This window comes from Nesterenkonia haasae (genome assembly GCF_010119385.1).
Classification (GTDB): domain Bacteria; phylum Actinomycetota; class Actinomycetes; order Actinomycetales; family Micrococcaceae; genus Nesterenkonia; species Nesterenkonia haasae.
On the sequence record NZ_VFIE01000017.1, the window covers coordinates 1 to 57,235 of the forward strand.

The window sequence follows — 57,235 nt, forward strand, 5'->3', positions numbered from 1 at the left end:
TCCGTGATGGGACCTGTCAGGCCCCGGGGTGCACGGTGGCCGCGCAGTGTTGCGATATCGACCATCAACACCCCTGGCATGACGGGGGCGAGACCACAGCAAGCAATTTGTGGGCGCTGTGCCGGAGGCATCACCGGATGAAATCCCACGGCCACCTGACCCCACCCACACCAGAAGACAAGCACAAGGCGCACCCACCTCAGCGAGGGAGCCCAGCTAAACTTCCATCAGGTAAGAGGCACCCCGACCGGGGCCAACACAGATCCCCGTCACGCCACCACCGACACCCACCAGCCCTGGCCGAGCCTGCCCTGGGAAAACCCACCATGTTTTGGGCACCCAGCACCATACCCATCAAGTACTAACAGGCACCCGCAGGGGAGCCGGGAGGGAGAGCGCCTCCCGGCAAAGAAATGTGCTCTGTTAGAGGTGTCGTTCGTCTGGGCCGTTGTACTCGCTCAGTGGGCGGATGAGGGCGTTGTTCGCCCGCTGTTCCATGATGTGCGCGGTCCACCCCGTGATGCGCGAAGCGATAAACAGAGGAGTGAACATCTCCGTGTCGAAGCCCATCAGGTGATATGTGGGACCAGCCGGGTAGTCGAGGTTGGGTTTGATGCCCTTAGCCTCATCCATGGCCGTCTCCAAACCGTCATAGAGACCCATGAGTTCACCGCGGCCATAGTGCTCCACCATGGCATCCAGCGCTTCCTTCATCGTCGGCACACGGGAATCGCCATGCTTGTACACTCGGTGTCCGAAGCCCATGACCTTGCGCTTCTCAGCCAAGGCGTTCTCCATCCAGGCCTTTGAACGCGCGGCAGCTTCCTCGCGAGTCTCCTCCTTGCGGATCCCGATTTCCTCGAAAGTGTGCATCACCGCCTCATTGGCCCCACCGTGCAGCGAACCCTTCAGTGCGCCGATAGCTGCCGTCACTGCAGAGTGCAGATCCGCCAACGTCGAGGTGACTACCCGAGCAGTGAACGTCGAGGCGTTGAAAGAATGCTCCGCATACAAAACCATCGACACGCGGAAGGCATCCACCACCTCTTCAGGTGCTTCCTCACCAAAGGTCATCCACAAGAAGTTCTGCGAATAGTCCAAGTCATCGCGAGGCTCCACCAGCTCCTGGCCCCGTCGACGCCGCTGGTCATAGGCGACAACCGCAGGGAAAGCCGCAAATAACTTCTTAGCCTTCAGCAACTCAGTAGCACGGTCGGAGTTCTCCGAATCCGGATCGTTCGCGCCCATCACCGACACCGCAGTGCGCCCCACGTCCATGGGGTGGCAATCAGTCGGCAACAGATCAATAGCCTGGCGCACATTCGGCTCCAATGCCCGGTGACTACGCTCAAACTCGACGAACTCCTTCAGCTCATCCTCGCTTGGCAGATCCCCATTCCACAACAGCAGAGCGACCGCCTCAAAGTTCAGCTCAGCGGCCAGCTGCTGCACCGGGTAACCCTGGTAGAGCAAAGAGTTCGTCTCCGGATTCACCTTAGAGACAGCCGTATAGTCGGCTACGACGCCGGCTAGTCCCTTATACACAGTGGTCTCAGTCATCCTTGGGCTCCTTCATCATTAAAACGTTCCGGCACATCGAAGTCGAAGATCCCGGCATCAAAGCTGCTGTAGGACTCATAGTCCACCAGCTCGTAGAGCCGTGCACGAGTCATCATCTCCTGTACCGCGGGTTCTTGGGTACCCTCTGCAGCGAGTGTGTCCAACGTGCGCTCAACTGCTCCCATAGCAGAGCGCAGTGACGTCACCGGATAGATGATCAGTGCCACCCCCGCGGACGCCAGCTGATCACGAGTGAACAGTTCAGACTTGCCGAACTCGGTCATGTTCGCCAGAACCGGCACATCCACCGCCCTGCACATGGCCTCGAATTCGCTCAGATCCTTCATCGCCTCCGGGAAGATCGCGTCAGCACCGGCGGCCACGAGGGCCTTTGCGCGGTCCACCGCCGCGTCCAAGCCGTCGGCCGCGCGAAGATCAGTCCGCGCCATGATCAGGAAATTCTCGTCCCGCCGGGCTGCAGCCGCTGCGCGGACCCGCTTGCTCGCAGTCTCCGCATCCACGGTGGCTTTGCCGTCCAAATGGCCGCAACGCTTTGGGTTGACCTGATCCTCAATATGGCAGCCGGCCAAACCCGCGTTCTCCAACTCATGAATGGTCCGCGCCACGTTCATCGGCTCGCCAAATCCCGTGTCCGCATCGGCAATCGTCGGCAGATCCGACATTCTGGCGATCTGCCCAGCCCGCTGCGCAACCTCCGTCAGTGTGGTCAGTCCAATATCCGGCAGACCCAGCTCATTGGCCAACACCGCCCCGGAAACATACAGGCCGTCGAACCCCTTCTCCTGAATGAGCGGGGCGCTCAGCGGAGTGAAGGTACCCGGAAACTGGCGGGCAGCCCCGGGTGTAAGGATCTGTCGCAGATGGGCGCGCTTCTGCTCAGGTGTGGTCTTCGCGTACAACATCAGAACAACCCCTTGGGGGAGGCAGCGAGGTCAACGACGCCGCCAGCAGCCTCAATATTGAGCCCCACCAGTTCATCGGCGGTGAGTTGGGGCAGTCGCTGCGCAGTTTCCAGGAAACGGTCGGCCTCGGCGTCGTCGATGATGCCGGCAGCCAGGGAGCGGAACTTGGCAATGTACTGCTCACGGGCGAATGGCCTGGCACCCAGTGGGTGGGCATCCGCCACAGCGATCTCGTCGGTGATGGTGCGTCCGTCTGTCATGCGAATCTCTACAGAACCGCCGAATGCCTTTTCCGAAATGTCCAGCGAGTGATAGCGGCGGGTCCACTCCGGGTCCTCCTCAGTGGTGACCTTGTGCCACAGCTCCACAGTGTCTGGGCGTCCGGCGCGTTCGGGTGCGTAGGACTCCCCGTGGTGCCAGCTGCCGTCCTGCAGTGCCACCGTGAAGATGTACGGAATGGAGTGGTCCAGAGTCTCACGAGACGCCGTGGGATCGTACTTCTGGGGGTCGTTGGCCCCGGAGCCGATCACATAGTGAGTGTGGTGGCTGGTGCGGATCAGCACCGATTCCACATTGGCCGGGTCAGTGACCTCAGGATGTTCGTGGTGGAGCTTCCTCGCCAGGTCAATCCATGCCTGGGCCTGGTACTCGGCGGAGTGTTCCTTGGTGTAGGTGTCCAAAATTGCTCGCTTCGCCTCACCGGGTGCAGGCAGCGGGACCGTGTACTCGGCGTCCGGGCCATCCAGGATCCACGCGATGACCCCATCTTCACCTTCGTAGATCGGCACTGGTGATGTTTGGCCGCGCATGGCACGGTCAACGGCCTCCACCGCCATTTTCCCGGCGAAAGCGGGGGCGTGGGCCTTCCAGGTGGAGATTTCACCCTTGCGTGACTGGCGGGTGGCCGTAGTGGTGTGCAGAGCCTGACCCACCGCCTGGAAGATCGTCTCAGTGTCGAGCCCCAGCAAAGTGCCGATGCCAGCTGCTGCCGAGGGGCCCAGGTGGGCCACATGGTCAATCTTGTGCTTGTGCAGGCAGATTGCCTTGACCAGATCCACTTGGATTTCGTAACCGGTGGCCAGACCGCGGATGACATCAGCACCGGTCCGTCCCGTGTGCTGCGCCACGGCGAGAATCGGCGGGATGTTGTCGCCCGGGTGGGAGTAGTCCGCGGCCAGGAAGGTGTCATGGAAGTCCAGTTCGCGCACTGCTACGCCGTTGGCCCACGCTGCCCACTCAGGGGAGGACCGCTGGTTGATGCCGAAGATGGAGGCGCCTGTGCCGTTGGCGGAGACCGGGTGGTCCAGGGCCTGGGCGCGAGCGGAGACGATGGGCGCACGCACCAGGGAGGCAACCGCCACGGAGGCGTTGTCGATGACCCGGTTGATGACCATCTCGGTGACATCGTCCTCAACGGCCACCTCGTCTACGGCGACCTGGGCGATCTTGTAGGCCAGTTGGTCTTCTCGGGCCAGATTGTCCTTGCTGGGGTGGACCCGGACGTTGTGTTCGATCATGGGGTGAGGTGTCCTCTCATGGTGACGGTACCGGTTCTGTACGGCGCAGTTCGGAAATATAAGCCAGGCTTCGGCGCAGGTGGAGACTTGTGGCCGCTTCGGCCATCTGGGGGTCACCAGAAGCGATGCCCAAACAAATGTCGCGGTGCTCAGCGGCAGATTCGGCGAGTCGCTGCGGTTGGTCCTTGGCTAGGCGTCGCACCCGAATCAGGTGCACGCGGAGGTTGGCGAGCATCGTGCTTAGGTAGCGGTTACCCACCGAGGTGTCGATGGCCTCGTCCATTCGGGCTGCCAGTTTGTAGTGGCTTTCGGCCTCAGGTGCTTCTTGGGCGTGCCGGAACTCTTCGGCCAGGCCCGCGAACACCTCTGGCGTGCCGCGTTGGGCGGCCAGTCCCGCAGCCTGCGTCTCTAGGGGAATACGCACCTCGAAGAGCCGGTCGACGTCTTCAAGGGAGATGTCGCTGACTACAGTTCCGCGACCGGGCTGCTGAATGGCCAGCCCTGCTGCCACCAACCGGGAAAAGGCCTCCCTAATGGGAGTGCGGGAAACACCGAGCCGCTCAGACTGCCCCACCTCACCCAAGACCGTCCCCGGGGCCAGACGACCCTCGAGGATCTCATCCTGCAGCGCCGTGTAGGCCGCGTCACTTGCTCGCATATCTCAAGTGTATACAACTAGAGCTTATCTGAGCACCCCGGCCCACGAAATCTGCACTATTTGAGGTCACTCTGAGGTTTTCTGTATACACCGTGAAGTGTGGCGGATACACTAACAGTGACTGACGCCACATCACTGCCGCTGTGCGAAGGAGCTCCCATGTCCCCATCCCGTCCCTCCGCTTCCTATCGTGAGACTCACCGCAGATCGATCACCGAGCCTGAAGGCTTCTGGCTAGAGGCCGCGGCCGGGCTCGAATGGGAGAGCTTTCCCACCACGGCAGTGGATGACTCGGCGGCCCCGCTCTACCGGTGGTTCCCCGACGGCAAACTCAACATCACTCGCAATGCCCTGGACCGCCACATCGAGGCCGGCAATGCTGACCGAACAGCGTTGATTTACGACTCTGCGGTGACGGAGAACTCCCGCAGCTACACCTATGCCGAGCTCTTGGATGAAGTCGCCGCCGCCGCCGGCGCGCTGCAAGCGCTTGGCGTTGGCTCAGGGGACCGGGTTCTGCTCTACATGCCGATGATCCCCCAAGCGGTCATCTCAATGCTTGCCTGCGCCCGCTTAGGTGCGGTCCATTCCGTGGTATTCGGAGGATTCGCCGCCAAAGAGATCGCAGCTCGGATCGACGACGCCGCCCCAGACACCATCATCACCGCCACAGGTGGCATGGAGCCCTCCCGACGCATCGAATATCTGCCAAAAGTGGCAGACGCAGTCGAGCGCGCTCAGCACCAGGTCCGCGACGTCGTCGTCGTTCACCGTGAGGGGTTCGAGTCCAGTGTGGAGGAGGTCTCCGCGCAGACTGAAGCTGCGTGGCATGACTGGGATACGGTGACGGCGCAGGCTGAACCCGCCGGGGCCGTCAGTGTGGAGGCGACTCACCCGCTCTATGTGCTCTACACCTCCGGGACCACAGGCAAACCCAAGGGCGTGGTGCGGGACCAGGGCGGGACTGCGGTGGCGCTGAATTGGTCAGTTCCGGCGATCTTTGATGTCGGGCCGGGCCAGACCATGCTCACCGCCTCAGACGTCGGCTGGGTCGTGGGACATTCCTATATCGTCTATGGGCCGCTCTTGGCCGGCGCCACCAGTGTGCTCTATGAGGGCAAACCCGTCGGCACCCCCGATGCAGGCGCGTTCTGGCGGATGGTCGAGCAGCACCGGATCACCTCCCTCTTCACCGCACCGACCGCACTGCGCGCCATCCGCAAGGCGGACCCGGAGGCCTCAGCAGTGGGTGAGTATGACATCTCCAGCCTGAAGTATCTCTTTTCTGCAGGGGAGCGGCTGGACCCTGAGACGCAGCGGTGGATCGGTCAGGCGCTCAACGTGCCGGTGATCGACAATTGGTGGCAGACCGAGACCGGCTGGCCGATCGCCGCAAACCCGGTGGGTATTGAGCAGCTTCAGGTTAAAGAGGGTTCCGCGACCCTGCCCATGGTCGGTTATGACATCGCGGTCCTCGACCCGCTCGGAGAGCCGCTGCCCGCCGGCCAGGAGGGCAATATCGCCATCAAACTGCCGCTTCCTCCGGGGACCCTCTACTCCCTATGGGGTGATGACGCCCGGTACGTCGAGTCCTACCTCAGCGCATTCGACGGTTACTACACCACCGGAGACTCCGGTTACCTCGACCAAGACGGCTACCTCTTTGTCATGGGCCGCACCGACGACGTCATCAACGTCTCCGGTCATCGGCTCTCCACCGGTGAGATCGAGGCCGCGGTCGCGGAACACCCAGCTGTTGCCGAATGCGCGGTGATTGGATTGGCTGATGAGCTCAAAGGACAGCGCCCCGCAGGCTTCCTGGTGCTGAAGACCGGCGTGGACATCACCGAGGACCAGTTGCGTGAGGAGCTGGTCGCCCATGTGCGCTCAAGCATCGGTCCAGTGGCCGATTTCAAGGAGGTCGCGGTGGTGCCTGCCCTGCCGAAAACCCGTTCCGGGAAGATCCTGCGCAAGACCATGCGGCAGATCGCCGACGGTAAGGACTACATCGTGCCATCGACTATTGAGGACGCTGGGGTGATCGAGGATCTCCTCCCTGTGCTGCGCAGAAACCTGTAGGGGTTGAACCTGCACCTTGCTCGAAACACATCAGGCGGTAATCTGGTCTGGACATCGACAGCCGTCGCATCAGACCACACCGGAGGGCCGCACGTGAACGCCGATCAGCCGCGAACGCTCTTCACCATCCAAGGTGAGGCGATCATCGGCCCTACCGGCCGTCCCAAACATGACTTCGCGGACCCCGAGCCGCTGGCAAGTCACGGCCCGGCACGAATCATTGCGATGGTCAACCAGAAGGGTGGGGTCGGCAAGACCACCTCAGCCATCAACCTTGCTGCAGCACTGGCCGAATACGGGCGCAAGGTCCTCATGGTGGACTTTGACCCTCAGGGTGCGCTGTCCGCGGGTTTCGGTGCCAATCCGCACGACCTCGAAACCACCGTCTACAACGTGCTCATGGAGAAGGACATCACCATCCATGACGCCCTCGTCTCCACCCATGTGCCCGGCGTAGACCTGCTGCCAGCCAATATTGATCTCTCCGCCGCTGAGGTGCAGCTGGTGACCGAGGTCGGCCGCGAACAGGTTCTCCAACGCGCTCTGCGTCCGGTCCGCAACGACTATGACGTCATCATTATCGACTGCCAGCCCTCACTGGGACTGCTGACAGTCAACGCGCTCACCGCCGCCCACGGGGTGCTCATTCCACTTGTGGCTGAGTTCTTTGCCCTGCGCGCGGTCGCACTGCTGAAGGACACCATTGAGAAAGTCCAGGATCGTATCAACCCGGACCTGGAGATCGACGGTGTGCTGGTGACCATGGTGGATCTGCGTACAACTCACTCCAAGGAAGTCATCCAGCGGATCGTGGAGGCATTTGGAGAGAAGGTCTTCGAAACGGTCATCAAACGGTCAGTAAAATTCCCCGACGCCACCGTGGCCGCAGAACCGATTACCAGCTATGCGGCTAAACATGAAGGCGCTAAGGCCTACCGCCAGCTGGCTCGCGAACTCATTGGCCGGGGATGCTCGCCGTAAGCACCGTCGACTCGGAATCTGAGACCGCATCCGGCTTCCAGGTGAGCGTGGACGGTTTCGACGGCCCGTTCGATCTGCTCCTGGGGCTCATCGCCAAGCGTCGGATGGACATCACCACTGTGGCTCTCGCCGAGGTGACCGATGAGTTCATCACATATGTGCGCACCCTGGACGCGGAGCGCGCGCTGGATGAGTCCTCCAATTTCGTGTTCGTAGCTGCCACTCTGCTGGATATGAAACTGGTGCAGCTGCTGCCCGGGTCTGAGGTTGAATCCGAAGAGGACATCGCCGTCTTAGAGGCCCGGGACCTGCTCTTCGCCCGCTTGCTGCAGTTCAAGGCGTTCAAACAGATTGCTGAGCAGATGGGCGCGGCGGTGGAAAACAACTCCGGCCGGTTCCCACGCCGCCCTGGAGCACACCCAGATATGGCGAACCTCCTGCCCGAACTGGTGTGGAAGACCACCCCGGAAGACCTCAAGGACTTGGCCGAACGCGCCCTGCTGCGGCAGCAGATGGAACCAGACCATGTTGGTATGGATCACCTGCACACCCAGACCGTCAATATTCAGGCAGAGATGGCAGGGATGGCGCAGCAGCTCCGAAGCGCAGGCTCATGCCGGTTCCAGCAGCTGGTCGCGGGTGCGGAGAGCCGGCTGGTCGTGGTGGTGCGGTTCCTGGGCCTGCTGGAACTCTTCCGTGACCGGACCGTGGAGTTTGACCAGCAGGTGCCGCTGGGGGAGCTGATCATCAGCTGGGCAGGAGATCAGAACGACGACGCCGCCGCAGCGGCAATTGCCAGAGCAGCCGCGGAGTGGGACGCAGCGGAGACTCACGGTGCTGCGCAGGACGGTGGGCCATGAGCGAGTCCCATAGTCCCAACCCAGCCCTGGAGGAGGCGGACTCAGATCATCTGGTGTCCCATGGGGAGTATCTCGCCGCTCTGGAAGCAGTGCTGATGGTGACCGAAGAGCCGGTGACACCAGCGGAGCTGGCCGCCGCCGTTGACGTCCCCGAGCACCAGGTGGTGGTGCTGCTGGATCAACTGCGGGCTGAGGCTGATGGTGCAGCCGGAGGCAGACAGCGCGGCTATGAGTTGCGCGAGGTCGCTGGCGGCTGGCGGTACTACTCGCGGGCACGCTATGCCGAACAAGTCTCGGCGTTCGTCCTTGGCACCCAGACATCCAGGCTATCGGCCGCGGCACTGGAAACTCTCGCAGTCATCGCCTACCGACAGCCAGTGGCCCGGTCCGCGGTTTCCGCGATCCGCGGCGTCAATGTGGATGGTGTGGTGCGCACCTTGGTCCAGCGCGGCCTGCTGGATACCGCAGGGCATGATCCGGTCACTGGAGCCACGCTATATGTCACCACATCACAGTTGCTGGAGCGGCTTGGCCTGGATTCACTGGCGGACCTGCCCCAGCTTTCACCCCACCTGCCAGGGGTCGAAGACCTTGGAGAGCATGACCGCCCGCCGGTATGAGGTTGCCGGGCGAATTCTGGGCCACTGCTGGACGGTAGGATTGTCCGCATGACTTTTTCGGGGAAAGACGGCCGCAACCCCACGCCGCAGCGGGCCACCAGGGCTGCCCGCACCCCCAAACCAGGCTCTGACGGCGGACCCTTCGCCCACACCAAACCAGAGCGGCTGATCTCGGCCCAACCCAAGCCAGTGAAGATCCGAGCTGATGAGGCGGAGGCGAACTTCCGCGCCGTGCACCAGGAAGACGGCACCAGACTGCAGAAAATCCTGGCCCAGGCCGGGGTTGCCTCCCGTCGCGTCTGTGAAGATCTCATAGCCGAAGGCCGCGTCACCGTCGGTGGCAAAGTGATCGTCGAACCCGGCGTGCGTGTTGACCCGGATACAGTGTCAATCCATGTCGACGGGGTTCGAGTGACCCTGGATGTGGAGCACCGGTATGTGATGTTCAACAAGCCAGCGAAAGTCATGACCACTATGCGCGACCCGGAGGGCCGGCGCTGCGTGGGGGACTTCCTGGATGAGAGCATGCGTGAAGCCCGCCTGGTCCACGTCGGACGACTGGACTATGAAACTGAAGGTCTGCTGCTGCTGACCAATGACGGTGACCTGACCAATAAGCTCACCCACCCCCGCTATGAGGTGCCGAAGACCTACATGGTTGAGGTACAGGGACAAATGCCGGTCAAGGCCGCCAAACAGCTCCAATCTGGGATCGAACTTGACGACGGCCCGATAGCCGCAGACCGGTGCTGGGTGTTGGGCTCCACCGGTTCGCGCACCATGGTCGAAGTTACCCTGCATTCAGGACGGAACCGGATTGTCCGGCGGATGTTCGAGCACATCGGCTTCCCGGCAACACGGTTGGTGCGCACCGCCATCGGCAAGATCGTCATCGGAGATCAGCCCCAGGGCGCTCTGCGTGACTTGGAGAAGCAGGAGATCGGTCATCTGCAGGACCTAGCTGGGGGCGCACAGAATGGGTGAACCGCGTGCGAAGGTCTTGATCCGCGGCACAGGACTGCTTGGCACAAGCATCGGCATAGGTCTGCGCGCCGCCGGCCACCAGGTGTGGCTCTCCGACCCCTCACCCACCGCTCAGCGTATCGCCGAGGATGTGGGCGCAGGCACCTCATGGTCACCGGAGGACGCGGCCGAGCTGGTCGTGGTCGCCTCCCCTCCAGAGGTCACGGCCCAGGAAGTGGCCGAGGCACTGCAGGCGCATCCGCACAGCGTGGTGATGGACATAGCCTCCGTCAAAGCTGCTGTTTTGAAGGATCTGCTGGTCTGGGCTGAGGACGGCAGCCACGCCCTCAGCCTGGGCGATATCAGACGGTATGTGGGGACACACCCCATGGCTGGCCGGGAAAAGTCCGGGCCGGTGGCCGCACGTGGGGAGCTGTTCACCTCCATGCCCTGGGTGATCTGCCCAGCGGAGGATCCGCGCACCGGAGAGCAGATCTCTGATCCGGAAGCGGTGGACACTGTCACTGCCCTTGCACGCCGCCTAGGAGCCAGCGCGCACAAAATGAGCGCGGTCAAACATGATCAGTCGGTAGCGCTGATCTCTCATCTGCCGCAGATCGCTGCCTCATTGGTGGCCTCACGGCTCCAACAGGCTGAATCGGGCGCATTGGCGCTTTCCGGCAACGGACTGCGCGATGTCACCCGTATCGCGGCCAGCGACCCGAACCTCTGGGTGCAGATCCTCAGCGCGAACTCAGCCCCCGTGGTAGAGATCCTCTACGGAGTGCGTGAGGACGTCGAACGGCTGATCAGCACTCTGGAAGATCCTGCCGCACCGGGTGGTCATGCGGATATTGCTCAACTGATTGCCGAGGGGAACTCTGGTGTGGCCAGAGTGCCGGGCAAACACGGGGCACCGCCGCAGTCGTTCGCCCAGCTCACTGTTATCGTTGACGACCGGCCTGGGCAGATCGCCGCTGTGCTTAACGACGTCGCCGAAGTCGGCGTCAACGTCGAAGACCTTCATATGGAGCATTCGGCCGGCCACCAAGTCGGTATGGTGGAACTGTCTGTGCTCCCCGCCCGCCGCGACGAGCTGGCTGAGGCGCTGACGACAATGGGATGGAAGGTAGTTCTTTCGTGAGTACACATACTGATGAGGCGCCTCCCGGGGCCCCGCAGTACACCGGGCGTATGGTGATCGCTGTGGATGGACCCTCGGGGTCCGGTAAATCCAGCGTCTGCCGCGCCGCAGCCTCCGAATTGGGCGCGGCCTATCTGGACACCGGGGCAATGTACCGCGCCGCCACCTGGTACTGCCTCCAGCAGCAGGTAGACCTCGATGACCATGATGCGGTTGAGGTGGCCGTTGAGGAACTCCCGCTGAACATCTCCACCAACCCCGACCACCAAGTGATCACCGTCGGACAGGCAGACGTCACAGACGCAATCCGGGATGCCAGCATTTCCGAAAAGGTCTCCGAAGTGGCGACAAACCCCAAGGCTCGGGCACTGCTGATCGCCTCCCAGCGCGGCATCATTGACCGTGAGGGTTTCATTGTGGCCGAAGGGCGGGACATCACCACTGTGGTGGCCCCGGACGCACAGGTCCGCGTGCTGCTGACGGCTTCCGCTGAAGCCCGACTGCGCCGCAGGGGAGCCCAGATGGGCGGCACCCAGGATGCTGAGGCGTTGAAGCGGCAGGTCCTAGACCGCGATACCAAGGACTCTGCGGCGTCGAACTTTACCGAGGCCGCCGATGGCGTGGCCGTCCTGGACTCCTCAGATCTGAGTTTCCAGGAGACAGTTGATTCACTGATTAGCCGGGTGCAGCTTGCCCAGGGAGCACGGACCTGATGGCGCACGATTCGCAAGACACCGGCGAGGACTTTGTACCTACCGGAGATGATGAGAAGCTCGCCCAGCGGCTTGCTGCGATCACCGAAGAAGAGGCCGAAGCCCGTGCCGCCGCACTACGCGCTGGTTTGGAGGACTACGAACTCGACCCTGAAGACTCAGCGCTGCTGGACATCGACGACGACGACGTCGAAGACCGCCCCTATGTGCCCGCCCCGCCGGTGCTCGCCATCATCGGGCGCCCCAATGTGGGCAAATCCACGCTGGTCAATCGGATCATCCGATCCCGTGAGGCTGTGGTGGAGGACGTACCTGGTGTGACCCGTGACCGGGTGTCCTACCCGGCGGAGTGGAACGGGCGGGACTTCACCCTGGTCGACACCGGCGGCTGGGAAGCCGACGCCAAGGGACTCCACAAACGCGTCGCCGAACAGGCCGAACTGGCCGTTGATGAGGCTGACGCCGTGGTGTTTGTTCTTGACGGTCTGGTCGGGGCGACCGCGGTGGATGAGGCCGTCGTGAAGATGCTGCGCCGGAAGAAAAAACCAGTGCTGCTGGTGGCCAATAAGATCGACTCCAACGCGCACATGTCTGAGGTGTACCCGCTGTGGAACCTCGGCATGGGGGAGCCCTTCCCCGTCTCGGCCCTCCACGGCACCGGAACCGGCGACCTGCTTGACGCTGCCCTGAAACATCTGCCCAAGACTGCCCAGCACGGGGGTATGGTTCCCCTGGGCGGACCGCGTCGCGTGGCTCTGGTCGGCCGGCCCAATGTGGGCAAGTCATCACTGCTGAACAAGCTCGCCGGTGCCGAACGTGTGGTGGTGGACAAGGTCGCCGGGACCACGCGGGACCCGGTGGACGAGCTGATTCAGCTCGGTGGTGAGGAATGGACCTTCGTTGACACCGCAGGGATTCGGCGACGTCAACATATGGCCTCCGGTTCCGAGTACTACGCTATGCTGCGAGCCCAACGGGCCCTGGAGCGCGCTGAAGTGGCCGTGATTCTGCTCTCTGTGGAGGAGCCTGTCAGCGAACAGGATGTGCGGATCGTTCAGATGGCTCTGGACTCCGGCCGCGCTGTGGTTCTTGCGTTCAACAAGTGGGACCTCTTGGACGATGAGCGTCGCTACTACCTGGAGCGGGAAATCGAGCGGGACCTAGCGCATATCTCCTGGGCACCCCGAGTCAATGTTTCTGCGCTCACCGGATGGCATAAGGACCGGCTGGCTCCTGCTCTGCAGCGGTCGCTGCAAAATTGGGAACAGCGGATCCCTACCGGACGGTTCAACGCATTCCTCGGCGAGCTGGTCGCGGCGCACCCGCACCCAGTGCGCGGTGGTAAACAACCACGTATCCTCTTCGGCACGCAGCCCTCAACGCGTCCGCCGACATTCGTGCTGTTCACCACCGGTTTCTTGGACCCCGGCTACCGGAGGTTCATTATCCGCAGGCTTCGGGAGACCTTCGACTTCAGCGGAACCCCGATTCAGGTGCAGATGCGCGTCCGGGAGAAGCGCAAACGCCGCTAGAGTCCGTCAGCCATACAGTGCGGCTTCAATGTCGCGGGTGATTCCGGCCAGGGAGTCCCAGCTGGAGCCCTGACTGAGGATCGTCAACACATAAGTTCCTGATGGGTGGTGGACGATCGCCGTGTCATGCAGGTTCCCACTGATGAAGCCAGGCTTGTTGAGCACTCGCCCGGCCGAACCGGCGGGAATGCCCTGCCGGTGCACATTGGCGGCCAGGGCATTGCGCATGCGTTCATGGCCGGAGTCACTCATAGACATAGATCCGGTGGCCAGACTGGTCATGAACCGGGTGAGGTCTAGGGCATTGGTGCGGATCCCGCCCTCGCCTGCGCCGGTGTTGGTGGCGCCCATGGCTGCAGCGTCGGCATAGATGTTCGCCCAGCCCAGCTCCGGGCCAATGGCCTCGGGGCACGGGTTATCACTGATGGTGAGCATATCGTTGAAGCATTGCGCGAGGTCACGGTCGCCGAGTGCCGTGTCATCCCAGTTGCGCTCGCCTGACTCGACTTCGCGGATGAGGCTGTAGCCCACGAGCAGTTTGTAGGTGCTGGCGGTAACGAAGGAGTCTGAGCCACCGGTCGAGCCGCTGCGGGATTCGCCGCCGACTTCTTGCAAGCTGATAGCAATCCGCCCCGGGTACGCACTGGACGTCTGAGTGAGAAAAGTATCGAGGTCACCGTCGAATGTGACGTTGGAGGAGTCAGGCGCCGGTTCAGGGGCCGGCGCTGGTTCTTCCACTTCTGCTTCGGGTTGCGGAGCTTCAACATCCGGCTCGGGCTGCTCCTCATCGCCGGTCTCGTCTTCGGTCGCTTCTTCTTCAGGTTCCTCATCTGTTTCTGCTTCGCGCTGGGCCTCTTCCTCAGCTTCGGCGTCAGCTTCAGCTCGGCGTTGAGCCTCTTCAGCTTCGGCCTCGGCTTGCTGTTCGGCACTGTCTTGTTCGGCGGTCTCGTGCGCGCGAGCGAGCGCTTCAGCCCAGTCTTCTAGCTCAGTGGCCGTGGCGTCAGCGGACTCATCAGCCTCACCAACCTCGGTTGCGTCTTCAGAGTCTTCAGGATTGGGCTCTTCGGTCGTTGGGCTCTGTTCCGTCGGCTGGTGCTCGGCCACTTGCTGCACCACGGCCGCGGCGGCGTCACGCATGGTGGTGTCCGCAGTGTTCTTCACCGTTTCGGGCAGATCCTGGGATTCGCTGGCCGGTGTGAGGCTGGAGGGCTCGGGGGCGTGGAAGTTCGGTGCGCAACCGGAGACCAGCAGAGCTGCAGTGACTGCAGCGACCGAAAGCCGTCCGGGCACACCCGCAAATTGGGGAAGACGCGAGTGCATAAGGGGTACCGTACCCAGGCCTGGGCACCTGACCTGGGATTTCAACCACATTTGCGAGTTACGGTTTCATCACAGGTGGGTCAGAAGGGTTAGGATGCTCGACGGGCAGGTTCGTGTCTGGACCGCCCAGGTAATCATGTAGACTGTTCCGGTGCTTCGGCCGGCCTAGCCAGTTTCCGAAAGCGCAGTCGCGGGCTATAGCGCAGCTTGGTAGCGCGTCCGTCTGGGGGACGGAAGGTCGTGGGTTCAAATCCCGCTAGCCCGACCAAACAGGCCCGGAATACCGGGGATGCAGGCAGGGAACACCGGCAGATGTTACCTAATCCGCCGAATGTGTTACCTAGCAGCGATAGAATGCCCCTCATGGCTAGCATCCAGACCCGCTCGGGCCCCAAAGGAACCTCATTCCGTGTCACCTGGCGCGAAGATGGCTCGCAAAAAGTCGCGACCTACCGCTCCGAGGAAGCCGCCCTCAACTGGAAACGGCTGATCGAGGCCGTCGGCAGCGCCGATGAGGCCGACCGCATCCTGGAGAAGCAGAACTCCACCTCCCCCACCGTCGATGAGGTGGCCGAGCACAGACTCGAACTGCTGCGCGCCACACGGGGCACCAAGGCCACCTACCGCCAGTACATGCGCACCCACATATCCCCCGCATTCGGCTCCTGGCCAGTGGACACGGTCAGCCCCGACGACTGTCGACGGTTCGTCATCGCCCTGGAGAACAAAGGGCGGGCCCCGAAGATGATCCACAACATCTGCGGTTGGCTGACCAGCCTCATGCTCCACGCCGAAGAGCGCGGCTGGCGATCCGGCAACCCCATGAAGGCCGACATGCTCCCGCCGGTGGAAAGGTCAGACGCCACTGAGGCGAGCATGTTCCTGACCAAGAAAGAGGCGGACGCGATCATCAGCCGCGTGCGCCAGCCCTACCAAGACTTCTGCCTGCTGATGCTCTCTACGGGGATGCGTCCCTCAGAGAGCCGGTCGCTCACCGTGGCCGATGTTCTGCTCGATCAGCCACAGCCGGTCATCCGTGTCACCAAGGCCATGAAGAACAGCCGCGAGAAGGGCGGCTACGAATACGTCGGCCCGCCGAAGTCCAAGGCGTCGCGACGCCCAGGGGGACTGCCGCCCTCGGCGGTCCAGATGCTCCGACCACACCTGGCGGGGCGGCCCTCCTCGGAGCCGCTGTTCCCCGGCGTGCGGACCGAGTACATGTCCCACAGCGCACCCGGCCGTGCATTCAACAAGGGGGCCGCAGAAGCGCGCTCAGAGGGTGAGCTACACAAAGACCCGGATCTGGACAGCTTGCGCCACACGCATGCGTCGCTGATGCTCGCTGCGGGCATGGAGACGTGGAAGCTCGCGAACCACCTCGGCCACGACGAAACCATGACGCGGAAGGTCTACGGGCACCTGATGCCGGAGGCTCAGTTCGAGGCCGCCACGTTCGCAGCGAAGGCCCTCGACGGTGGCGCCATCCTCATGCTGGGGACGGCCACCTCCTGACCCTGCACCGCCCCCGAGTTGTTGATCTCCTAGGGGTAAGGACCTAACCAGAGAACTTCGCCCCGTGACGGCTCGGACACTCGCCTACCCTTGCCCTCGAACATACGGTCAACTTATGCGCGCCCGAGCGGAGGCAGGAATTGCCACTATTGGTTGCAAGGCCTCAAGACGACCTGCGTAGGTATTGGCAACTCGGTCGTAGAGGTCAGCTGTTCTCTTAGACTCGACGTCCACGACTAACGAATACGGGATCGCTTTGGGGCCTTGCGCCATACCGCCATTACTTCGTGCGTTGTAGTGGATATCGAAAACCGGTTCACGCAAGGAGCGGCCAAGTTTGCTTCGACTTGCCCTAAGCGTGGTTTCCCATTTCTGAGCATCGGTTCGTAACGCTCTCTCTGTATCCCAATCGCCGCGCTTGAAAAAGCTGTCGGTTTTCGGATCTACGGCTGACTCGTCCTTGAAGTTTCCGCTATGAGGGCGGAAGGTAATATCCAGACCGGCGCGGCTATAACTCCCGGGGTCTTCGGGATCCGTCTCCGTAGCGAAACAGAACGTAGCGGTTATGCCAACTTTTCCCAACAACTCTTCCGATGGAAGGGGAAGTCTGGCTCGCAGATATTGTCCTGGATGGAGCTCGCCCTGGTACAAAACTCTGACTTGACCATCGCCGCAGGACACAATCTCATCCAAGTTAGATGGAAGACGCCCCCAACCCACCTCTCGACGCTCTTGCTCTCGATGGTCTGCCGACTGTACGAGAAGCGCTCTGATACCCAGTGGCGTCAATCGATCACCAAAGTGGGCTCTCATAGAGAGCGCTCGACCGAGAGCGCTAGGCGAGGCAAACGACGTTCCCTGAGTCCATGCCAATTGTCCAGGAGTGTTCGACTGATATACCAGGAACGGCTCAGTGAGCGTCCCTCCAAAATCCAACACATCAGGCTTGACATACCCGGGTGACCTTCCAGGTCCTGTAGCGCTATAGGCCGCTTTCGCCCAGCCAGCCCGAGAGGAATCTGCAGCACCCAGAGCGAACCCGTTGATGCAATCTGCAGGGACTTGGATCCGACGGCTCAGCGAATCAGAATGTTCGCCGTTATTCCCCACAGCGACGGACATGAGAGTCTTGCCGTCGGCAAGGTGCCCATCGAGAACTGCAGTCCATGGGTGCACATCATCGTCTTCGATTGAGACGGATGGTCCCAAGCTGAGATTGACGAAGTTGTATTCGTTCTGGTCGAGAACGTCTTTGATTCGCCTCAACACGTCGTACAGCTCATAAGGGTCCGTCCCGGAAGCGTCGTCCAGCACTCGATAGTGGTCGACTTCACATAGAGGGCTCCGAGGCGAGACCCCAGGCTCCAGAGTCCCAAACAGCAGAGCGGACGTCACATCGTGTCCATGATCTTCCAGTTCCGGCACCGCGGCGCCCAGGTCCTTGGTCGTGAAGCTGCGCACCCACGGGGCAAGAGGGCTTGAGCTAGGAAAGCCGCCATCGAAAATCGCGACACGGATGCTGTCGTCAACTGGTTCTTTGGGAGGAAGTGTGGAGGTGTATTCGCTCGAAAGCGGGGATGACCGCTCAACCTGAGGCGTAGACCGCATCTTCGAGAGAGGTCGTGCTGCGCGCATAAACGAGAACTTGCCTAGCTCGGAAAGCTGGGCCTCAGTCGCTTCGGTGGGCACAAAGTAGAGACCACTCGCGAATATTGCCTTATCAGATCGAGTCTCGACACCCAAGGAGCTCGCGTACTCGATGAACGAATCAACCACGTAACGAGAAGTCTGAGATGCGTGTAAAACAATCTCGACCAGTAACCCACCAAGCGTCTCTTCGGCCCGTTCCAAGTTTCTAAGCTTATCCTCGAGAAGGAACGGAGAAATCGCTTCGATCCTCTGAATAACCGGGTCTACTCCTGAGGGTTCAGAAGACATCTCCTCGGCCCAGTCGTTGAATCGGTCGCGGTCACCAGCGACAAAGAGGGTGGTAGAAGGACTGAGCCGCGGCTCTTCCTTCTTGGTCCACTTCTCTGGGACTAGTTCTGTTGGCCGCGAGCCAACTTGCCGGAGACCGTAATTGTCGAGCAACTTCTTGGGATGGAAAGACTTAGCGAGCGATTGCGGGTGCAGGGTCAGCGCTGCTACTGCCTCGTTGCCAGGACAGGCCGCACCTGGAAGACCCTCAAGGGCGTTTGACGTTGACCGGACTTCGCCTCGGAGGCGCTTGATCGCTTCGTCGAAGGAGTAGGGCGTTTCGGGGGGCCCACCACCCCCGGGGGCCGCAACTCTGTCTGTGAGTCGCTCTCCATAACCAAGCAAAAATTGCTCATTATTCGGCATCGAATTCCTCAACTTAAGTTGCGCGACTATATTTCCGAATAGTATCGCGGCTCACGCCAGTGAGCTCGCTAATTACGCGCTGACTCAATCCGGCGTGTTTAGAGAGGTCAGCAGCCACCCGACCTCGATCTCGAACTGGCATCGAGTCGAACCGGTCGTGGACGGCCCCCAACAATGCTTGCACCGGGTCCGTGCCCCTAAGGGCCGCAGTACGACGGGCCCGGAGGACATCCCGCTCCAATCTACTAAGAGTCTCACCCTCATATAGCTTCGCAATCATACGAAGTGTCGCCTGAGGCATCGGAGCATCGAAGAAGGTTGCAGCACCTTCGGCCAAGGAGTCCAGACTTGGCAAGGGAAACTCTAGGATCACGTCGAAGCGGCGCCACAAGGCGGGGTCCAACAACTGTGAGTGGTTGGTGGCACTAACCAGAAGGGATCCTTCCGGCCAATTGTCGATCTCCTGCAACAGAACGGTGACTAACCGCTTTAATTCTCCAACTTCCGCATTGTCGTCTCGCTTCTTTGCAACGGCATCTATCTCATCCAAAAAGAGAACGGACGGAGTCCGACGCGCATGGTCGAACACCCTCTTAATGTTGGCACCGGTTTGCCCAAGCAAACTGTTCATAACTGCTGACAGGTCAAGCACGAACAGAGGAAGACCTATCGATTGCGCCATCCAGTGTGCGGCTAGAGTCTTACCTACGCCTGGGGGGCCGGAGAGGAGCACCGTGCCCGTGGGGGCGAGGCCTGCCTCGAGGAGTCGTGAGCCATTGACGTGTTCTTCGATGACCTGCTCGAGAGGAGCTCGGACACCTGCATCAAGAATCGGTTGTTGTTGTGGAGTTAGAGACTCCTCACGTATCAAGGGCAATTTGCTCTCGCTGTCCAACGGCGCATCGAGTGACTGTCCGGATGCGACCGAGCGAGTGGGGCCCTCCCGCAGTGTCTCGACTATCGCCTTCGCGACGTCCGGGTTGTTATCACGATAACGCCTCGCCATACGGCGCAGACTTGTTTGCGCCCCGGGTGCCGCACTCCTTGCGGAGAGACCGAGCAGGTGGACTAAATCTGCTCGCGATAAGCTAATTTGGTCCGCGTAGTTTTTAGTCACTTGGAGACATTATCACCTTGTCTGGACGACGGAACGGCGATGTCAGCATGAACAGCCCACCGAGTCGACCGCTTCAAGATCCAGCCCAGAGCAGCGCTGGGAGGAAGCAGGACTCCAGGTGAAGTCATAAGGCGTAGACAAACGGAAAGCCGCCCCACCATCAGAGGAGGATGGGGCGGCTCTATGGGGTGGCGAGCTCAGCCGCCGCGAGATGCGGCGACGGTCTCACGATTGCCGGACGACGGGTTGCCGTCCTTGCGGCCGGATCGCAGCGACATCAGCACGGACGCCACGGCCGCGATGGCCGAGGTGCCGACGATGTTGATCGCGGTGATGCCGATGCTCGACCAGTTCAGTTCGAGCACGTTGATGAGTCCGGTGACCTCACCGCCGAACGTCGCATGGACGAGTGCGGCGAGGGTCTGCTCGAACGTCTTGAGTGCGCGCTCTCGGGCGGCGCTCCAGAATGCAGCGGTGTACGTGGTCGGTTCTTCCCTTGTTGGCGACTGTTGCCCGGCCGGCGCAGTCTTCGGATTCGATCAGCTCGCGCAGCCCGGCCGTGAGCTCGGGACTGTCGGGTACCTGCGCGAGCAACGTGTCTGCAAGGTCCCTGAACGGGCGGGAGACGGCTCGCAGGTCCTCGGGCCGGTGATCCTTGCCGAACCGCCGCAGCGCGCTCTCAGTGAACGAATGGCGCTTACCTTCACCGAATACGGCAGGCCAGCCGGGAAACTCCCGCACACCGTCCGCCGACTCGAAGCTCGCGAGCCATGACTTGAGGCCAGCCTCGTCCCGCTTGGGATCGCGGCCGCACTCACGTATCCGGCGCACCAGATCATCGCGTGGAGCCATCACCAGGAACGTATGGGTGGCCTCCACGAGCTCAGCAGCACGCCTCCGCACCGAGCACGTAGCCGCCGACCGGATCACCACGGCACACGCCGCCTGATCCGCCGCCAGCTTGCGCAACGCCGTCGCGAACTGACGCTCGGACAACCACTCAGGATCGTCACGGTCATAGACGCGAAGGCCCGACTTACGGGCGAGTGTGGACTTGCCAGCACCCGGCGGACCCGTCAGCAAAACCACCATTCGCATCGAGAGTTCCCCCTCACGTTGGATCTCACGTCGTACCATTCGAGAAACCCCTTTGCTGCTACTCAACAGAGAGATTCACACGGAGGTCACTCACATGGTGCGATCGTGTGAACTAGAGAGCCGATCCGACGTGCGACATGGGAGACTCATGCACAAGCAGTTACTAGGTGATCGTCTTCAAAAGTTCGGCCGCGACGATTGCTTCCTGTGCGGAACGGATTTGTCCGCAGCGCCAGGCATTCGAACTGAAGAGCACGTCTTCCCAAAATGGTTACTGCAGGAGCTCAATCTCTGGCATCACTCGATTACTCAACTCAACGGGCAGCTTGCGTACTACCGCCGTCTAAAAGTTCCTTGCTGCCAACGCTGCAATGGAGAGCATCTAAGCCGTGTGGAAGCGCGGATCAAGGCCGCCTACCTCGAAGGTCCGAGCGCCTTCCGAGAACTGGACCGCCGCGACTTGTTCATCTGGCTCGGAAAGATTTACTACGGGATCATCTACCGCGAGAGCCACGAGCCGCAATTAGTCCGCGAGCAGGCCGGCGAACGTCTTGTACCCGCCGACCACCTTAAAACACTCTCGTTCCATCACTTCCTGCTACAGAGTGTCGCGGATCGATTGGACTGGTTCCCCCGGTTTCCGGGCCCGGCAAGCTTCCACTTTTTCGAGTGTCTAGACGACGAGGACCCCCTCCGCAGATTCGACTACATGGATGACCTGGGTACCCCGATGCTTGCCATCAGAATCGGACGTATCGGGATCGTTGGTGTGTTGCAAGACTGGGGGCGCTCGGAGAACGTGCAACAACCGCACCTCGTCGCTGCCCGGGAGATGAAGCTCCATCCGACACAGTTCCGTGAGGTCTATGGACGACTCAAATACATGACTGAGATTGCCTGGAGGGACAATGTCCATCCGACCGTCGGCGGTCCGGAGTGTGTCACCGTTCTCTACGATCCCGCCCAGGAATTCCGCGGGGAGGTCGACCCTGGCGAACAGGCCCGCGTGCTGGCGTCACTGTGGGGTGTGTCACCCCAAGCGATCACGAAGGACGGCATGGGTATGTCCACCATCTGTGACATGTCCGGGTCACCGTTGACTGCCCCAGACCATGGGTTAATCTTCTTCTCGCTGGATGGTTCCACGGGTCTTTGGCCCGCGAATCAGGTCGAGCTGACGGAGGAACTGTTGAAGTCTCCTTGCATCGGTACTGACTCGCCCAGCCCAGACTAGGTCTCGCGGACCACGCTCCGGTACCTCTATTCGAGTCGATCATCCTCAGAAGCCATCCGAATTCACGGGGTCGCCCGCAGAGCGCCCAGTGGCACCAGGTTCCGCAGTCGCCGGGTGAAAGTTCGCAGATTGTGGCCCTTGCAAGAAACTCCTGGTACCACGTGCGCGAGCGCGCCCGACCCCTCCACTCTCCGGGGGAGGGAGAAAGCTAACCCCCCGCTGTTTCCGCCCCCGGCTCTAGAGTTTTGACCCGCCCCTCCCGTGGGAGCAGTTCGTCCGTCTTGCGTGGTCTCGCATCTACGCCGTTCTCCGTTCCTTATTGAGAACCGCGGAGCTACCAAACTCGCGATGTGGTGCCGATGGCGAGCGTCGCGGCCGTGCCTTCGCCCTTGTTGCATGTGAGGTGCTCAGGTGCCCAGTTGAGTGGGTCCCAGGTGAGGTGCGGGTAGAGGGCTCGCGACTTGGGGTGCTGCACGCTGCATCCGTCTGGATCGCTGGATGGGATGTCGTAGTCGATGGGTTGCTCGCAGATGCAGCAGGGCAGGTTGTTCGCCTTGCCTCGTGCCTTGACCTGAGCGAGAGCGTCCTGGGATCTGCGCCCGTTCCAGGCTGGAATGCTGCGGCCGTCGTCCATCTGCGCCCCTCACCCAAAGCAGACTGCCCCTATTCCGGCCACTGGGGTCGTCGGCGCAAGTGCTTTGCTCAGTGGTCTAGTCAAGAACTTCAGTGAATTGCCGGCCGGCCAAGCCGTGTCCGCGTACCGCGCTACGATTATCGAATGAGCAATCTCGGTGGATATCAGACCATGACACGGTTCATAAAGTCTGTCGGTGGGCCCAAGAATGCGTTGGCACTAGGCGGTACCGCAGCGTTGGGCATCTTCGCGGCTGGAGGTGCGACCTATGCGGGTGGTCAGAAAGCGGTTAAGTCGATACGACTTAGGCTCGCGAGCAGGACCGATCCTTCTGCGGGGAAGCTATTCATCGTGCGTGAGGAAGGTGAGGATGGTAACGGGCTCACTCTCAGCGTCGGCTCCACATATAGAGTGCTGGAGAAAGACCGAGAGGCCGTGGTAATTGAGCTGTTTGACGACGACGACAATCCCTATGTCACCTCCGCCGAGTTCTTGGAACGGGTCTCGATGCCCATACCAGAGGCCGAGCATGCCGAGGAATAGCCGAGTTCTACACTGAACGAACTTCATTGAGCGAAGACCTAGTCAGGAGAGCATCGATTAGTACCTGCGGCTGCATGCCGTGGGCACCGTCCACGCCGTCTCCCCTCCACGCTGATCTCGATTTTGTGGCGTGCACGGTGCGCGGGGACTCGGGTGATTGACACGTACTCGCTCATTGGGTCCTCTCTTAGGAATTGAAAAGGCCCCCACCAAATTGGTGAGGGCCTCGAGTCGATGCGAGCAGTGGTCTCTCTTAGCCGATCGATGAAATCCATTTATGAGCCGCCTTAGCCAGTTCATGAAGTTCCCTGAACGGATTCGGACTCTCTAACGCGACCCATGCCCCTTCAGACGAAAGTTGGTAGCGCATGTCTCCATACCCCCAGAGCGATTCGAACTTCGTGTGCAACGGGCCTGTAATTGGGCCCGCAATCTCTCGGCCCGCGAGGACAACATGGAAGATCCAGAGGTTCTCCACCAGTTGATGCCATAGATTTCTACTGGAGAGAATCCAGGGCTGCCGGTCTTGGGTTTCTACCGAGGGGTTGGGGACCACAAGGTGTGCGGCGACTTCGTAGACGTGCACGGGGTCCACACACTCCACGCCGGTCTTGAGACAGAAGATTGGCTCGCCGTCCCCTGGTGAGTTGAGGAGATCGCGCTGCCACTGAGCGATTCTTCTGAACGAATAGTTCGCACGCACGCCCCCGTCACACGTCAGGGTGACTGCAAGACTGGTGTTACGTTCATGTTTATCGTCGTTCGCCTCTTTTCGGCTCGACTGAACTCCTCCCTGACGCATCCAGTCCGCACTCGGAGGGGAGCCGTCCGGGAGTTTGTCCCGGAACGGCTGAGTGAGCGCGATTCGATCGAGTATCACGTCGGGAACAAAACTCAACTTCTCCCTCTTGGTGTCCCAATCGTCTTTTGTCGTTGAATTGGGCCAATCTAGATGCCCAACCTTCTTCTTGACTTTCTTCTCCGTGAGGCCGCTTGAGCGCTTTAGGACCTCACGGAACATGTTGTTCCTCATCGCTACAAGCCGACTGTGAATGCTGGCACGCTCGATCGACCACTCATGGAGGGGCAATTCGTCTGGAACGTCCGCGTAGTACCGGTGCCACCCTGACGACGTGTCGGGCTGCTTATAGACCACGGCAGGCGAAGTGGAGCTCAAACCACGCCGTTGCTCGTCCCACAGTTCAGCTGCCTCGCGGAGAGCTCTCTCCAGACGGTATTGGATGCTTTGGTCAAGGTGTTGGCCGGGAACGAGAAGAGGGTCACCCGCTGGACCTTTAGACCAAGACCCTTCCCATGCAGTCGATGCGTCCACTGATCACTCCTGGGAGGCTGGATATGTCATGTCTAACCATAAATCTAAAGGCGTCAATCGACGACAAACGTCGGAATAGCCCTCCAGTCGATGGCGGCACTGGTGGCGACTCATGCGCCCCTCGATGGTGCCTCTGATCGCCCGACGTATAAGCGCTCTCGCCTCTCGCCCCTCCGTAGGTACTGCGCTCTACAACTCTTGCGCGCACTCGTCCAAGTCCTCCCGGAAGGATCGAACCCCATCTCTCCGAACCACTCGTCCTCCGCCTTGCCTTGTCGGATCCTCTATGTATTCACGTTCGCCTCTTTGGGGCGGGGTCGGTGCCGCTTGGGCGCTCAGGGTAGTCCTCGGTGTTGCGGTCCTCGAACCATCCACGCTGCTGCCAGTGGCAGAGCGTGTCTCGGTACATGGGGCCGGGCTTCTGCTTGGGCGGCTCCAACAGTCGTGCCTTGGACGTCTCCAGGCCCTTCTTTGACCCGTAGATCTTGCGGATGCGGGCGGGCTTGATCGGGTCGATACGGTGCGGCTCCAGGTGCTCTCCGTAGTAGTCCATGACGGCGGCCTTGGCGTCAGCGTAGGGGATGTGCTGGAGCTTGCGACACCACGTCTCAAAGTTCCCCTCGCCCTCTGAGACCAGGCCGTCCTGCTCGCAGGCGAAGGCCAGCAGCATGTTCACCTCGACGGGCGTCATCCCTTGCGGCTGTTCCTGGTCGTGCATCTAGTCCTCTTCGATCTGTCGTAGCGTCCAGGGCGCCGCGTTGTCCCGCAGGCCGGTGAGTCGCTGGTGGCGCTCTTGGGCGGTCTGCATCTTGCGCTGTGTCGCTGTCTGCCGTCCGCCGTTGGGCTGGCGTGGTGGCAGTGGCGGATCGTTCCAGTGCTCGCCGTGAAGCCAGGTTGTCGGTAGCTTGGTGTAGCCCTGCTCGCGGTTCGGGTCCACGGCGAAGCGGTGCGCGTTATCGGTCAGGTTCTGCGCGCTGGCGACCCGTAGCGCCTTGTCGAATTTCTCGGGTGCGCCTTTCTTGGCCTCCTTGCGCGGGTAATCCTGCGAGAACTCCTCGAATGCCTGCTGCTCGGTGCGGCCTGGGATCTCCTCGGCGATGGGCTCGAACGGCTCGTCGCTCGGGCCGTCCGCGTCAGCGGTGGACAAGTGTTTAGGTACTTCTTTAGAAGTACCGGGTACGGGCTCGGGTACGGGGGTGCAGAACTTCTCCGTGACATCGGCGTGAGTCACGGTGGCGTCACGCTGTGACAGGTCCGTGACTGCGTCGGTGTGACGGTTGTCGTCACGCTTCCCGTGGCACTCGCCGCGTTGCTCGCGGCGCTTGCGCTGGCGCTATCGTGCAGCGTCGCGCTCAGCATCGACTGGCCGATTTCATGAGCTGGTAGTCGGACGAATCGCGGAACTTGTAGCCCTCCTCGGTGGTCTCCCCTAGCCGGCCGGCGACGAGCGCGTCGGCCTCGTCTTGTGTGCCGCCGAGGCGTCGGAGCTGCACGCGACGGATGACGCCGTCGGTGGGGTAGTCCGCACCCGGGGTCTAGGCGAGGGTTCAGCTGCCGACCGGGCCCGGGGAAGCTCCATCACTTTGGGGTGACTGTGGAACTTGTCTCCGATCCGGGCCCGTGTCTGTGATGATCAGCAAGCCGGGAACTTGCAGCACTCCGGTTTATGGCGCCCCGCCACAGCGTGTTACCTAAGGTAACGCCACCTCGCGACACGCCGGTACACACGGGATCACCTGGAGCGTATTCGATAGCGAAATATTCCGGCCCTCGACACCCCTACTTCGCTTTATTGGCGGCGAAGTAGAGGGGTCGAGGGCCCCTCCAATTCTGTGGGTTCAAATCCCGCTAGCCCGACATTGTTGAGGTCTCAATACATGAGAAAGGCCCTGAACCCTCGGTTCGGGGCCTTTCTCATGTCCAGGGTTTTCGGGGTTGGTAGTCACGAGGGAGAGCTCACGAGTGCGCGAATGAGAACGATGGGACTCAATGCGAGAAATGTGTTTCGGCTCCGCCGAGACCCCCAACTATCGTCTAGCGAATCGCTACCATGAGAGCTCCTGGCGAGGACGTACCTGGATTTCGGTGAGCTGAGTATCTTCCTGCGCAGTAATTGCGTTGATGATCGCTCGTGCCACAGTGGATGGCTGGATCAGCTGAGGCCGATCAACGTCGCCGGTGAACAGAGGTGTGCCCGTTGGGCCCGGGAAGACGGAAATTACCCGCACTCCGTATACCTGCTCCTCCTGCCTCAGTCCGTTGGTCAATGCGCGTAAGGCATGATTAGTGGCTCCGTAGAGTGTGTTCCGTGGCAGAGGGGGTCACTCGCTCCAGAATTGACGAAAACGACAGTACCGCGGTGCCGCCGCAGACTGGACAGGGATTGCCGCACCAGATCTGCTCCGGCAGTCACATTGAGGGTGAAGGCAGAGCTCCATTGCTCTGGCGTTGCGTCCTCGACCGAACCCGTCGGGACAACTCCTGCGGCATGGACCAGAGCGTCGACGCGTGCAGGGACCAGGTCTGGGTAGGGGAAAGATGTGAGGTCTGCTGGGCGTGGGTCGACTCCTGGTGCTTCGGCGGCCAACTGGTTGAGGCGCTCTTCACTTCGAGCGACAGCGATGACGCGCCACCCCAGCTGGGCTAACTGACATGCCACCTCGCGGCCGATTCCGCTGCTTGCACCGGTTACTAGCACCGTCTTGTGCCCTGAGTTGTCAGTGTTCGCAGTCATGCTGAGCCTTCCCGCTCGATCGGTCCTAAGCACTTCTGGGGCAGATTCTACTTCCGACGCGGCGGCGTCCGTAGAGGGCTAGGAGGTCACGAGCCGTCACCAGTGCGAAGGGGGAGTGGGGGAGAAATTGCGGTTTTCTTCCCAATAAACAGGAGAGTCGGTCAGGAACGGGATAGCAGCTGCGCGCTCTTCGTTGATCATTTCCTGCGGGAATGAGTCTTCAATAGTCCGATGGCGCTTGATCACGCCGGCCTTGAACTCTGGATGGGTCAGAATAAACATGTCTCCGCGCAGCAGTCCTTGAAGCACGCGCTGGCCAGCCTCCTCGGCAGACATGTAGGGCTGCTGCTTAGACCGTGCGGCAAATTCAGGTGACGCTGGTGTGTAGCCTGACTCACCATACTCGGGCGGTCTAGTGCTCGTACCTAAGGCGATATTGCTGTGCACCGGCCCGGGAAGATAAGCAGAAACGCCAATATTCTGATCAAGTAATTCGATGTGCATGGCTTCCGAAAGGGCTATGATGGCGGCCTTAGTCATCGAGTAGAGGCCGGCAACTATAGGCATGAGTCCACCCATTGAAGAAGTGTTGATGATCCAACCGCCTTCTCCGTGGGCCTGAAGCTTCGGCAGGAACGCTTGGATGCCGTGGCCCACGCCGCGAATGTTGACATCTATGACCCAATTCCAGTCATCTTCAGTGGCATCTGCCACGGGACCGGTAAGGCCGATCCCAGCGTTATTAACCAGGACATCCACTCTGCCATACCGTTCCTGAACGTCATCCGCAAGGCGCCGCATACTTTGTAGGTCAGTCACATCCACGCTCTGAGTCTCAACTTCAAGACCTTTTGAATGAAAGATTCCTTGGGTCTCTTCCAGTAAACTTTGTCGCCGCCCAGTCACGAGAACCTTCATTCCAGCCTGAGCGAAGGCCAATGCGATGCCCCGGCCGATGCCACTTGAGCCGCCGGTCACGACGGCTACCTTGTTTTCAACAGTCTCCATGTGTGCCTGTGTGGTCATGCTCTGATGCCACCATCGGTCGGGGTAAGAAAGGTGGTGCCTTCCGTGAGGCAGAAGGAGCAGCCCCTGGATGGCACTCAGTGCCATTAGTGTGGTGTATGTCACTCTGAACGACGCATTCCAGGAGTCATCCAGAGTGCGTCACCAATATTTTGCCCACGCAACAGAAAGGCAGCTCCCATGACCGCAGAGCCCGTTGCACTTACCCGGCCTTCGGCTTCGGGGGGCGCCCCTGCGACACCGAAGCCCATGCGCCTGGTGGACCACTTCGAGTATGGATTGGATGCGCCCATATGCCTGACGTGGGAACTGACCTACGCCTGCAACCTCACGTGCACGCATTGTTTATCGAGCTCGGGACGCCGCGACCCCCGGGAGCTCAGCACTGAGGAGTGCAAAGGTGTGATCGATGAGCTGCAGAAAATGCAAGTGTTCTATGTGAACATCGGTGGCGGAGAACCCACGGTGCGCAGCGATTTTTGGGAACTGCTCGATTACGCGACCAGCAACAATGTCGGAGTGAAATTCTCTACCAACGGGGTAAAGCTGACTCCGGAAAACGCAGAGATGCTCGCGGCGAATGACTATGTGGACGTACAGATTTCCTTGGACGGCGCCGACGCTGAGGTGAACGACTACATTCGCTCTGCGGGCTCGTACGACATGGCCATTCGGGCCATGGAGAATCTGCAGAACGCCGGCATGAAGAACTTTAAGCTTTCTGTCGTCTGTACCCGTTGGAACATCCCCCAGTTGGACGAGTTCAAAGCAATTGCAGACCGATACGGGGCTCAACTGCGACTGACACGTCTCCGCCCGTCGGGTCGTGCGGTCGATGCGTGGGACGATTTGCATCCCACGCAGGAGCAGCAAAAGGAGCTCTATGAGTGGTTGCTGGCCCACGGGGACCAGGTTCTCACAGGCGATTCTTTCTTCCACCTTTCCGCTTACGGTGAGTCGCTGCCGGGTCTCAATCTCTGCGGTGCAGGACGCGTGGTGTGTCTCATTGATCCGATTGGGGAGGTGTACGCCTGTCCCTTCGCAATCCACGACGAGTTCCTCGCGGGGAATGTTCGTGACGAGGGTGGATTCGAGAAGGTCTGGAAAGAGTCCACACTCTTCAAGAGTCTGCGAGAACCGCAGGCCGGAGGCTCCTGCTCCACCTGTTCTTTCTTCGACACCTGCAAAGGCGGCTGTATGGCCGCGAAGTTCTTCACAGGTCTCCCATTGGACGGGCCCGACCCGGAATGTGTGCGGGGCTTCGGGGAGGAACTCCTCAACGAGCGCGACGGTTCGGAACTTCCCAAGCCATCTGGTGACCATTCCCACCGCACCTCACCTCCGCGACCACGAGCCGGAGCGGCCCGCCCCAGAACGAACCGTAAGGTGTCGGTGACAATCGGGACTAAACCACCTGCACCGAGTGCTCCTCCTGTCTCCGCATGTGATGAGAGCCCACTAGCCGGATTCGCGCCTGATCAGGCCACGGCCAAGTAACTCAAGCCCTACCGCCACCTAAGGAAGAGAACACATGGCTAGCACATGGTTTGAAACGGTTTCCCTCGCCCAGAAGCGCGCCAAGCAGCTCCTGCCGCCATCGGTTTACGGTGCGTTGATAGCCGGCTCTGAGAAGGGCGTGACCATAGCGCAGAATCAGGAAGCGTTTGCTCAGATCGGTCTTGCTCCGCATGTGGCCGGACACAAGCCTCATCGTGAACTGAACACTGAGGTCATGGGCATACCGTTGTCCCTGCCGGTGCTCATTTCGCCCACGGGCGTGCAAGCCGTGCACCCAGACGGTGAGATCGCGGTGGCCCGAGCAGCAGCCAACCGAGGAACCGCCATCGGATTGAGCTCCTTCGCCTCAAAATCTATCGAAGATGTCACGGCGGTGAACGAAAATACGCTCTTTCAAGTGTATTGGAGTGGCACCCGAGAGCAGATGCTGCAACGTCTAGACCGGGCGAAGAAAGCTGGCGCCAAAGGCATTATTGCCACGTTGGATTGGTCGTTTTCCAATGGGCGTGATTGGGGGAGCCCATGGATTCCTGAGCGACTGGATGTGAGAACCGCCGCAAAATTCGCACCGCAGGCTCTGACCCGCCCCAAGTGGCTCTACACTTTCCTGAAATCTGGTCGTGTCCCTGATCTCACCGCACCCAATCTGCAGGCGTCCGGGGGAGAAGCTCCCACTTTCTTCGGGGCCTACGGCGAATGGATGGGCACGCCGCCGCCTACGTGGGAAGATGTCGCGTGGCTGCGCAAGCAGTGGGATGGGCCGTTCATGCTCAAGGGGGTCACGCGCATCGATGACGCCAAGCGCGCCGTAGGTGCGGGCGTTACAGCAATCTCGGTCTCCAACCACGGTGGTAACAACCTCGACACCACACCTGCGACGATTCGCATGCTACCCGGCATTGCGGAGGCTGTGGGGGACGAGGTCGAAGTGCTCCTCGATGGTGGTGTCCGCCGCGGTTCCGATGTTGCGAAAGCTGTAGCGCTAGGAGCTAAAGCTGTGATGATCGGACGAGCTTACCTCTGGGGTCTGGCCGCCAACGGCCAGGCCGGCGTCGAGAACGTGCTGGACATCCTGCGCGGTGGCCTGGAAGCCGCGGTGCTCGGTCAAGGCAAAGCCTCGATTCATGAGCTCTCTCCTGACGATCTTGTTGTGCCGGAAGGATTCTTCCTCCGCCTGGGGGATCCCCGAGGAACCTCCGGCCCAATGATTGATCGGCAGGCGGCTCAACCTCAACCGACTGCGGCCCGCGCCAGCGAATGACATCGACGGTAGAGCCCCAGAGCCAGAGCCACATGCAGCTCAGCCAATGGCCCTGGCCGGAAATCCGCGAACCGGTAGTTCTGCTACCACTAGGGTCCACCGAGCAGCATGGCCCGCATCTGCCGGTCGACACCGACACCCGCATCGCGCAGGCCGTTGCTGAGAGACTCGGGCAGCGGCTTAACGCTGAATCTGAGAACGTCCTCATCGCTCCCGCCGTGACCTACGGTGCCAGCGGAGAGCATGCCGGCTTTCAGGGCACCATCTCCATAGGACATGAAGCACTGGGCGCCCTGTTGGTGGAATACGGCCGTTCTGCGCTGGAGTGGGCGGCGAAGCTTGTCATCGTCAATGGACACGGTGGAAACGTTGCGTCTCTCTCCCATGCGGTGCCCCGCCTTCGCTACGAAGGGCGGGAAATTGGATGGTTGCCCTGCGCCAACGGGTATGGTCTGCCCGGCCCAGAAGAAGACGCTCACGCCGGCAGAGTTGAAACCTCACTGATGCTGCATATTCAGCCCAACCTCGTCCACATGGCCAAGGCAGAGCCAGGGGTGACGGAGCCTTTGGAGAAAATTCTCCCTCGGTTGATGGCTGTAGGAATCAAATCGGTGGCTGCAAACGGCGTGTTGGGCGACCCTACAGGCGCCAGCGCAGCGGAGGGAGAAGAACTGCTCAATTCGGTCGCCGAGAGTGTGTATCGTCGCTACCGGGCATGGAATGTGGCAGAGACCGGTTGCCTTGCCTTACCGGCCACGTAGCAATCGCCATCATAGAGGACTGACAAAGCGGTGAGCATATGAGCACCTCCCGGGAGGAAAGCCTGGTTCTCCCGCTCGGCACCACAGTGCGGCTCAACGCCCACACTTATGTGTTCGGCGGCGGTCAGATCCTGATGGGGGGATCGCCTTCCCGAGTAGCACGGCTCACCCCGCAGGCGGCTGAGTTATTCACGCAGGTGCAATCAAGTAGGCGCCCAAAGATCCCGACCAAGCAGCATCACCGGCTGCTGATCACCGGGGCGACAAGTCAGCGTGTTGCCGGATACCTGGTATCCGCGGGTATGGCCGATCCTGACCCCACCTCACTACCACCACTTGGCACCGCGGAGATCACCGTGGTCATCCCGTGTTTCCGCAGAGTTGAAGCGCTGCGCCGGCTCTTACGCAGCGTTACTTCGGAACTTCCAGACTCCTCGGTCATCGTCGTCGATGACGCCTCAGGAGACCTGAGTCCGCAGATCGCAGCCGCTTCCCGGAGTTATGGTGCTGAGGTCATTACATGTCCCCGTAACGAGGGACCCGCCGCAGCGCGGGACAGGGGTTTGGCGCGGGTCGTCACTCCTTTCGTCGCGTTCATCGATACTGACGTCGTGCTCCGCCCAGGCAGTATGTCCCTTCTCTTGCGACACTTCGCCGATCCACTGCTGGCTGCCGCAGCTCCTCGCGTCCTGGGCCTCGCGCAGAAAGAACCCAGCTGGGTCTTGCGGTACGAAAACGCCCGCTCCTCCTTAGACCACGGGCCAGATGCATCCCTAGTACGTCCGCATTCCCCTCACTCCTGGCTCTCAACTACCTGCCTGCTGGCTCGCACGAGCGCAATGGGGGCAGGGTTCGTCGCTGAAATGCGGGTGGCTGAAGATGTCGACCTCGTGTGGCGTCTGGTCAGTGACGGGTGGCGCGTCCGCTACGAGCCACAGTCTGTCGTGGCACACGAGCACCGTTCCAGTGTAACTACCTGGCTCAGCCGGAAGTACATCTACGGCACCGGGGCGGGAATACTCGCACAGCGGCACGGAGCCCTCGTCGCCCCGGCAGTGATGTCACCGTGGGCGGGTGTCGTCCTGGGAGCGCTCGCGGCCCAGAGACGCTGGTCATTTCCCGTAGCCGGCACCGCCACCCTGATAGCGACAGTCGTCAATTTCCGTCGCCTGCGGAAGACCACCCCAGGAGTGAGCCCACGCGCGGTACTCGCCCTGCGGTTATCAGTCTTCGGGCTGACGTCCGCCCTGGGTCAGGGTTTGGCGCTGACGCTGCGTCACTGGTGGCCTGCGGCCGTTGCTGCCGCCTGCATCTCACAGCGCGCACGCCGTCTACTTCTGGTGGCCGCAGTCGCGGACGCCGGTTGGGAGTACATGCGTCTTAAACCGCGGTTGGACCCGTTTCGCTTCGCGCTGGCCCGCCGACTGGACGATTGTGCTTATGGCCTGGGCGTGTGGGTGGGAGCGTGGCGGGCACGATCTATTCGATCGTTGTTGCCGACGCGACCGAAGCGGTCCCGGGATTAGCCGTCGTCACCTCTCCTCATCGGCCGTATTCCCCTCCTACTTCCATGTGATGGAACGAACTCTGTTCGAGGGCACAAAGTCAGTGACCATAAGTTAATGACCTAGCGTCAGTCGACGACTCAGGAGCCCTAGGTAAGCCCAGTTCACAGCCTTGGGCTAGTTACCGACAGCACTCTCTAGCGTGAAGGACCTACTGTGACAGACCAGACCCCAGACTTGGTACATGCCCTCGTCATTGTCGGCTCCGGCCCTGCTGGCTACACCGCTGCCGTCTACGCGGCTCGGGCGAACTTGAAACCCGTTGTGTTGGCTGGGTCGGTGACCGCAGGTGGTGAGCTGATGAACACGACGGACGTGGAGAACTACCCCGGTTTCCCCGAAGGGATCATGGGGCCCGACCTCATGATGAAAATGGAACAGCAGGCCCGGCGATTTGGAGCGGACATCCGCCACGAGGACGCTACGGCACTGATCCTGGATCGTCCCATCAAGGAAATTACTACTGGCAACGGGGACGTGCTGCACTCACGGGCAGTCATTTTGGCCACCGGTTCTGCCTACCGCGAGCTCGGCGTGCCCGGCGAGAAGGAATTTTCCGGGCACGGAGTGAGCTGGTGCGCGACCTGCGACGGATTCTTCTTCCGCGAACAGCACATCGCCGTGGTCGGCGGCGGCGACTCCGCCATGGAGGAGGCCATTTTCCTGACCAAATTCGCCTCCCACGTCACGATCCTGCACCGCCGTGAGGAGCTCCGAGCATCCAAAATCATGGAGGATCGCGCGAAGGCCAATGAGAAGATCAGCTTCCTCTGGAACACTGAAGTGACTGAGATCCAAGGTGACGACAAGGTCAGTCGCCTCATTCTTCGTGACACGGTGACCGGAGAACCCTCCACCCTCGACGTCACAGGAGTGTTCGTCGCCATCGGTCATGACCCACGCACATCCCTGTTCAAGGACCAGCTGAGGCTCACTGAAGATGGCACGGCCTGGGTCGACAGCCGAAGCTCCAGGACTTCACTCCCCGGCGTCTTCGCCGCTGGTGACGTCCTGGACCCCACGTATCGTCAGGCCATTACGGCGGCGGGCTCAGGGTGCACGGCCGCGATCGACGTGGAGCACTGGTTGGCTGATACTGCGGAGTCCGGCGTCTCTGACGACGCGGCCCTGCAGACCGCCGGGTAACTACGACATTGCGCGCGCGATCATCTCGCCGATGAATACTGCAGTGTTGGCTGGCCCCCGGGAGGGGGTTGAAGGCAGCAGAGAAAGATCCGCCACGCGAAGGCCCTCCACTCCGTGCACCATGCCCACAGAGTTTGTCACGGTGTCTGCACGGGACTCCGGGCCCATTCGCGCGCTACCGCATGTATGGAAGCGAAGTCCGATGTTTGCACGGAGCCACGTGCTCCATGTCTCGGCGTCCTCCACCAGCGCCCCCAGATCTTGCCGGGCTGAATCTGCCAGAAGCCCTCGCACAGGCTCAGCGTCTAGTACGTTCACGGCGGTCCGCATTCCGATGCGAAGCCTCGCCAGATCTTCTTCGGCCGTCAGGAAGCGGTAGTCGATGTCCGGTGGGGTGAAAGGGTTATTCGACCTTAGCGAGATCCGGCCTCGGGATTCGGCTCGCTGAAGTCCGATCATCAGCGAATAGGTGTGCCTTGCCACCTCTGTCTCGATCCCAAAAAGGTGGCTGTGGGGCAGCGACGTCAGAAGTAGTTCAATATCTCCCCGTTCGGCGGGGTAGAGGTCAGCCCTATGCCGAGGCTGTCGCTCCGGCAGGCTCGCTGACCGCGGGCTGGCTGAGAAGTTCCAGGAAAGGGTGAAGGCCGTCGTGGCGTCGGTCTGCTCAACCCCCGGGCGCACCAGCAGCGGGAGATTGATATCCGGATGTTCGCTTACCCCTTGGCCCACACCGGGTAGTTCGGCACGAACCTGCAGTCCGTGACGGCGCAGTTGCTCAGCTGGTCCGATTCCTGACAGCAAGAGTAACTGGGGCGTAGCGATGGCACCTGCGGCGAGCACCACTTCTCCGCAAGCGATAGTCTCCACGCCAGCGGCACTACTTCCACCGGTAACAGTACGGACGTCGACCCCGACAACCCGCTGTCCCTGAAAGCGCAGTCTAAGCGCGTGAGAGTTCCCCCTGACCTCCAAGTTGGGTCGCATTCGGGCAGGTGCCACGTACTGCACCCCGGGATGCAGTCGAACACCTTGGATCGAGTTCATCGGCACGGGGCCGATACCAGGGGTGCCACCGGCGTTCTTGTCCTGCTCCCATACTGCACCGCCGCTGAGCGCCGCTGCTAGGAAGGCCTCATCCAGTGGTCCTGATGCGCCGTCGCGCGGTGACTGGGTCCACGCACGGGCAATCTGCATGGGACCGGTCTCGCCATGCAGGTTCGAATCTGGATAGTCCAGATCAGTCTCGAGTGCTCGGAGAATCGGTAGAGCGTTGGAGTAGGACCACCGCGAATCGTGTGGATCGTCCCCGGATGCGGCCGCCCAGTCGGCAAAGTCTCCGGGGTGAGCCCTGACGAAGTAACCCCCGTTGATGGCCATCGATCCCCCCAGCGCCCTGCCGCGGGCCACCCGCCAATCCCTTCCCTTCAACAATGAAGTCGGGTAATCCCAATTCAGCTCATGGCCGGAGCCTACGGACCGCAAGGAGCCCGGCGGGTGCGGGTTTTTGGCGGGGGCATCACCTGCACCGGGTACTGATCCAGCTTCAATGAGGAGCACTGCAATCTCTGGGTTCTCGCTAAGCCGAGCCGCAAGTGCACAGCCGGAGGCTCCACCCCCTACAATCACGACGTCGTAGCGCTTGGCCATTCAATCAGCCGGCGAATACTGCGCGTACGTTGTGGAAGCCGCCGTCGATCAGTTCCCCCAGCAAGAGTGTTTCATCCACCAACCACTCCTCATAGGCTGAGAGGCTGATGCCCAGACACACCTGACCCAGGGTGATGGCTATATGGGAGTGCCACGCCACACCAAGACGTTCTGCCACGAACTCTGCCACTACCTTTCTCCAGTCCTGGTAGCGGAGGGCGGAGTGGGCCACAAGAGTTGGGGTGGTCAGCAGGACCATCATCCGTTGACGCAGGAAAGGGATCTCATCCTCCGGAAACCGATTAAAGTCGACCACCGATTCCCGTAATGCATCGAAGAGTGGAGTCTCAGCAGGTACTTCAGCCAGCCGGGAACGCATTCGGAGCAGGAGACCGTCGAAATCTCCCCATGGTAGGTCGTTCTTGGATGAGAAGTATCTGAAAAAGGTGCGACGACCAATACCGGCGGCCTCGGATATATCCTCGACGGTGACATTGTCGAAGCCATACTTGATAAACAGGTCCAAACCGGTGCGCCCTAGGCTCTCTGCACTGGTTAATCGCGCCCTCCCCGCCTGCCTTGAAGCGCGCCTATTCGGTACCGCTGCAACAGCTTGCTTCACACCTTCACCTCAACACGACTCGCGCGATTTGCAGATCACTCTTCCGCCTGACAGTAGTTGGGCGGGGTTTTTCTCAACATCTCTTTCCATCGGCACTCTGTGCCAATAATATGATGCATATCACGTTCTCACACCGCTGTCTCGAACTTTCCGGCAGCTCAACCGAAAGGACCGCCCAATGAACGACCACATCGAACCGGAGAAAGCCGAAACTGAGCAGACAGAGAGCGCTGTGGAGTCGGACGCGTTGATTGAGGAAGTCTCGATCGACGGCATGTGCGGCGTCTACTGAGTCGCGCGTTCTGATGTTTGACCCGGAATCACCGTGGCAGCTGAGCTCGCAAGTCTCAGTGCGACCTGAGCCTTTCGGCGCTTTGCTCTATCACTTTGGAACCCGCAAGTTGTCCTTTCTCAAGGACCGGACACTCGTACAGATTGTGGAGTCTTTGCAAGACCACCCCAGCGCCCGCGCAGCAGTCGCCGCCGCCGGTGTCGCGGAAACGTCTCAGGATATCTACATCAAAGCGGTGAACTCTCTGGTGGACTCGCACATGGTGGTCGCTCAAGACGCCTGAAGAAGTGACCGCTCAAAGGAGGGGCGGGAGAAGCTAGAAGACCAGCTTCTCCCGCCCCTCCTTTGCCAGCACGCGACTAACTAAACTGTAGCGGCAGCTGCCGCCGGACGGGCCGGCCGATTGGGCAGCATCTGGCCAGGTTCCAGCGGGAAGTGGCACGCGACCTTATGGGGTCTGCTGCTGCCGTCGCCGACCTCGGTCGGGATCGGTTCAACCTCGGCACAGATGTCCTCAGCAAGTGGGCAACGCGTGCGAAAACGGCAACCGGATGGAGGATCCAGCGGAGAAGGCGGATCGCCTTTCAGCGGGACGGGCCGTTTGGCTTCTCCGGTCTCGACGTCCAGTATCGGAATCGAATCCAGGAGGGCGCGTGTGTAGGGGTGCCGCGGCGCATCGTAGATCGCCTCGGCGGGTCCGATCTCTGCTAGCTGGCCTAAGTGCATCACTGCCACTGAATCGCTGATCTGCTTGACGGTGGCAAGGTCGTGGGCAATGAAGAGGTACGCTAAGCCAATTTCCTGACGCAGCTCCTCAAATAGGTTCAGCACTTGGGCTTGGATGAGCACGTCTAAGGATGAGATTGCCTCATCACAAATGATCAATGCTGGCTCGAGTGCGACGGCCCGAGCAATGGCTACGCGCTGGGCTTGTCCGCCGGAGAGTTCTATTGGTCGACGATTGCAATAGATGCTGGGGTCGAGGCCTACGATCTCTAGGAGTTTCTCTACCCGTTCCTGGCGCTGCTGCTTGGACATATCTGTGTGTCCCAACATCGGCTCGGAGATGACGTCAGAGACTTTCCAGCGTGGGTTCAGAGAGCCAAAGGGGTCCTGATACACCATCTGCATTTCAGCACGGACGGCTCGCAGGTCTTTTCGAGACATACCGTTCATCTGTTTGCCGCGAAACTCAACGGTCCCCGAAACTGGCTCCTCGACCTGTATCACTGCGCGCGCCAATGTTGATTTTCCGGAACCAGTCTCACCCACAATGCCCAGTGTTTCACCCGGATACAGCTCGAATGAGACGCCGGAGAGAGCATGCACTGTTCCGGTCTTCACGCCTCCCGGCCCTCTCGTGGAGTATTCCTGGACTAAGTCTTTAACAACGAGCAGCGGTTCCCGTTCCCGGGCCATCTCACCGTGTGTGTCGGGTTCTTTTGCATCCTCGGCGGAGCCAGAGTTCACCGCGTCCGGGTTAGCTGCTTTGCCGGTCATCGTTTCGCTCTTTCGTCTAGTGATGAGGCGAATACAGCGCGTTCTTGTGTCGATGTTGAGCTCTCTGAGCACGCACCGTCCTGCGCATCTACCTTCAGAACATCTGCGGTCCCTGCGGCCTCTAGTGGCTGTCCACCGACAGGATGCCAACAGGCGTAGCTGTGCTGGTCGTTCTGCCGCTCCAAGGGCGGTTCCTCCGCTGTGCAAACATTTGTGGCACGTGGACATCGTGGAGCAAATGGGCACCCAGTTGGCAGGTTACTAAGGTCCGGGGGGTGTCCTCCGATGACGGTGAGCCTGGAGTGCGGGATTGTCGTAAGCTGCGGGACGGCTCCCAGAAGGGCTTTGGTGTAGGGCATCTGGACGTTACTGAAAAGTGACTTGGTGTTGGCGTGCTCAACGACCTTGCCTGCGTACATCACCATGACATCGTGCGCATAGTTCGCCGCCAGGCCGATGTCGTGGCTGATCATGATCACCGCAGTTCCGAGTCGCTCTTGGATGTCCACGAGCAACTCCATGATCTGCGCCTGAGTGGTGACATCCAGTGCGGTGGTGGCTTCGTCGGCTATGAGTACCTTAGGGTCCGAGGCTAACGCTATAGCGATGACTATGCGTTGCCGCATTCCTCCTGAGAGCTGGTGAGGATACTGCCTGATTCGCGTTTCTGGCGATGGCAGCCGTACGAGCTTGAGAAGCTCAATGGCCTTCACCTCGGCTTCCCTTTTTTTCATAGGATTATGGAGGCGTATTGCCTCCATAATCTGACTTCCCACATTCATCGTAGGGTTCAGGGACGCCGCCGGATCTTGGAAGATCATTGCGATTTCTTTGCCTCGGACGCTCATCAGTGCCTTCTCGCTGAGGCCAACGAGCTCACGCCCGTTGAGCCGGACCGACCCGGTGACCTTCGCGCTCGGCGGCAAGAGTCCCATCAGGGACCTCACCCCGACTGATTTTCCGGACCCAGATTCCCCGATGATGGCCAACGTGCGGCCGGAGGACAATTGGTAGTTCAGGCCATTGACTGCTTGGACTTCGCGTCCGTGTTTCGAGAACACTACTCGGAGATTCTCAACGGTCAGGATGGGTGCGTTTTCTAGCCTTGACTGATTCTGGCCCACGTGGCTCCTCTCTGCCTGGAGTGCGCTCATCGAGTGTTCACTTCATCTCGAATACTTTCACCCAAGAGATTGAACGAAAGTACGGTCACTAAGAGTGCCAGGGCAGGCCAAAGCACAAGCTGTGGAGTGGCGGACATCGACTGTTGGGCCTCATACACCATGTTTCCCCAGCTAGGATTGGGTGCTGGGATTCCCAGGCCGAGGAAGGACAGGGCCCCCTCTGTCACGATCACTATCGCCATGCCAAGCATGAGAAAGTTCGTCAGTTGCGGCACTATATTCGGGACGATGTGCCGGAAGAGGATGCGCCACCATGGGCTGCCCGCCAACTGGGCCGCCTGGAGATAGGGCATGCTCATGACTTTCATAGTTGAGGAACGAGCGATGCGTGCTACGGCAGGAATGCTGAAAGCGGTCAGCGCAATGATGGTATTCGGCAGGCTCGGACCCAACACTTGGGCCAGGACAATGACCAGTACCAGTGAGGGGAAAGCAATGAGAACGTCTAGAACTCTCATGATCGCCGTATCGGATTTTCCTCCGAGATAGCCCGAGACCGCGCCGACAGATCCCCCGACCACTAAACCGATGAGGTTGACCGCTATGCCAACGGTGAGGGAGGCTTGGCCGCCGTGAATGAGCCGCGACAATACATCGTTACCGTTGACATCGGTGCCCAAAGGATGCCCGGGTGACCCCGGAGGCAGTGCACTGTTCAGAACGCTGCCCCCCACCGGGGGGTGCAGTGGCAAAACGTACGGCCCCAGAAAACACAGGAGGATGAGCAGCACCACGGTTCCCCCCGAAAGCCACGTGATCATGCGCCGTCTGAATTTCGACCAGCGAACGCCAGTCCTTGGTAGCGTCGGAGCAGGGCTAGCGCCTCCGAGTTCCGGTCTTAGTGGTGCACTAGTGACTGCCATATCGAATCCTAGGGTCGAGAACGGCATACATGATGTCGACGAAGAGATTGGCGAAAATTGCGACCGCCGCGAAGATAAAAACGCAGCTTTGAACGATCGCAAGATCCAGGCTGATCACACCTTGCAGCATGAGCATTCCCATACCGGGCATCGCGAAGATTTGCTCAATAATGACGGTTCCTCCGACGAGCGCACCGATGTTCAGGCCTACTAACGTCAGTAGCCCGAAGCTGGAATTCCGGAACGCATGGAGCCACAGAATCCGCCAGATGCCTGCGCCCTTGGCCCGCGCTGTATCAATGTAGCCCGCCCCGAGGAGTTGCTCACCCAGATCCCCTCGCAGGAAGCGAGCGTAGAAACACGCCATCGGGATAGCCAGCGCCAATACCGGCAGGGTGACGGATCGTAGGTTGTCGACGAGGCTGACTTGAACGGGGACATAGCCGATGGCCGGCAGCATCTGCAGCGTCACGGCGAACACGAGGACAAGGAGCAGAGCCATCACGAAATTGGGTATGGCGAGCAGGGTCATGGAGAACACCATGATGAGGCGGTCGACAATTCCTCCAGGCTTGCGGGCCGCGAGAAGTGCGACCGGCAGTGCCAGCACCACTGACAGGACGAACGCCAGTCCGACGAGTTCCAGTGTGACGGGGAGTCGCTCTGCTAGTAGCTCGGCTACCGGTCGGCCACTTACCGAGGAGACGCCCAGGTCTCCTCGGAGAAATCCGAACAGCCACGTGATGTAACGTTCAGGAGCTGGGCGGTCGAGTCCCATGCTCCGGCGTACTGCCTCGACTTGATCTTCAGTGGCGTCCATGCCCGCCTGGTTCCGAGCAGGATCTCCTGGCATGGCTTCGAGAAGGATGAAGACAAGAAGACTGACTGCAAGGAGAAGCGGTACGGCCAAGAGCACCCTGCGGATGATGAGTCTCAGCAGAGGGGAGCCGGCCGTCCGGCCCAAGAAGCTACCGTGTTTCTTGGACCGGGGGCTGGTGACCTGAGCGTCGGCAGTGCTGGTCATTCTTGGTCTATCCAGACGCGATCGTAGAGGACCTGCTGGTTCACCGCGAGAGCGGGGATGGGTTCGGTCAGCCCGGGACCATAAATACCGTCACGAACCACTTGAGCGGGGCTGAAGGCGGGGCCGAAGGGCGCGTAGGCCTCGTCGGAGATGTACTGCGAGATCTCCTCATAGAGTTCTTGGCGTTCATCTTCGTCAATTGTGGAAGCTGCCGCATCGAGCAGTTGATCAAGCTCGGTCTCCAAGCCTTCTGCCTGTGCCTCCTCGGCAGAGGAAGCGCCCTCAGGCAAGGGCGCGCCGCTGTAGGGAACGGTGGAACCGAAGCGCACGTTCACCCCGATGCCGGCGGCTGGATCCCATGCGCCGGCAGTCTGGAGGATCGACTCCCACTCTCCGCTGACGAATTTGGTGATGATGTCACCCAAACCAGCGGAGTTGATGGTGACATCGATACCGGCTTCCTGCCACTGTGTCTGCAGTGCTGTGGTGACCTGCCGCGCCGTGGAGAGATCGGTGGTGCTCAGCTCGACTTCCAGACCGCCGATTTCCTCCACCAGTTCGGTGGCTCGCTCAAGATCGTATTCACGGTAGCCGGGCACTTCTGCGTGGTGGAATAGACCACCGGATGCTGTGAAGGACTGGCTCATGTCACCCTGGCCATCGAAGAGGCCCTCGTTAATGGCGTCAAAGTCGGTGGCGTAGTAGATGGCTTCGCGAGCGCGTTTGTCGTCGAAGGGCTCGGTACGTGCGTTGAGCTGGACCACATAAGGCGAGGTCGGGGCACCAAGGTGGACGTTCAGATCTGGGTTCCGATCGGCCTCCTCGATGAGGTTCACATCGCTCAAGCCTTCAACGACGTCTCCCTGGCCAGCCTGAATCGTTTGGTAGGCGACCTGGTCACCACCAACGGACTGGAAGTTCAGGGCGTCAAGGTAGGGCAAGTCATCCTGGTAATAGTTGTCGTTGCGTTCCAGCTCCAATCGCTCGTTCTGCTGGTTGCTGGTGATGATGAAGGGTCCTGCACCTACGGGCAACCTGCTGAACTCCTCGCCCCCCAGCTCTTCGTAGGCTGTGGGTGAGCCAATATAGTTGAGGTTTGTTCCGGGGAAACCATTGAGCAGCGCGGCGTTGGGGCTCGAAAGATGAATCTCGACTGTTCGGTCATCCACAGCCTGGATGGCGCCTAGTCGCGACATGATGACATCTTCGTCCACATCGTCTGGAAGAGCGTCGAAGAGGCTATCGAGCCATTCGTCGTCCAGTTCGGGAGCTTCCCGCTCCAAGTCGAAGTTCACGTTCACTGTGGCAGTACTGCCGGAGCTGATCGCCCGAATCCAGTTCCACACGACTGCATCAGCGTCCATCGGTGTTCCGTCTGTGAACTCGATTCCCTCGCGGAGAGTGACGGCGAGTGTGAGCCCGTCTTCTGACCATTCCGCGCTCTCCGCTTGATTGGGAACAAGCTCAGCTCCCTCCCCGTCTTCTTCGGGTTCGAGGAGAAAGAGTCCGCCGAAAATTGCCGCGTTTTGACCCAGGTTGGCCCCCACGCTGTTGCTGGTGGCGGGGTCTAGACCTGTTGACCAGTCTCCGGCGAAAGCGGAGTCCAGAATCGCGGTGAGTTGCCCACCTTGTTGTGGTTCACCGGACTCTTCTCCGTTATCGTTCCCATTGTCATTCCCATTTCCACCTGCGACGCCGCCTCCGTCGTCGCCGCACGCCGTGAGAGCTAGGGCGCCCACAGCGGCGACGGTGAGGAGCCGCAGGTAGGTGGGTTTACGTGCTGACGAGTCTGTGTCCCTCATGACAAGTTCCCCTTAGAACTATGGTGCTGGAGTACTTCCCGAGCATCCACCGGGGTGTGTGCCCCGGTATTCAAAGCCTGACGGATTTGTGTGAGCCGAATCACAGGCCTTCCGTCGGGAGGAAGTTCAATACGGTAAGCCAGTAGGCGCCAGAGGGCACCTCGAAAAATGCCTGCAGCAGGGTTCAGCAGGCGTTGGTGCCCATTGGCGTCAGGCCGTCAAGCCCAGCCATCTGTAGGCGTTGCGGTGGCTGATGTTCTCCCAGTCACCGGGAGGCAGTTCCATGGACTTCAAGGTTTTCGCAGCTGGATCCTCGCGCAACATCGCAGGAAAGTCTGAGCCGACCATCAGACGGTCCGAGCCCAGGATGTCTATGAGGTACCGGATGGTCCGGTGGTCAAAGACCATGGAGTCATAGTAGTAGCGGCGGGCATAGTCCAGAGGCGAAGGTCCATCGTCTGGCATCACTGCACGCTCAAGATTCTTCGGCTCCTCATTCCACGATCCACCCCAGAAATAATTGGCACGGGGAAGCATCATGGGAAACCCACCAGCTGCGTGGCTGAAGGAAATGCGCAGGTTCGGACAGGCCGCCGCCGTTCCACCAAGGATCAGAGACGCCGCAGCATACATACCCTCGATGCCTACCACATAGGTGCCCATGGCAGACATCGGGAGCCTGTCATTGGGAGAGGGCATAGCGTGGACGAACAAGGCCAGATCCAAGCGTTCTAGTTCCTTGAAGAACTCCAGAAATTTTTCGTCGCCTATAGAGCTCCCACCAATATTGGAAGCGATCTCCACACCTGCAAGGCCCATGTCCTTGACGTGTTTCAGCTCCCTCGCGGCTGCCTCTGGATCCTGCAGCGGGACCATGCCGAGACCGATCAGTCGCTGAGGAGAATGAGAGGTTAGCTCCACGGTGAACTCATTGGTATGCCGAGCTAGCGCAAGCCCGTCCGCTGCCGGAAGGTCGTAGCGCAAGAGAGGAGGCATAGGACTGATGACCTCGACGTCTACTCCGGAGGCGTCCTGCGCTTCTAGGCGTTTTTCGGCCTCGAAGAAGACATCCCTCGCGCGGAATTTCATCTGTCCGAAGATCAGCTGCCTGTCAGTACTGTCAGGCAGCGCTTTCATAGAGGGAAAACAGGCGGGGGCGTCTGCCGGGTAATCTTTTGGCAGATAGTGGGCGTGTGCGTCGACAATCATCAACCTTCTCCTACTCAATCCTTGTGAGGATGAACGGAGACATGGACAGCATCGCCGTTTCCCGCCTTGCCGGACAGAGTGTCGATGGCCTCACCCACCTCTTCCAGCCCAAAGGTGTGGGTGTGGAGTTTCTCCAGCGGGAAGCGGCCCGATTCGATGATCTCTATCGCCTTACGCTGTGCGGGAGCATCCACGCCGAACGCTCCTTTGAAGGTCAGCGCCCGTTGGATAATAGTGTCCGTCACGATAGGGATTTCCCGTCCAGCCTTTAGGCCTGCTAAGACCACAGTTCCGCCGTGCCGGACAGATTTGATGGCATCGTTCACCGGTCCCGCCGCCATGGGTGTCAGTTCAACGGCTACGTCTGCCATCGCGCCATTGGTGATGTCCCCGACGAATTCAACGATGTCTACGGCATTGGGGCCGTCGACAGCGACAGCGTGGTCGGCGCCAAGTTCTTTAGCCAAGTCCAGTTTGTGGTGATCTTTTTCCAGCCCGGTGATGACGACCTTCGAAGCGCCTACGGACTTCGCAGCAATGACTGCTCCCAGCCCGCGCTGTCCTGCACCCAAAATGACCACAGTGTCACCCAGCCCCACTCCTCCCAGATCTACGGCCCATCGGACGCCCGCGCCGATGGGATTATACATCGCGGCAATTTCCTCTGGGAGATCCTTGTCGATTTTGTGCATCACCGACGTGGGGGAGAGGTACATGTACTCCGCGAAACCACCCCAGAGAATGGGCTCGACAGCGACCGGGGTGACACCGTGGCCTCCTTGGCGGAAACGGCATGCCTGGTATCGGCCTATCAGGCAATCTTTGCACTGGCGGCAAGGAACAATGACTTCCAGGCCCACTCTGTCTCCGACCTCGACGCCCCATCGTTCGGAGGCGAGCTCACCGAGCTCTTCGATGATTCCCATCGGCTCGTGACCGGGGATGAACGGCCCTCGGGCGCCACCGAGCTCACCGCTGAAAATCTCGACATCTGAGCCACAGATTCCGTTAGCCTCCACGCGAATGAGACCGTCGTCGCGCCCGATTGTGGGACGTGGATATTCCCGCATTTCTATAGTTCGTGGTTCGGTCTGGACAGCAGCGCGCACCATTTCTACCATGTTTACTCCCTAGTGGTCTTTGAGTCTCGTCAGGCGGAGGTCAGAGTCTGCACAATGGAAGGGGTCAATTGGCGTGCCCGCTCCTTGACCTCGTCCGCGCTCAGCGGTGCCACAGGATGCTCAGTGGTGATCCACTGATAATCGGCGTCCCCTTGAATCTTGGCCATAGACCTGCCAGTCGTATCGAACGCATCAGTGATGACCACTGCTGCCGGCAAGCCGCCTCCTTCAAACTGAATGCCGTCGGCCACGGCTGCGGCACTGCAGGAACCACAATCACCTATACCGATGACCACAACGTCCGAAGACTCTTTGAAGCGGCCGATGATGTCTTCATCGACCGGCACTGAGAAGTTCTGCTTGGTCTCCACTATGCTCACCTCCTTGGCTCCGTATTCATTGGTGAGGAGATTTCCCACCTCCTGAAGAAAGAGCAAGGCGTTGTGTTTGGTGTTGTCCAGCAAACCAACGCGCAACCCGTTGAGCTGAGCGGTCCGCTGCGCATGGGCTTTCGCGGACTCCTCGCTTCCTTGCGAGACCTGGGTGGGGTTCAAAATTCCATTCGGTGTCACGGCTGAGTTCCTATTCTTCTTCGTGGATAATCACACCGCGGATGTTCTTGCCGTCGACGAGGTCCTGATATGCATCATTGACCTGGTCGAGGGTGTACCTGCGGGTGATGAGTTCGTCGAGCTTGAGGTCGCCTTCCATGTACATTCGGAGGAGACGCGGGATGTCGTAGGTGGGATTGCAATCGCCGAAGAGAGCTCCGCGGATCTCCCGTTGGTATCCGATCAGGAAGCCACCGGGCAGCGTCACGGCTTCACCGCGGCCGATGCCGGTGATGGTGACTTTGCCGCCCTTTCCCGTCATTTGGACCGCTGCGTTGACCATCTCTTCCGTCACGATATGCGGGGTGAGGATGACATGATCCGCCAGCTGTCCCCAGGTGTGGGCGACAACAAAATCGTGTGCTTCCTCAGCGGTGGCAAAGGCATGCGTGGCCCCCAGTGTCCTGGAGTTTTCGCGCTTGAACTCCACGGGATCTACCACAATGACATCTCGAGCACCCGCATAGCGTGCTCCCTGAACCGCATTGGAACCCACGCCGCCGACGCCGAATACCACAACAGTCTGGCCGGCTTGGACGCCCGCGGCGTACACTGCGGAGCCCCATCCGGTGGGCACTCCGCACCCGGAGATCGAAGCAAGGTCGAAGGGAATATCATCAAAGAGCGGGATGACCGCGTACTCGGACACCACGGCGTACTGGGAGAACGTCCCCAGAGAGCAGAACCCCCCGTAATCCTCACCATCCTTGTGGAATCGGAACGTGCCGTCCAAGAACATTCCGGTCCCAGCGTTTAGCCCCTTGACGCACATGCTTTGGTGACCCTCCGAGCAGGGTCGGCAGGTACCGCAGGCGGGGATGTACGAACACACAACTCGGTCCCCGGGCTTCACACGGGTGACGTGCTCGCCGACGGATTCGACGATCCCAGCGCCCTCGTGTCCTCCGACTACGGGCATACGCACTGGGGCATCGCCTTCTGTGATGTGATGATCGGAGTGGCAGAGTCCAGAGGCGTAGAACTTGATGCGGACCTCGAAGGCCTTTGGTGCATCCAGCTCCAGCTCGGTGATCTTCCAGCCGGTGTGCGCCTCGTGGGTCACGGCAGCGCGAGTGGTGATGGTGTCAGTCATGAGTTGTACGCAGCCTCAGTTCAGCGGATCGAAACGGTTTTAACCTGGGTCCACTCCAAGACGGAGTCGGCTCCCATTGTTCGGCCGAAGCCGGAGTTCTTGTAGCCCCCGAAAGGTCCACCGATGACGCCGGCACCGATAGGACTGTTGACTCCGACTTGCCCGGCTTGTAACCCCCGAGCAAATTTGACGGCGCGTCCGGTGTTGCTTGTCCACACAGACGACACGAGTCCGTAGTCAGTGTTGTTCGCTACCTGGAGGGCCTCGTCGTCGTCCTCGACCGGAATCACTGAGAGAACAGGCCCAAAAATCTCTTCCTGCGCCAATCGGCTATCGGGATCAACTTTGTCGAATATGGTCGGCTCGACGAAGAACCCGTTTTCGTATTTGGCACCGGATGGCTGGCCACCACCAATGATGAGGTCAGCGCCTTCCTGTCTGCCGATATCCATGTACCCCAGCACACGCTCATGCTGTTTCTGGTTCACCACCGGCCCCATGCTCACGTTCTCATACCAGGGGCCGATCGTCGTTTTCTGCAACTCAGCTGCCAGGCGTTCCACAACTTCGTGGTGGATACTGCGGTGGACAACCACACGCGAGCCCGCCGCGCAGACCTGACCGGTATTGATGGTGATGGCGAACGCCATACCGGGAATCGCCCGCTCCAGATCGGCGTCGTCGAAGACAACCTGTGGGGATTTTCCGCCCAGCTCCAAGTGCAACGGCGTGAGGTTCTTGGCGCAGGACTCCATAATTGCTCGCCCAGTTTGTGGCGAGCCGACGAATCCCATACGGGTGACTTTGGGGTGAGCCGGAATTGGCGCTCCAGCTTCGACCCCATAACCGGTGACCACATTGATGACGCCAGCCGGTATGCCTGCTTGAACCCCGAGTTTGGCCAGCGCAAGGGCTGCCAGTGGGGCGTCTTCGGCGGGCTTGATAATGATGGTGTTTCCCGCTGCGATGGCGGCGCCCACCTCAACAGCGAACATGGGGCCGGGCGCGTTCCAGGGAATGATGGCACCTACGACTCCGAAGGGCTCACGGAGAGTGAAGCCAATGGTGTCAGGTGAGTGGGTGGGTAGTGATACGCCCTGCACCTTGTCCGCCTGCCCCGCAATGAACCGCAACTGATTTGCCATAGGGACCATGCCCCTGGCGGGTCGGCCGACTTCTTGGGACTCAAGCTGGTCTAGCTCTTGGACTTTCTGTTCCACGAGGTCTGCCCATTTGAAGATGAGGTCGGCTCGGAGAGTCGCGCTGAGGTCACGCCAGGCAGGGAGAGCTTTTTCGGCAGCCTGAACGGCTTGGTCCACGTCCGTCGCATCGGAGCGTGGAATGTTGGCGATGACGTTGCCATTGGCGGGGTTGATGACCTCGATGGTTTCTCCGCTGGAGGCGGGCACCCAGTCTCCGCCGATCAGTTGGGCTCCGCTAATGAGAAGTTCTGGGTCGAGATCAAGGGGTGCTTCTGCTGTGACAGTCATAATGCGTGTCCTTCGTCAATTCTGTTCAGGAGGAGAAGTTCTGGTCAGTCGTCGTGGTCGATGAGAACGACGCCGCGGATATTCTTGCCGTCAAGCATGTCCTGGTATCCCTGGTTGATTTCGTCCAGGCTGTAGGTGCGGGTCACCAATTCATCGAGTTTGAGCTTGCCGGCTTTGTACATGCTCAGCAGTCGCGGGACGTCGACCAGCGGATTGCAGGCGCCGTAGACATGGCCTTTGATGCGCCGCTGGTAACCGATAAACAGACCAGGATTGGCCTTGATCTTGCCTGGCCCTACGGCAGTAATGGTGACCTGCCCGCTTTTACCGATGATGTTCAGAGCATCGGCGATGACTTTGTCGTGAAGCTGCCCGACTGTGATGAGTGCATGATCCGCTAGTTCGCCCCAGGTGATTGCGCGAACGAACTCGAAGGCTTCCTCCGCAGTCTCAAAAGTGTGAGTAGCACCGAAGACCTTCGCCATGTCACGTTTGAACTCGATCGGATCGACAACGATGACACGCTCGGCACCTGCCATTGCGGCCCCCTGGACCGCGTTGGAGCCGACACCGCCGGCACCGTATATGACGACAGTCTGCCCCACTTTCACTCCGGCAGCCTTCACCGCGGTGCCCCACCCAGTAGGGACGGCACAGCCGCACAGTGAGGCCACTTCCCAGGGGATGTCTTTGGGAATTTTGATGACAGAAGCCTCTGAGACCACCGAGAACTGGGTAAAAGTCCCGAGTACACATAGTCCGCCGTAATCAACGCCGTCTTTGTGAAAGCGGAAGGTGTCGTCCTTCAGAATCCCAATACCAGCGTTCTTGCCGTCGTCACACAGGTTCTGGCGACCCGAGGAGCAGTAGCGGCAGTTACCGCAGGCCGGAATAAAGGAGGCAACGATGTGATCGCCCAACTCGACTCGGGTAACTCCCGGGCCCACGGCGTCCACGACACCAGCTCCCTCATGGCCTCCAACGACCGGCATGCGCATCGGCGCATCGCCCTTCTGGATATGGTCATCGGAGTGGCATAGACCCGCGGCATACCACTTGACTCTGACCTCGTTGGCCTTCGGAGGATCGAGTTCCAACTCGGTCAGCTCCCAGGGCGTTCCGCCCTCGTAACAGACGACAGCCTTAGTTCTAATGGTTTCCAGCGCTTGTTCGGCATATTCCGGCGCATCAACGGTGGTGCTCATGAGCCCCCTTCGGTCAGCATCATTGCTCTGGGTAACCCCGGTGAGGAGGTGTCCTGGTACTCCATGGTGATCATAAGTCAGTATGTGGCGCACCTCACTTCCTCCGGGTGGAAGGGTGAAACGCTGTGGACTCCGATGAGAGCTCCGCTGGGCTGACAAATCTTCTTCCAGCACACGAAAAGCTCCTCCCTATATGCCACGAGGAGGGTCATATTCAAGGTACCGCTCGCGCGCGGTGCGCGGTGAAAGTCATCGCGAAACTTAGAGACGGAGCACCACTATGAACGATCAGACAGCATCAGACTCTTCTGCGGTCGACCAGGCACTTGCAAACTTTCGCGAAACGATGGAGAAGGATGACTATCACCTGAAATGGTCCTTGAACGAGGAAGAGAAGGTGACGGTAGAGATCGAGGCTGGGCCTGAGGCTTGCGCTGACTGCCTGTCTCCCACTCCGGTGATGGAGGCAATCATGGGCGAGGCTCTCTCCAGCACGCCCTACACCCTGGATCGCGTCGTCCTGCCCAACGAACACTGAGTCTCCACCTGGATGCCATTCCATGGCGTGGAAGTGCCCATGACACTGCTACGGGCCTAGATGGATAGTGATACGTGCCACATAGGCTAAGCGAGCCCAGGCTTGGTCTGCTCGCACGGAACGGTTGAAAGGGTGCCTAGTGAACGATCAACAGGCAGCAAAGCTCGATCCCCAGAATGCGCATCGAGTGTCTGACTACCTCTACGAACACGGCTGGTCAGACGGATTGCCTGTTTTGCCTGCCACAGAAGCGCACGTTGACGAGTTTCTCGCTCATGCGTCGCGATCTCCCGATGAGGTCATCGCCAAGCTTCCGCAACTTGGTCGAACCGCTACGGTCCGGGAGGTGGCAGTTCATGCTGTGATGGCCGGTTGCCGTCCGGAGTATTTTCCACTCGTGCTCGCCACATGGGATGCATTAACGAACGAACGTGCGGCGCTGGGCGGCGGATGGCAATCCACATCCGGTCCCGCGCCATGGGTAATCGTCAACGGACCGATTCGCGAGCGCTTGGGCATTAACAGCACAGGAGGGGTTTACGGTCCCGGCTTCCGAGCCAATATGACGATCCCACGGGCCATCGGCCTGACTGTCCGCAACAGCTTCGGACTGTTGCCACACGAACTCGAACAAGCAACTCAGGGTGTTCCTGGACGCTGGAGTCAGCTCATCGGCGAGGATGAGGAGCACAGTCCGTGGGAGCCACTTTCAGTGGAACTGGGTGCCGCGGCTGGCGAGAGTCGGGTGAGTACGATGCTTGTACGCACCTGCGAGTTCCTCGATAACAGGCACTTCCACGAGCCTGTCGAGATTCTAAGGGATTTCGCTGACACCATCTCTCGGTCGGGGCCGTGGATTTTCAAACACTCCTCGGTGGGTATTGTGATGAACCCAGACCATGCCAGGGTGCTGGCGGCCGCCGGTTACTCCAAGCAGGACGTGCGTGAATGGCTAGTAGAGCACTGCGGCAAGACAGAAGGGCAGCTGAAGTCGGTGGGGAAGGGGCTCAGCGCGAAACAGCCGGATGCTCCCTTCGACGATGAGCATTTTCACCGGGTCTTCGCCGCCAACAGCCCCAAATCTCTTCCCATTGTGGTGGCGGGTTCCCCAAACGCTGCGATTTCAATGGTGGTGCGAGTCTTTTCGGACTGGTCAGCGGAATCCTTCCCAGTGGGGACATCCGGAGAATAAAGCCACGTCGCCTTCCCAAAACCAAGGAGTGTTCCATGCCGAACCAAGAATTTCCCGTCCCACTCACGGACCCGCTGGCCGATCCGCGTGCTCAGTGGCTAGCTGGCAAGACGGCGGCGGTCGCAGGTGGCGGGCTCTCCGGACCCCTAGGCAACGTCGGTTTCGCGATGGCGTGGCTGTATCACCGGGCTGGAGCTCAAGTTGCAGTATTGGACCGGGACAACGCGGCCGCCGAACGAACGGTAGCAGCCATCACTGAAGATGGTGGTAATGCAAAGGTCTTCGAGGTGGACGTCCTTTCCCAAGAGTCCACGTCAACAGCTGTTGCTGCTGCGGCCGAGCAATTCGGAAGCTTAGATGTCGTCGCCACCTCTATCGGTGGCGGAGGTGCCACGAGCGTCTTCGGTCTTTCTGAGGAGGAGTGGGATCGGGCCTTCGATCTCAACCTGAAATCGGCCTGGAGGCTCATGGTTGCTTCGGAGCCTCATATGACGAACGGAGGGGCAATCGTCACTGTGTCGTCCGGAGCGGCGGAGGGTCGCGGTCCGGCCATGCCTTACAGCTTGGCGAAGGCGGGCGTGGAAAAGCTGACAACTGGTGCGGCCGCTACTTTGGCCCCCAGAGGAATCAGAGTCAATTGCATTCGCGTTGGCATGATCTGGGGCGCATTCGCAGCCCGGGGCATGGATGAAAAAATGCGTGAGATTCGTCGGAAGAATGTCGCCCTTCAGACTGAGGGAAATCCTTGGGATATTGCTTCAGCCGCCTTATTCCTATCAACAGATCAAGCTCGGTGGATTTCCGGGCAGGTCCTCTCGGTAGACGGTGGAGGTTTCGCGATTCGCAGCACTGGTGCGGCCGGGGCTGACACTCTACAAAAGAACTAGTTTTACGCAGCGGCGCGATGCCTATATGTGAGTCCTTGACTCGATCACGAGTCTTGGAGCACCCGGTTAACAAGAACTTTTTGACACAATTTGGAGATCCTGAATGGAAGACAAAGTCGTCTCAACTGCTGCCGACGCCGTGGCGGACATCCCAGACGGAGCCTCTGTGGCGGTCGCCGGCTTCGGCATCTCCCACCGCTTCCCGTCTACTCTGTTGGAAGCACTCCAGGGGCAGGGAGCAAGTGGCCTGACGGTCTACTGCAATGGGCTAGGGAGCCAGGGAGCGCCAACCGCACAACTTTTAGCGGAAAACGAACAGATTTCTAAGCTCGTTGCAAGCTTTTCTTCCCGTCCCGGACCACCAACTTTGGCCGAGGAGCAGATTCTTGCCGGAAAACTAGAGTTCGAGGTCGTTCCCCAGGGGATTCTGGTCGAACGTATGCGAGCCGGAGGGTCCGGTATCCCTGCGTTCTACACAGAAGTCGGTGCCGGAACCAAAGTGGCAGAGGGAAAAGACGTCCGCTTCTTCGATGGGCGACCACATATTTTGGAGCGAGGCATCACGACAGACTTCGCCATACTGCGCGGATATCGGGCGGATCGATATGGCAATATCCAGTTCCGTGGCGGCAGCCGGAACTTCAACGACAGCTTTGCCAAGGCCGCACGCACAGCCATCATAGAAGTGGAGGAGATCGTCGAGGTCGGAGAGCTTTCACCTGAAGAGATTCACCTTCCGGGAGTCTTCATTGCGCGGGTCGTAAAGACCACCACGAAAGTCGACGTTTCTTCCCTGCCCCAGCGTTCAGCCCGTTCTGCGGACTCTCATCGGGAGTACAACGGTAAGCCAGCATTGTCGCGCGCGGAGATTGGGCGGCGGGCAGCGGCGCTTCTGGAGGATGAGAGCGTCATTAACCTGGGGGCGGGCCTGCCAAACCAAGTGGTCAACTATTTGGATGGGCGCGACGTCGTACTGCATGCCGAGAACGGGATGCTCAATTACGGTGGTTTTGCTGATATTGAAAGAGCAGATCCCGATTTCCATGACGCTGGAGGGAACTTTATTGATGTCCTTCCCGGAGTCAGCTTCTTTGATTCAGTCACATCGTTTGAAATTGCACGCGGGAAGCGGTTAGATGCCGTCGTGTTGGGTGCCTACCAAGTTGGCGGCAACGGTGATTTGGCAAACTGGGCGCATCCAGGACGCCCAGGCGGCGGCATCGGGGGAGCAATGGACCTCGCCGTGGGCGCAAAATCCGTCATTGTCACGATGGAGCATGTGGATTCCAAAGGTCGGCCCAAGCTCGTCCAGGAATGCCACTATCCGATTACCGCGGCCGAGTGTACGAATGTGGTGGTCACGGATCTCGCGCTCCTGCGACGTAATGAGCGGGGGCGATTCACGCTGGAGGAGCTCGCGGCAGGATTCTCCGTTGAGGAGGTTCTCGAGCTAACTGAGATGGACGTCGATGTCGCAAAGAATCTCGGCGTCATGCAAGACGCATGGTGAGCCTTCCGGCCAAGGACGGCGTCGAACATGATGTGGGAGGGTCTCCCCGGAACTGGTCATTAGTCAATCTGCACAATGAACCCTGAGGTGGCCACCCGTGTATTTCCCAATGTTTTTGGCCTAGTAAGATATGGAAATTTTGGAGCCCAAGATGCTTACCGGGACTGACTTCCGCCCCTGACTGCGGTATCTTGTGATTTATGTCACTGCGTGCCATAGTGGTGTCGATACCATACAACGTCGTATGCAGAGGGTGCTGTGATGAGCGATCTTGCTGAACCAAAGCTGACTGCTGCCGGCCGAGTTCTGGCTCTGTTGGATGCCTTCACCAAGGCAGGCAGCCCACTTTCTCTGTCAGAAATTAGCCGTCAAGCGGACCTCACCCTGACAACGACACATCGGCTCGTGAAAGAAGTCGTGCAATGGGGCGGTCTGGAGCTTGACGAGTCGGGCCGCTACCGCCTCAGCAGCAAGATCTTGGGTCTCGCCTCGACGTCTCAAGCGATGGGATTACGCGAACGAGCACTTCCTCATCTGATGGAGTTGCATTATCGAACAGGCATGAGCGTTCATTTGACCGTCCGCGACAAGTACGAGGTGATGTACGTTGAAGCACTGCGTGCTCACCCGAATTACACTGGACGGAACAAAATAGGCGGCCATTTTCAGCTTCACGTCGCGGCTTCCGGCCTCGTGCTTCTCGCCCACGAAAGTGAGGATTTCCTTGAGGAGTACTTACAACGGCCGCTGAAGCGCTACACCGAACACACTATTGCCGATCCTGGCCACCTACGCTCCACTTTGGAGAAGATACAGCAGCAAGGATATTTCGTGGCTCATCAGTGTGTCTCCCCGTCGGCAGGCGGGGTAGCGGCCCCAATAGTCGGCTTGGATGGAGAGGTGCGCGCCGCAGTGGGTCTGACATATGAGGTCAACCAGGTCACCCCAACTTCCCTTGTGGACTTCGTGCGAGTATGCGCCACACGGATTTCTCGCGCTCTCAAAGAGAAGCCTCAGCTAGATCCTCGAACCGTAGATTTCAACCGGCGACACGCGGGCATGTCGTAATTGGGAGCATCTGTATTTTTCAATTCCCTGTTGAATTCGAGCCTGTCGCATCGAGCTCTCTAAAGTTGCTTGGGGCGAGGTGGCGTTTGCGTGTTCTTCGGATTTGGCGGTCCGTTTTGCCTTTTACGCGGCACTATTCCAAAGAGGCTCGGGTCCGCGGGTCGTGAACCATGGGCGCCATCACCCCAGGTGATCGCTGCGAAGGCAGCCTGGATCTAGATGCGTCCGTGGTGGGACTACACCACCAGTGGTCTGCTCTGCGGTGGCGTCTTGGGTGAGCCCGACTTTGGTGAGATCTGATTGCTAACAACCATTGGGTGGTGGGGCTTCGAACCTGATCTGTGAGGCTTTGGGTCTTTTCTTTAATTGATCGGGGTGAGCCCTTGGCGTTTCAGGATCCGGTTGGTCGTTGCTCAAGACGGCACCTGGCAACTGGGTAGGCGTCTGTGGAAGTGACCAGCGATGGTGGGATCTGGCATCGAGGCCTTCGGTACTGAGGTCCTAACGGTTTCTGGTGATCCGTTGAATCAACTCATCGGCAATTACTGCTGGGTGTGTCTTCGGTCCCCTCGGGAGCCAGTGTAGAAGGCTTGATCACCTTTTCTGGCCCATTGCTTCAACAGTTTCGAGACCATCGAGGCGGAGACCCCATAAGCCCGGGCTCCTTCTGCCTGCGGCATCGATTCGCCGCTCACTGCCCTGATGATCTGTCTACGCCGAGTCATCCATCATCATCAGCCCTGACCCGGTATTAATAATGTATTGAGAGGCCTAGTGATGATCTATTGAGACTCAAATCCCGCTAGCCCGACATTTGTGACAGGACACCTACCAGGAAAGCTCCCTTCGTGGGCGGACTTGGATCTCGGTGAGCTGGGTGTCGTCGGTCGCCGTGATGGCGTCAATGATCGCTCGTGCCACAGTTGCGGGCTTGATCAGTTCTGACCGATCGACGTCGCCGGTGAACAATGGGGTGTCGGTCGGGCCCGGGAAGACTGACGTGACCCTGACCCCATTGCTTTCTTCTTCTTGCCGCAGCCCATTGGCCAGTGCACGTAGTGCGTGCTTGGTTGCTCCATAGAGCGTATTGCGGGGTAGGGGAGTGACCCCTGCACCAGAATTGACGAAGACAACCGTCCCTCGGTGCTGGCGCAGCTTGGGCAGTGCCTGGCGGACGAGTTCTGCTCCGGCGGTGACGTTGAGTGTGAAAGCTGAGTGCCAGTCTTCAGGCGTGGCTCTTTCCACGGACCCTATCGGTACAACACCGGCGGCATGGACTAACGCGTCGACACGGTCGGGAACCAGATCAGGGTATGGGAACCTGGTCAGATCTGCTGGTCGTGGTTCGACGCCAGGTGCTTCGGCCGCTAGCTGCTTCAGGCTGTCTTCGCTCCGAGCGATGGCGATGACCCGCCACTCCAACCCTGCCAATTGACGTGCGACCTCGCGACCAATGCCGCTGCTGGCCCCGGTGACCAGTGCCGTCTTATGTGCTGGACCTTCTGTATGTGTTGCCATATTGAATTCTCCTCCTCGATGGTGGGCGCATCTGCAGCAGACCCCACGGACAACGTTTCTCTGGTCCGCTCCAGACAATGTACTAGGAGCCCAGGCGGCGCGACATCACTGCGCATCGCGCTGGACCACTGGAATCTCCACCCCAACACTGGGTGCACCGCATC

At 60.1% G+C, this 57,235-nt stretch carries 54 protein-coding genes, 1 tRNA gene and 1 pseudogene; 25 read left to right on the forward strand and 31 right to left on the reverse strand.

The features are described from left to right. The first annotated feature begins 35 nt into the window (after nt 1-35). Nucleotides 36-365, forward strand: coding sequence for an HNH endonuclease (locus FH975_RS17015; protein WP_407938607.1), 330 nt, complete (start codon nt 36-38; stop codon nt 363-365). Between the two features lie 58 nt (nt 366-423). Here the strand turns inward: FH975_RS17015 and FH975_RS00065 are convergent, their stop codons facing one another. From FH975_RS00065 to FH975_RS00080, 4 genes are read right to left on the reverse strand one after another with little or no spacing between them, the layout of a single operon-like run. Continuing rightward, nucleotides 424-1,560, reverse strand: a complete 1,137-nt coding sequence (locus FH975_RS00065; RefSeq protein WP_162319533.1) for a bifunctional 2-methylcitrate synthase/citrate synthase — start codon at nt 1,558-1,560, stop codon at nt 424-426. After that, the gene (gene prpB, locus FH975_RS00070) at nt 1,557-2,483 is read right to left on the reverse strand and encodes a methylisocitrate lyase (protein ID WP_153077400.1); all 927 of its coding nucleotides are present in this window, start codon (nt 2,481-2,483) and stop codon (nt 1,557-1,559) included. The genes FH975_RS00065 and prpB overlap by 4 nt, the downstream gene beginning before the upstream one ends. Then, entirely contained in the window at nt 2,483-4,000 is a 1,518-nt protein-coding gene (locus tag FH975_RS00075) for an MmgE/PrpD family protein (protein WP_162319534.1), read from the reverse strand. The genes prpB and FH975_RS00075 overlap by 1 nt, the downstream gene beginning before the upstream one ends. A 16-nt stretch (nt 4,001-4,016) precedes the next feature. Beyond that, nucleotides 4,017-4,658 carry a GntR family transcriptional regulator gene (locus tag FH975_RS00080; RefSeq protein WP_162319535.1) on the reverse strand — a complete coding sequence of 214 codons (642 nt, stop codon included), beginning with the start codon at nt 4,656-4,658 and terminating at the stop codon, nt 4,017-4,019. Nucleotides 4,659-4,817: 159 nt separating this feature from the next. Here FH975_RS00080 and FH975_RS00085 point away from each other — a divergent pair, with 159 nt between their 5' ends. From FH975_RS00085 to der, 8 genes are all read left to right on the forward strand, one after another. Beyond that, entirely contained in the window at nt 4,818-6,737 is a 1,920-nt protein-coding gene (locus FH975_RS00085) for an acetate--CoA ligase (protein ID WP_162319536.1), read from the forward strand. A 93-nt stretch (nt 6,738-6,830) separates the two neighbouring features. Next, nucleotides 6,831-7,718, forward strand: a complete 888-nt coding sequence (locus FH975_RS00090) for a ParA family protein (protein WP_162319537.1) — start codon at nt 6,831-6,833, stop codon at nt 7,716-7,718. Continuing rightward, nucleotides 7,706-8,578, forward strand: a complete 873-nt coding sequence (locus tag FH975_RS00095) for a segregation and condensation protein A (RefSeq protein ID WP_162319538.1) — start codon at nt 7,706-7,708, stop codon at nt 8,576-8,578. Before FH975_RS00090 ends, FH975_RS00095 begins: the two co-directional genes overlap by 13 nt. Continuing rightward, complete coding sequence (scpB, locus tag FH975_RS00100) at nt 8,575-9,198, forward strand: SMC-Scp complex subunit ScpB (protein ID WP_153077406.1); 624 nt, start codon at nt 8,575-8,577, stop codon at nt 9,196-9,198. Before FH975_RS00095 ends, scpB begins: the two co-directional genes overlap by 4 nt. Nucleotides 9,199-9,246: 48 nt before the next feature. After that, nucleotides 9,247-10,182 carry a pseudouridine synthase gene (locus FH975_RS00105; RefSeq protein WP_153077407.1) on the forward strand — a complete coding sequence of 312 codons (936 nt, stop codon included), beginning with the start codon at nt 9,247-9,249 and terminating at the stop codon, nt 10,180-10,182. Next, a complete protein-coding gene (locus tag FH975_RS00110) occupies nt 10,175-11,305 on the forward strand; it encodes a prephenate dehydrogenase (RefSeq protein ID WP_162319539.1) in 1,131 nt (376 codons plus the stop codon). The genes FH975_RS00105 and FH975_RS00110 overlap by 8 nt, the downstream gene beginning before the upstream one ends. A 50-nt stretch (nt 11,306-11,355) precedes the next feature. Beyond that, nucleotides 11,356-12,018 (forward strand): (d)CMP kinase, encoded by a 663-nt coding sequence (gene cmk / locus FH975_RS00115; protein ID WP_162320007.1) that lies wholly within the window; start codon nt 11,356-11,358, stop codon nt 12,016-12,018. Then, nucleotides 12,018-13,550: a ribosome biogenesis GTPase Der gene (der, locus tag FH975_RS00120; protein WP_162319540.1), complete on the forward strand. Its 1,533-nt coding sequence runs from the start codon at nt 12,018-12,020 to the stop codon at nt 13,548-13,550. Before cmk ends, der begins: the two co-directional genes overlap by 1 nt. A 6-nt stretch (nt 13,551-13,556) precedes the next feature. Here der and FH975_RS00125 read toward each other — a convergent pair whose 3' ends face one another. After that, nucleotides 13,557-14,870: a serine hydrolase gene (locus tag FH975_RS00125; RefSeq protein WP_162319541.1), complete on the reverse strand. Its 1,314-nt coding sequence runs from the start codon at nt 14,868-14,870 to the stop codon at nt 13,557-13,559. 191 nt (nt 14,871-15,061) lie between these two features. Here FH975_RS00125 and FH975_RS00130 point away from each other — a divergent pair. Further along, a tRNA-Pro gene (locus FH975_RS00130) sits at nt 15,062-15,138 on the forward strand. Between the two features lie 95 nt (nt 15,139-15,233). Then, a complete protein-coding gene (locus FH975_RS00135) occupies nt 15,234-16,382 on the forward strand; it encodes a tyrosine-type recombinase/integrase (RefSeq protein ID WP_162319542.1) in 1,149 nt (382 codons plus the stop codon). A gap of 108 nt (nt 16,383-16,490) precedes the next feature. Here the strand turns inward: FH975_RS00135 and FH975_RS00140 are convergent, their stop codons facing one another. The 4 genes and pseudogenes from FH975_RS00140 to FH975_RS00155 all read right to left on the reverse strand — a co-directional run bounded on the left by FH975_RS00140 (nt 16,491) and on the right by FH975_RS00155 (nt 20,979). Continuing rightward, on the reverse strand, nt 16,491-18,725 hold the full coding sequence (locus FH975_RS00140) for a S8 family peptidase (RefSeq protein ID WP_235928244.1): 2,235 nt from the start codon (nt 18,723-18,725) through the stop codon (nt 16,491-16,493). Nucleotides 18,726-18,738: 13 nt separating this feature from the next. Further along, nucleotides 18,739-19,731, reverse strand: coding sequence for an AAA family ATPase (locus tag FH975_RS00145; RefSeq protein ID WP_202922926.1), 993 nt, complete (start codon nt 19,729-19,731; stop codon nt 18,739-18,741). Between the two features lie 308 nt (nt 19,732-20,039). Beyond that, nucleotides 20,040-20,258 (reverse strand): annotated as a pseudogene (locus tag FH975_RS00150) (hypothetical protein); the annotation flags it as partial. After that, complete coding sequence (locus FH975_RS00155) at nt 20,227-20,979, reverse strand: ATP-binding protein (protein ID WP_162319531.1); 753 nt, start codon at nt 20,977-20,979, stop codon at nt 20,227-20,229. The gene FH975_RS00155 and the pseudogene FH975_RS00150, both read right to left, overlap by 32 nt. A gap of 109 nt (nt 20,980-21,088) precedes the next feature. Between FH975_RS00155 and FH975_RS00160 the strand changes: the two genes are divergently transcribed. After that, the gene (locus FH975_RS00160) at nt 21,089-22,174 is read left to right on the forward strand and encodes a hypothetical protein (RefSeq protein ID WP_235928246.1); all 1,086 of its coding nucleotides are present in this window, start codon (nt 21,089-21,091) and stop codon (nt 22,172-22,174) included. 334 nt (nt 22,175-22,508) lie between these two features. Here FH975_RS00160 and FH975_RS00165 read toward each other — a convergent pair whose 3' ends face one another. Further along, a complete protein-coding gene (locus tag FH975_RS00165; protein WP_162319545.1) occupies nt 22,509-22,808 on the reverse strand; it encodes an HNH endonuclease in 300 nt (99 codons plus the stop codon). 144 nt (nt 22,809-22,952) lie between these two features. Here FH975_RS00165 and FH975_RS00170 point away from each other — a divergent pair, with 144 nt between their 5' ends. Further along, nucleotides 22,953-23,351, forward strand: a complete 399-nt coding sequence (locus FH975_RS00170) for a hypothetical protein (RefSeq protein ID WP_162319546.1) — start codon at nt 22,953-22,955, stop codon at nt 23,349-23,351. A 253-nt stretch (nt 23,352-23,604) separates the two neighbouring features. Here the strand turns inward: FH975_RS00170 and FH975_RS00175 are convergent, their stop codons facing one another. From FH975_RS00175 to FH975_RS00195, 6 genes are all read right to left on the reverse strand, one after another. Then, nucleotides 23,605-24,384, reverse strand: coding sequence for a hypothetical protein (locus FH975_RS00175; protein WP_162319547.1), 780 nt, complete (start codon nt 24,382-24,384; stop codon nt 23,605-23,607). A 592-nt stretch (nt 24,385-24,976) separates the two neighbouring features. Beyond that, on the reverse strand, nt 24,977-25,402 hold the full coding sequence (locus FH975_RS00180; RefSeq protein WP_162319548.1) for a hypothetical protein: 426 nt from the start codon (nt 25,400-25,402) through the stop codon (nt 24,977-24,979). Next, the gene (locus FH975_RS00185; protein ID WP_162319549.1) at nt 25,403-25,831 is read right to left on the reverse strand and encodes a hypothetical protein; all 429 of its coding nucleotides are present in this window, start codon (nt 25,829-25,831) and stop codon (nt 25,403-25,405) included. Between the two features lie 898 nt (nt 25,832-26,729). After that, nucleotides 26,730-26,912, reverse strand: coding sequence for a hypothetical protein (locus FH975_RS16745; RefSeq protein WP_328821762.1), 183 nt, complete (start codon nt 26,910-26,912; stop codon nt 26,730-26,732). 35 nt (nt 26,913-26,947) lie between these two features. Beyond that, a complete protein-coding gene (locus FH975_RS00190) occupies nt 26,948-27,418 on the reverse strand; it encodes an SDR family NAD(P)-dependent oxidoreductase (protein ID WP_268896637.1) in 471 nt (156 codons plus the stop codon). A gap of 96 nt (nt 27,419-27,514) precedes the next feature. Next, nucleotides 27,515-28,396, reverse strand: coding sequence for an SDR family NAD(P)-dependent oxidoreductase (locus tag FH975_RS00195; RefSeq protein ID WP_162319550.1), 882 nt, complete (start codon nt 28,394-28,396; stop codon nt 27,515-27,517). 228 nt (nt 28,397-28,624) lie between these two features. Here FH975_RS00195 and mftC point away from each other — a divergent pair, with 228 nt between their 5' ends. The 5 genes from mftC to trxB all read left to right on the forward strand — a co-directional run bounded on the left by mftC (nt 28,625) and on the right by trxB (nt 34,695). Next, a complete protein-coding gene (mftC, locus tag FH975_RS00200) occupies nt 28,625-29,941 on the forward strand; it encodes a mycofactocin radical SAM maturase (RefSeq protein ID WP_162319551.1) in 1,317 nt (438 codons plus the stop codon). A 34-nt stretch (nt 29,942-29,975) separates the two neighbouring features. Continuing rightward, on the forward strand, nt 29,976-31,223 hold the full coding sequence (mftD, locus tag FH975_RS00205; RefSeq protein WP_162319552.1) for a pre-mycofactocin synthase MftD: 1,248 nt from the start codon (nt 29,976-29,978) through the stop codon (nt 31,221-31,223). Nucleotides 31,224-31,255: 32 nt separating this feature from the next. Further along, on the forward strand, nt 31,256-31,984 hold the full coding sequence (gene mftE, locus FH975_RS00210; RefSeq protein ID WP_162319553.1) for a mycofactocin biosynthesis peptidyl-dipeptidase MftE: 729 nt from the start codon (nt 31,256-31,258) through the stop codon (nt 31,982-31,984). A gap of 38 nt (nt 31,985-32,022) precedes the next feature. Beyond that, nucleotides 32,023-33,510: a mycofactocin biosynthesis glycosyltransferase MftF gene (mftF, locus tag FH975_RS00215; RefSeq protein ID WP_162319554.1), complete on the forward strand. Its 1,488-nt coding sequence runs from the start codon at nt 32,023-32,025 to the stop codon at nt 33,508-33,510. A 195-nt stretch (nt 33,511-33,705) separates the two neighbouring features. Beyond that, nucleotides 33,706-34,695, forward strand: a complete 990-nt coding sequence (trxB, locus tag FH975_RS00220) for a thioredoxin-disulfide reductase (protein WP_162319555.1) — start codon at nt 33,706-33,708, stop codon at nt 34,693-34,695. Here the strand turns inward: trxB and FH975_RS00225 are convergent, their stop codons facing one another. Next, nucleotides 34,696-36,342, reverse strand: a complete 1,647-nt coding sequence (locus FH975_RS00225) for a GMC family oxidoreductase N-terminal domain-containing protein (protein WP_162319556.1) — start codon at nt 36,340-36,342, stop codon at nt 34,696-34,698. Nucleotides 36,343-36,346: 4 nt separating this feature from the next. Continuing rightward, on the reverse strand, nt 36,347-36,964 hold the full coding sequence (gene mftR, locus FH975_RS00230) for a mycofactocin system transcriptional regulator (protein WP_162319557.1): 618 nt from the start codon (nt 36,962-36,964) through the stop codon (nt 36,347-36,349). Nucleotides 36,965-37,142: 178 nt separating this feature from the next. Here mftR and mftA point away from each other — a divergent pair, with 178 nt between their 5' ends. Together mftA and mftB are read left to right on the forward strand one after the other, a co-directional pair. Further along, a complete protein-coding gene (gene mftA / locus FH975_RS00235) occupies nt 37,143-37,256 on the forward strand; it encodes a mycofactocin precursor MftA (protein ID WP_162319558.1) in 114 nt (37 codons plus the stop codon). Nucleotides 37,257-37,269: 13 nt separating this feature from the next. Further along, on the forward strand, nt 37,270-37,539 hold the full coding sequence (mftB, locus tag FH975_RS00240) for a mycofactocin biosynthesis chaperone MftB (RefSeq protein WP_162319559.1): 270 nt from the start codon (nt 37,270-37,272) through the stop codon (nt 37,537-37,539). Between the two features lie 80 nt (nt 37,540-37,619). Here mftB and FH975_RS00245 read toward each other — a convergent pair whose 3' ends face one another. The 11 genes from FH975_RS00245 to FH975_RS00295 form a co-directional block, all read right to left on the reverse strand. Then, entirely contained in the window at nt 37,620-38,756 is a 1,137-nt protein-coding gene (locus FH975_RS00245) for an ABC transporter ATP-binding protein (protein WP_235928250.1), read from the reverse strand. After that, nucleotides 38,753-39,880, reverse strand: a complete 1,128-nt coding sequence (locus tag FH975_RS00250) for an ABC transporter ATP-binding protein (RefSeq protein WP_328821707.1) — start codon at nt 39,878-39,880, stop codon at nt 38,753-38,755. Before FH975_RS00250 ends, FH975_RS00245 begins: the two co-directional genes overlap by 4 nt. Before the next feature lie 26 nt (nt 39,881-39,906). After that, a complete protein-coding gene (locus FH975_RS00255) occupies nt 39,907-40,701 on the reverse strand; it encodes an ABC transporter permease (RefSeq protein WP_162319561.1) in 795 nt (264 codons plus the stop codon). A gap of 88 nt (nt 40,702-40,789) precedes the next feature. Continuing rightward, nucleotides 40,790-41,827, reverse strand: a complete 1,038-nt coding sequence (locus FH975_RS00260) for an ABC transporter permease (RefSeq protein ID WP_162319562.1) — start codon at nt 41,825-41,827, stop codon at nt 40,790-40,792. Further along, entirely contained in the window at nt 41,824-43,629 is a 1,806-nt protein-coding gene (locus FH975_RS00265; protein WP_162319563.1) for an ABC transporter substrate-binding protein, read from the reverse strand. Before FH975_RS00265 ends, FH975_RS00260 begins: the two co-directional genes overlap by 4 nt. Before the next feature lie 210 nt (nt 43,630-43,839). Further along, nucleotides 43,840-44,838, reverse strand: coding sequence for an amidohydrolase family protein (locus FH975_RS00270; protein ID WP_162319564.1), 999 nt, complete (start codon nt 44,836-44,838; stop codon nt 43,840-43,842). 14 nt (nt 44,839-44,852) lie between these two features. After that, the gene (locus FH975_RS00275) at nt 44,853-45,959 is read right to left on the reverse strand and encodes a zinc-dependent alcohol dehydrogenase (protein ID WP_162319565.1); all 1,107 of its coding nucleotides are present in this window, start codon (nt 45,957-45,959) and stop codon (nt 44,853-44,855) included. Between the two features lie 29 nt (nt 45,960-45,988). Then, the gene (locus tag FH975_RS00280) at nt 45,989-46,531 is read right to left on the reverse strand and encodes a UGSC family (seleno)protein (RefSeq protein WP_162319566.1); all 543 of its coding nucleotides are present in this window, start codon (nt 46,529-46,531) and stop codon (nt 45,989-45,991) included. A 10-nt stretch (nt 46,532-46,541) separates the two neighbouring features. Next, nucleotides 46,542-47,663: an NDMA-dependent alcohol dehydrogenase gene (locus tag FH975_RS00285; protein ID WP_162319567.1), complete on the reverse strand. Its 1,122-nt coding sequence runs from the start codon at nt 47,661-47,663 to the stop codon at nt 46,542-46,544. Nucleotides 47,664-47,683: 20 nt separating this feature from the next. Further along, nucleotides 47,684-49,153: an aldehyde dehydrogenase family protein gene (locus FH975_RS00290; protein WP_162319568.1), complete on the reverse strand. Its 1,470-nt coding sequence runs from the start codon at nt 49,151-49,153 to the stop codon at nt 47,684-47,686. A 44-nt stretch (nt 49,154-49,197) separates the two neighbouring features. After that, entirely contained in the window at nt 49,198-50,358 is a 1,161-nt protein-coding gene (locus FH975_RS00295) for an NDMA-dependent alcohol dehydrogenase (protein WP_162319569.1), read from the reverse strand. Between the two features lie 280 nt (nt 50,359-50,638). On the opposite strand from FH975_RS00295, the gene FH975_RS00300 reads away from it, so the two are divergent. The 5 genes from FH975_RS00300 to FH975_RS00320 all read left to right on the forward strand — a co-directional run bounded on the left by FH975_RS00300 (nt 50,639) and on the right by FH975_RS00320 (nt 55,553). Beyond that, the gene (locus FH975_RS00300) at nt 50,639-50,896 is read left to right on the forward strand and encodes a hypothetical protein (RefSeq protein WP_162319570.1); all 258 of its coding nucleotides are present in this window, start codon (nt 50,639-50,641) and stop codon (nt 50,894-50,896) included. 139 nt (nt 50,897-51,035) lie between these two features. Further along, nucleotides 51,036-52,088 (forward strand): hypothetical protein, encoded by a 1,053-nt coding sequence (locus FH975_RS00305; protein ID WP_202922927.1) that lies wholly within the window; start codon nt 51,036-51,038, stop codon nt 52,086-52,088. Nucleotides 52,089-52,123: 35 nt separating this feature from the next. Then, the gene (locus tag FH975_RS00310) at nt 52,124-52,975 is read left to right on the forward strand and encodes an SDR family NAD(P)-dependent oxidoreductase (protein ID WP_162319571.1); all 852 of its coding nucleotides are present in this window, start codon (nt 52,124-52,126) and stop codon (nt 52,973-52,975) included. Between the two features lie 103 nt (nt 52,976-53,078). Further along, nucleotides 53,079-54,485 (forward strand): 3-oxoacid CoA-transferase, encoded by a 1,407-nt coding sequence (locus tag FH975_RS00315; RefSeq protein WP_162319572.1) that lies wholly within the window; start codon nt 53,079-53,081, stop codon nt 54,483-54,485. A gap of 261 nt (nt 54,486-54,746) precedes the next feature. Next, complete coding sequence (locus FH975_RS00320; protein WP_162319573.1) at nt 54,747-55,553, forward strand: IclR family transcriptional regulator; 807 nt, start codon at nt 54,747-54,749, stop codon at nt 55,551-55,553. 542 nt (nt 55,554-56,095) lie between these two features. Here FH975_RS00320 and FH975_RS17020 read toward each other — a convergent pair. Together FH975_RS17020 and FH975_RS00330 are read right to left on the reverse strand one after the other, a co-directional pair. Continuing rightward, nucleotides 56,096-56,278, reverse strand: coding sequence for a helix-turn-helix domain-containing protein (locus tag FH975_RS17020; protein ID WP_407938598.1), 183 nt, complete (start codon nt 56,276-56,278; stop codon nt 56,096-56,098). A gap of 103 nt (nt 56,279-56,381) precedes the next feature. Continuing rightward, the gene (locus FH975_RS00330) at nt 56,382-57,071 is read right to left on the reverse strand and encodes an SDR family oxidoreductase (protein WP_162319575.1); all 690 of its coding nucleotides are present in this window, start codon (nt 57,069-57,071) and stop codon (nt 56,382-56,384) included. Nucleotides 57,072-57,235 lie beyond the last annotated feature (164 nt).

Bases quoted from the DNA above. Each gene is read 5' to 3' on its own strand.
- FH975_RS00320 (WP_162319573.1), top strand. From the start codon at position 54,747: ATGAGCGATCTTGCTGAACCAAAGCTGACTGCTGCCGGCCGAGTTCTG.
- FH975_RS00225 (WP_162319556.1), bottom strand. From the start codon at position 36,342: ATGGCCAAGCGCTACGACGTCGTGATTGTAGGGGGTGGAGCCTCCGGC.
- FH975_RS00145 (WP_202922926.1), bottom strand. From the start codon at position 19,731: ATGGCGAGGCGTTATCGTGATAACAACCCGGACGTCGCGAAGGCGATA.
- FH975_RS00135 (WP_162319542.1), top strand. From the start codon at position 15,234: ATGGCTAGCATCCAGACCCGCTCGGGCCCCAAAGGAACCTCATTCCGT.
- FH975_RS00180 (WP_162319548.1), bottom strand. From the start codon at position 25,402: ATGCACGACCAGGAACAGCCGCAAGGGATGACGCCCGTCGAGGTGAAC.
- mftB (WP_162319559.1), top strand. From the start codon at position 37,270: ATGTTTGACCCGGAATCACCGTGGCAGCTGAGCTCGCAAGTCTCAGTG.
- cmk (WP_162320007.1), top strand. From the start codon at position 11,356: ATGGTGATCGCTGTGGATGGACCCTCGGGGTCCGGTAAATCCAGCGTC.
- FH975_RS00315 (WP_162319572.1), top strand. From the start codon at position 53,079: ATGGAAGACAAAGTCGTCTCAACTGCTGCCGACGCCGTGGCGGACATC.
- mftF (WP_162319554.1), top strand. From the start codon at position 32,023: ATGAGCACCTCCCGGGAGGAAAGCCTGGTTCTCCCGCTCGGCACCACA.
- FH975_RS00245 (WP_235928250.1), bottom strand. From the start codon at position 38,756: ATGACCGGCAAAGCAGCTAACCCGGACGCGGTGAACTCTGGCTCCGCC.
- prpB (WP_153077400.1), bottom strand. From the start codon at position 2,483: ATGTTGTACGCGAAGACCACACCTGAGCAGAAGCGCGCCCATCTGCGA.
- FH975_RS00095 (WP_162319538.1), top strand. From the start codon at position 7,706: ATGCTCGCCGTAAGCACCGTCGACTCGGAATCTGAGACCGCATCCGGC.
- mftC (WP_162319551.1), top strand. From the start codon at position 28,625: ATGACCGCAGAGCCCGTTGCACTTACCCGGCCTTCGGCTTCGGGGGGC.
- FH975_RS00065 (WP_162319533.1), bottom strand. From the start codon at position 1,560: ATGACTGAGACCACTGTGTATAAGGGACTAGCCGGCGTCGTAGCCGAC.
- FH975_RS00275 (WP_162319565.1), bottom strand. From the start codon at position 45,959: ATGGTAGAAATGGTGCGCGCTGCTGTCCAGACCGAACCACGAACTATA.
- FH975_RS00290 (WP_162319568.1), bottom strand. From the start codon at position 49,153: ATGACTGTCACAGCAGAAGCACCCCTTGATCTCGACCCAGAACTTCTC.
- FH975_RS00080 (WP_162319535.1), bottom strand. From the start codon at position 4,658: ATGCGAGCAAGTGACGCGGCCTACACGGCGCTGCAGGATGAGATCCTC.
- FH975_RS00330 (WP_162319575.1), bottom strand. From the start codon at position 57,071: ATGGCAACACATACAGAAGGTCCAGCACATAAGACGGCACTGGTCACC.
- der (WP_162319540.1), top strand. From the start codon at position 12,018: ATGGCGCACGATTCGCAAGACACCGGCGAGGACTTTGTACCTACCGGA.
- FH975_RS00110 (WP_162319539.1), top strand. From the start codon at position 10,175: ATGGGTGAACCGCGTGCGAAGGTCTTGATCCGCGGCACAGGACTGCTT.
- FH975_RS00160 (WP_235928246.1), top strand. From the start codon at position 21,089: ATGCACAAGCAGTTACTAGGTGATCGTCTTCAAAAGTTCGGCCGCGAC.
- FH975_RS00310 (WP_162319571.1), top strand. From the start codon at position 52,124: ATGCCGAACCAAGAATTTCCCGTCCCACTCACGGACCCGCTGGCCGAT.
- mftD (WP_162319552.1), top strand. From the start codon at position 29,976: ATGGCTAGCACATGGTTTGAAACGGTTTCCCTCGCCCAGAAGCGCGCC.
- FH975_RS00260 (WP_162319562.1), bottom strand. From the start codon at position 41,827: ATGACCAGCACTGCCGACGCTCAGGTCACCAGCCCCCGGTCCAAGAAA.
- mftE (WP_162319553.1), top strand. From the start codon at position 31,256: ATGCAGCTCAGCCAATGGCCCTGGCCGGAAATCCGCGAACCGGTAGTT.
- FH975_RS00140 (WP_235928244.1), bottom strand. From the start codon at position 18,725: ATGCCGAATAATGAGCAATTTTTGCTTGGTTATGGAGAGCGACTCACA.
- FH975_RS00105 (WP_153077407.1), top strand. From the start codon at position 9,247: ATGACTTTTTCGGGGAAAGACGGCCGCAACCCCACGCCGCAGCGGGCC.
- FH975_RS00170 (WP_162319546.1), top strand. From the start codon at position 22,953: ATGAGCAATCTCGGTGGATATCAGACCATGACACGGTTCATAAAGTCT.
- FH975_RS00125 (WP_162319541.1), bottom strand. From the start codon at position 14,870: ATGCACTCGCGTCTTCCCCAATTTGCGGGTGTGCCCGGACGGCTTTCG.
- FH975_RS00295 (WP_162319569.1), bottom strand. From the start codon at position 50,358: ATGAGCACCACCGTTGATGCGCCGGAATATGCCGAACAAGCGCTGGAA.
- FH975_RS00270 (WP_162319564.1), bottom strand. From the start codon at position 44,838: ATGATTGTCGACGCACACGCCCACTATCTGCCAAAAGATTACCCGGCA.
- FH975_RS00155 (WP_162319531.1), bottom strand. From the start codon at position 20,979: ATGGTACGACGTGAGATCCAACGTGAGGGGGAACTCTCGATGCGAATG.
- FH975_RS00165 (WP_162319545.1), bottom strand. From the start codon at position 22,808: ATGGACGACGGCCGCAGCATTCCAGCCTGGAACGGGCGCAGATCCCAG.
- FH975_RS00190 (WP_268896637.1), bottom strand. From the start codon at position 27,418: ATGACTGCGAACACTGACAACTCAGGGCACAAGACGGTGCTAGTAACC.
- FH975_RS00085 (WP_162319536.1), top strand. From the start codon at position 4,818: ATGTCCCCATCCCGTCCCTCCGCTTCCTATCGTGAGACTCACCGCAGA.
- FH975_RS00075 (WP_162319534.1), bottom strand. From the start codon at position 4,000: ATGATCGAACACAACGTCCGGGTCCACCCCAGCAAGGACAATCTGGCC.
- FH975_RS00285 (WP_162319567.1), bottom strand. From the start codon at position 47,663: ATGACTGACACCATCACCACTCGCGCTGCCGTGACCCACGAGGCGCAC.
- scpB (WP_153077406.1), top strand. From the start codon at position 8,575: ATGAGCGAGTCCCATAGTCCCAACCCAGCCCTGGAGGAGGCGGACTCA.
- FH975_RS17020 (WP_407938598.1), bottom strand. From the start codon at position 56,278: ATGACTCGGCGTAGACAGATCATCAGGGCAGTGAGCGGCGAATCGATG.
- FH975_RS00175 (WP_162319547.1), bottom strand. From the start codon at position 24,384: ATGAGGAACAACATGTTCCGTGAGGTCCTAAAGCGCTCAAGCGGCCTC.
- FH975_RS00300 (WP_162319570.1), top strand. From the start codon at position 50,639: ATGAACGATCAGACAGCATCAGACTCTTCTGCGGTCGACCAGGCACTT.
- mftA (WP_162319558.1), top strand. From the start codon at position 37,143: ATGAACGACCACATCGAACCGGAGAAAGCCGAAACTGAGCAGACAGAG.
- FH975_RS00265 (WP_162319563.1), bottom strand. From the start codon at position 43,629: ATGAGGGACACAGACTCGTCAGCACGTAAACCCACCTACCTGCGGCTC.
- FH975_RS00255 (WP_162319561.1), bottom strand. From the start codon at position 40,701: ATGATCACGTGGCTTTCGGGGGGAACCGTGGTGCTGCTCATCCTCCTG.